Annotated in this window: 53 protein-coding genes, 4 pseudogenes and 1 other annotated feature (1 of these 58 running past the window's edge); of the genes and pseudogenes, 16 read left to right on the top strand and 41 right to left on the bottom strand. The window is 49.7% G+C overall.

Features of this window, described 5'->3' with window-relative positions; translation table 11 throughout:
- The 3 genes and pseudogenes from DWZ16_RS16770 to DWZ16_RS08690 all read right to left on the bottom strand — a co-directional run.
- Window positions 1–285, bottom strand: a pseudogene (locus tag DWZ16_RS16770) (collagen-like protein); the annotation flags it as partial.
- Window positions 286–492: 207 nt separating this feature from the next.
- Window positions 493–1608 (bottom strand): glycosyltransferase family 2 protein, encoded by a 1116-nt coding sequence (locus tag DWZ16_RS08685; protein WP_118522624.1) that lies wholly within the window; start codon window positions 1606–1608, stop codon window positions 493–495.
- Between the two features lie 175 nt (window positions 1609–1783).
- Window positions 1784–2911, bottom strand: coding sequence for a carbohydrate kinase family protein (locus DWZ16_RS08690; RefSeq protein WP_118522625.1), 1128 nt, complete (start codon window positions 2909–2911; stop codon window positions 1784–1786).
- A gap of 354 nt (window positions 2912–3265) precedes the next feature.
- Here DWZ16_RS08690 and DWZ16_RS16775 point away from each other — a divergent pair, with 354 nt between their 5' ends.
- From DWZ16_RS16775 to DWZ16_RS08720, 6 genes and pseudogenes are all read left to right on the top strand, one after another.
- The gene (locus tag DWZ16_RS16775; protein ID WP_118522626.1) at window positions 3266–3853 is read left to right on the top strand and encodes a TraX family protein; all 588 of its coding nucleotides are present in this window, start codon (window positions 3266–3268) and stop codon (window positions 3851–3853) included.
- A 19-nt stretch (window positions 3854–3872) separates the two neighbouring features.
- Window positions 3873–4052 carry a TraX family protein gene (locus DWZ16_RS16780; RefSeq protein WP_118522627.1) on the top strand — a complete coding sequence of 60 codons (180 nt, stop codon included), beginning with the start codon at window positions 3873–3875 and terminating at the stop codon, window positions 4050–4052.
- Between the two features lie 342 nt (window positions 4053–4394).
- Complete coding sequence (locus DWZ16_RS08705) at window positions 4395–4616, top strand: FeoA family protein (RefSeq protein ID WP_022359014.1); 222 nt, start codon at window positions 4395–4397, stop codon at window positions 4614–4616.
- Between the two features lie 94 nt (window positions 4617–4710).
- Complete coding sequence (locus DWZ16_RS08710; RefSeq protein ID WP_022359013.1) at window positions 4711–4935, top strand: FeoA family protein; 225 nt, start codon at window positions 4711–4713, stop codon at window positions 4933–4935.
- Between the two features lie 32 nt (window positions 4936–4967).
- Window positions 4968–7150 (top strand): annotated as a pseudogene (feoB, locus tag DWZ16_RS08715) (ferrous iron transport protein B).
- 353 nt (window positions 7151–7503) lie between these two features.
- Window positions 7504–7923: a heavy-metal-associated domain-containing protein gene (locus tag DWZ16_RS08720; RefSeq protein WP_107000658.1), complete on the top strand. Its 420-nt coding sequence runs from the start codon at window positions 7504–7506 to the stop codon at window positions 7921–7923.
- Between the two features lie 140 nt (window positions 7924–8063).
- On the opposite strand, the gene DWZ16_RS08725 is transcribed toward DWZ16_RS08720, so the two are convergent.
- The 15 genes and pseudogenes from DWZ16_RS08725 to DWZ16_RS08790 all read right to left on the bottom strand — a co-directional run bounded on the left by DWZ16_RS08725 (window position 8064) and on the right by DWZ16_RS08790 (window position 26270).
- Window positions 8064–8384, bottom strand: coding sequence for a rhodanese-like domain-containing protein (locus DWZ16_RS08725; protein ID WP_117796172.1), 321 nt, complete (start codon window positions 8382–8384; stop codon window positions 8064–8066).
- Between the two features lie 226 nt (window positions 8385–8610).
- Complete coding sequence (locus DWZ16_RS08730) at window positions 8611–8811, bottom strand: hypothetical protein (RefSeq protein WP_107000506.1); 201 nt, start codon at window positions 8809–8811, stop codon at window positions 8611–8613.
- Between the two features lie 264 nt (window positions 8812–9075).
- On the bottom strand, window positions 9076–9795 hold the full coding sequence (locus DWZ16_RS08735) for a C40 family peptidase (protein ID WP_022359330.1): 720 nt from the start codon (window positions 9793–9795) through the stop codon (window positions 9076–9078).
- A gap of 384 nt (window positions 9796–10179) precedes the next feature.
- Window positions 10180–10716, bottom strand: coding sequence for a HAMP domain-containing sensor histidine kinase (locus DWZ16_RS16785; RefSeq protein ID WP_412694313.1), 537 nt, complete (start codon window positions 10714–10716; stop codon window positions 10180–10182).
- Window positions 10713–11936 carry a histidine kinase dimerization/phospho-acceptor domain-containing protein gene (locus DWZ16_RS08740; RefSeq protein ID WP_412694314.1) on the bottom strand — a complete coding sequence of 408 codons (1224 nt, stop codon included), beginning with the start codon at window positions 11934–11936 and terminating at the stop codon, window positions 10713–10715. Before DWZ16_RS08740 ends, DWZ16_RS16785 begins: the two co-directional genes overlap by 4 nt.
- Window positions 11933–12609, bottom strand: a pseudogene (locus DWZ16_RS08745) (response regulator transcription factor). Before DWZ16_RS08745 ends, DWZ16_RS08740 begins: the two are co-directional and overlap by 4 nt.
- Window positions 12610–12967: 358 nt before the next feature.
- A complete protein-coding gene (aspS, locus tag DWZ16_RS08750) occupies window positions 12968–14776 on the bottom strand; it encodes an aspartate--tRNA ligase (protein ID WP_022359327.1) in 1809 nt (602 codons plus the stop codon).
- A gap of 53 nt (window positions 14777–14829) precedes the next feature.
- On the bottom strand, window positions 14830–16092 hold the full coding sequence (gene hisS / locus DWZ16_RS08755) for a histidine--tRNA ligase (protein WP_118522628.1): 1263 nt from the start codon (window positions 16090–16092) through the stop codon (window positions 14830–14832).
- A gap of 148 nt (window positions 16093–16240) precedes the next feature.
- The gene (hemZ, locus tag DWZ16_RS08760; RefSeq protein WP_118522629.1) at window positions 16241–17692 is read right to left on the bottom strand and encodes a coproporphyrinogen dehydrogenase HemZ; all 1452 of its coding nucleotides are present in this window, start codon (window positions 17690–17692) and stop codon (window positions 16241–16243) included.
- The gene (locus DWZ16_RS08765) at window positions 17689–18333 is read right to left on the bottom strand and encodes an MBL fold metallo-hydrolase (RefSeq protein WP_022359324.1); all 645 of its coding nucleotides are present in this window, start codon (window positions 18331–18333) and stop codon (window positions 17689–17691) included. The genes hemZ and DWZ16_RS08765 overlap by 4 nt, the downstream gene beginning before the upstream one ends.
- A 68-nt stretch (window positions 18334–18401) precedes the next feature.
- Window positions 18402–20687 carry a RelA/SpoT family protein gene (locus tag DWZ16_RS08770; protein WP_022359323.1) on the bottom strand — a complete coding sequence of 762 codons (2286 nt, stop codon included), beginning with the start codon at window positions 20685–20687 and terminating at the stop codon, window positions 18402–18404.
- Window positions 20688–20964: 277 nt separating this feature from the next.
- Window positions 20965–21489, bottom strand: coding sequence for an adenine phosphoribosyltransferase (locus DWZ16_RS08775; RefSeq protein WP_022359322.1), 525 nt, complete (start codon window positions 21487–21489; stop codon window positions 20965–20967).
- A gap of 32 nt (window positions 21490–21521) precedes the next feature.
- On the bottom strand, window positions 21522–24368 hold the full coding sequence (locus DWZ16_RS08780) for a YfhO family protein (RefSeq protein WP_118522630.1): 2847 nt from the start codon (window positions 24366–24368) through the stop codon (window positions 21522–21524).
- 96 nt (window positions 24369–24464) lie between these two features.
- Window positions 24465–24902 (bottom strand): GtrA family protein, encoded by a 438-nt coding sequence (locus DWZ16_RS08785; RefSeq protein WP_118468332.1) that lies wholly within the window; start codon window positions 24900–24902, stop codon window positions 24465–24467.
- An 81-nt stretch (window positions 24903–24983) separates the two neighbouring features.
- Window positions 24984–26270, bottom strand: a complete 1287-nt coding sequence (locus tag DWZ16_RS08790; protein ID WP_107000512.1) for an aminotransferase class I/II-fold pyridoxal phosphate-dependent enzyme — start codon at window positions 26268–26270, stop codon at window positions 24984–24986.
- A gap of 296 nt (window positions 26271–26566) precedes the next feature.
- Between DWZ16_RS08790 and DWZ16_RS08795 the strand changes: the two genes are divergently transcribed.
- The gene (locus DWZ16_RS08795) at window positions 26567–27457 is read left to right on the top strand and encodes a polysaccharide deacetylase family protein (protein WP_243021976.1); all 891 of its coding nucleotides are present in this window, start codon (window positions 26567–26569) and stop codon (window positions 27455–27457) included.
- A 2-nt stretch (window positions 27458–27459) separates the two neighbouring features.
- Here DWZ16_RS08795 and DWZ16_RS08800 read toward each other — a convergent pair whose 3' ends face one another.
- The 10 genes from DWZ16_RS08800 to DWZ16_RS08845 form a co-directional block, all read right to left on the bottom strand.
- Window positions 27460–28560, bottom strand: coding sequence for a zinc ribbon domain-containing protein (locus DWZ16_RS08800; RefSeq protein WP_107000513.1), 1101 nt, complete (start codon window positions 28558–28560; stop codon window positions 27460–27462).
- Window positions 28561–28667: 107 nt separating this feature from the next.
- Complete coding sequence (locus tag DWZ16_RS08805; RefSeq protein ID WP_118522631.1) at window positions 28668–29501, bottom strand: TrmH family RNA methyltransferase; 834 nt, start codon at window positions 29499–29501, stop codon at window positions 28668–28670.
- 532 nt (window positions 29502–30033) lie between these two features.
- Window positions 30034–30993: a LysR family transcriptional regulator gene (locus tag DWZ16_RS08810; RefSeq protein WP_118522632.1), complete on the bottom strand. Its 960-nt coding sequence runs from the start codon at window positions 30991–30993 to the stop codon at window positions 30034–30036.
- Window positions 30994–31087: 94 nt separating this feature from the next.
- Window positions 31088–31501 (bottom strand): ATP synthase F1 subunit epsilon, encoded by a 414-nt coding sequence (gene atpC / locus DWZ16_RS08815; protein WP_022359057.1) that lies wholly within the window; start codon window positions 31499–31501, stop codon window positions 31088–31090.
- Between the two features lie 6 nt (window positions 31502–31507).
- Window positions 31508–32908: a F0F1 ATP synthase subunit beta gene (gene atpD, locus DWZ16_RS08820; RefSeq protein WP_107000980.1), complete on the bottom strand. Its 1401-nt coding sequence runs from the start codon at window positions 32906–32908 to the stop codon at window positions 31508–31510.
- Between the two features lie 41 nt (window positions 32909–32949).
- Complete coding sequence (gene atpG, locus DWZ16_RS08825) at window positions 32950–33852, bottom strand: ATP synthase F1 subunit gamma (RefSeq protein ID WP_118522633.1); 903 nt, start codon at window positions 33850–33852, stop codon at window positions 32950–32952.
- A gap of 14 nt (window positions 33853–33866) precedes the next feature.
- A complete protein-coding gene (gene atpA, locus DWZ16_RS08830) occupies window positions 33867–35939 on the bottom strand; it encodes a F0F1 ATP synthase subunit alpha (protein ID WP_118522634.1) in 2073 nt (690 codons plus the stop codon).
- Window positions 35926–36414 (bottom strand): ATP synthase F0 subunit B, encoded by a 489-nt coding sequence (locus DWZ16_RS08835; RefSeq protein ID WP_118522635.1) that lies wholly within the window; start codon window positions 36412–36414, stop codon window positions 35926–35928. Before DWZ16_RS08835 ends, atpA begins: the two co-directional genes overlap by 14 nt.
- Window positions 36415–36445: 31 nt before the next feature.
- Window positions 36446–36670: an ATP synthase F0 subunit C gene (gene atpE / locus DWZ16_RS08840; protein WP_022359062.1), complete on the bottom strand. Its 225-nt coding sequence runs from the start codon at window positions 36668–36670 to the stop codon at window positions 36446–36448.
- A gap of 39 nt (window positions 36671–36709) precedes the next feature.
- Entirely contained in the window at window positions 36710–37387 is a 678-nt protein-coding gene (locus tag DWZ16_RS08845) for a F0F1 ATP synthase subunit A (protein WP_118522636.1), read from the bottom strand.
- A gap of 383 nt (window positions 37388–37770) precedes the next feature.
- On the opposite strand from DWZ16_RS08845, the gene DWZ16_RS08850 reads away from it, so the two are divergent.
- Window positions 37771–38715, top strand: coding sequence for a LysR family transcriptional regulator (locus tag DWZ16_RS08850; protein ID WP_118491623.1), 945 nt, complete (start codon window positions 37771–37773; stop codon window positions 38713–38715).
- A gap of 68 nt (window positions 38716–38783) precedes the next feature.
- Here DWZ16_RS08850 and DWZ16_RS08855 read toward each other — a convergent pair whose 3' ends face one another.
- Entirely contained in the window at window positions 38784–39449 is a 666-nt protein-coding gene (locus DWZ16_RS08855; protein ID WP_181357208.1) for a Crp/Fnr family transcriptional regulator, read from the bottom strand.
- A 284-nt stretch (window positions 39450–39733) separates the two neighbouring features.
- Here DWZ16_RS08855 and DWZ16_RS08860 point away from each other — a divergent pair, with 284 nt between their 5' ends.
- A complete protein-coding gene (locus DWZ16_RS08860) occupies window positions 39734–41680 on the top strand; it encodes an SUV3 family DEAD/DEAH box RNA helicase (protein ID WP_118522637.1) in 1947 nt (648 codons plus the stop codon).
- 9 nt (window positions 41681–41689) lie between these two features.
- On the opposite strand, the gene DWZ16_RS08865 is transcribed toward DWZ16_RS08860, so the two are convergent.
- Window positions 41690–42007 carry an EamA family transporter gene (locus tag DWZ16_RS08865; protein WP_182426640.1) on the bottom strand — a complete coding sequence of 106 codons (318 nt, stop codon included), beginning with the start codon at window positions 42005–42007 and terminating at the stop codon, window positions 41690–41692.
- 165 nt (window positions 42008–42172) lie between these two features.
- On the opposite strand from DWZ16_RS08865, the pseudogene DWZ16_RS08870 reads away from it, so the two are divergent.
- A pseudogene (locus DWZ16_RS08870) lies at window positions 42173–43539 on the top strand (NAD(P)/FAD-dependent oxidoreductase).
- A 130-nt stretch (window positions 43540–43669) separates the two neighbouring features.
- On the opposite strand, the gene DWZ16_RS08875 reads toward DWZ16_RS08870, so the two are convergent.
- Window positions 43670–44032 (bottom strand): MGMT family protein, encoded by a 363-nt coding sequence (locus tag DWZ16_RS08875; RefSeq protein WP_022359068.1) that lies wholly within the window; start codon window positions 44030–44032, stop codon window positions 43670–43672.
- A gap of 2 nt (window positions 44033–44034) precedes the next feature.
- Window positions 44035–45792, bottom strand: coding sequence for a SulP family inorganic anion transporter (locus tag DWZ16_RS08880; protein WP_118522638.1), 1758 nt, complete (start codon window positions 45790–45792; stop codon window positions 44035–44037).
- A gap of 313 nt (window positions 45793–46105) precedes the next feature.
- Window positions 46106–46360, top strand: a binding site (T-box leader).
- Window positions 46361–46473: 113 nt separating this feature from the next.
- Between DWZ16_RS08880 and DWZ16_RS08885 the strand changes: the two genes are divergently transcribed.
- Both DWZ16_RS08885 and thrH read left to right on the top strand, forming a co-directional pair.
- Window positions 46474–48210 carry a carbon starvation protein A gene (locus DWZ16_RS08885; RefSeq protein ID WP_117796188.1) on the top strand — a complete coding sequence of 579 codons (1737 nt, stop codon included), beginning with the start codon at window positions 46474–46476 and terminating at the stop codon, window positions 48208–48210.
- Between the two features lie 336 nt (window positions 48211–48546).
- Window positions 48547–49149: a bifunctional phosphoserine phosphatase/homoserine phosphotransferase ThrH gene (thrH, locus tag DWZ16_RS08890; protein WP_118522639.1), complete on the top strand. Its 603-nt coding sequence runs from the start codon at window positions 48547–48549 to the stop codon at window positions 49147–49149.
- A 105-nt stretch (window positions 49150–49254) separates the two neighbouring features.
- On the opposite strand, the gene DWZ16_RS08895 is transcribed toward thrH, so the two are convergent.
- The 6 genes from DWZ16_RS08895 to DWZ16_RS08915 form a co-directional block, all read right to left on the bottom strand.
- On the bottom strand, window positions 49255–50265 hold the full coding sequence (locus DWZ16_RS08895) for an NrtA/SsuA/CpmA family ABC transporter substrate-binding protein (RefSeq protein WP_333493378.1): 1011 nt from the start codon (window positions 50263–50265) through the stop codon (window positions 49255–49257).
- A gap of 13 nt (window positions 50266–50278) precedes the next feature.
- Entirely contained in the window at window positions 50279–50992 is a 714-nt protein-coding gene (locus DWZ16_RS08900) for an ABC transporter ATP-binding protein (RefSeq protein WP_107000528.1), read from the bottom strand.
- On the bottom strand, window positions 50979–51794 hold the full coding sequence (locus DWZ16_RS08905) for an ABC transporter permease (RefSeq protein WP_243021977.1): 816 nt from the start codon (window positions 51792–51794) through the stop codon (window positions 50979–50981). Before DWZ16_RS08905 ends, DWZ16_RS08900 begins: the two co-directional genes overlap by 14 nt.
- A gap of 46 nt (window positions 51795–51840) precedes the next feature.
- Window positions 51841–52125, bottom strand: a complete 285-nt coding sequence (locus DWZ16_RS16165; protein WP_243021978.1) for a hypothetical protein — start codon at window positions 52123–52125, stop codon at window positions 51841–51843.
- 62 nt (window positions 52126–52187) lie between these two features.
- A complete protein-coding gene (locus DWZ16_RS16170; protein WP_243021979.1) occupies window positions 52188–52484 on the bottom strand; it encodes a hypothetical protein in 297 nt (98 codons plus the stop codon).
- A 445-nt stretch (window positions 52485–52929) separates the two neighbouring features.
- Window positions 52930–54327 carry a sodium-dependent transporter gene (locus DWZ16_RS08915; protein ID WP_118293483.1) on the bottom strand — a complete coding sequence of 466 codons (1398 nt, stop codon included), beginning with the start codon at window positions 54325–54327 and terminating at the stop codon, window positions 52930–52932.
- 312 nt (window positions 54328–54639) lie between these two features.
- Here DWZ16_RS08915 and DWZ16_RS08920 point away from each other — a divergent pair, with 312 nt between their 5' ends.
- From DWZ16_RS08920 to DWZ16_RS16800, 4 genes are read left to right on the top strand one after another with little or no spacing between them, the layout of a single operon-like run.
- Entirely contained in the window at window positions 54640–54915 is a 276-nt protein-coding gene (locus DWZ16_RS08920) for a hypothetical protein (RefSeq protein WP_118522640.1), read from the top strand.
- Window positions 54916–54937: 22 nt separating this feature from the next.
- Complete coding sequence (locus DWZ16_RS16790; RefSeq protein WP_347474979.1) at window positions 54938–55249, top strand: hypothetical protein; 312 nt, start codon at window positions 54938–54940, stop codon at window positions 55247–55249.
- Entirely contained in the window at window positions 55246–55434 is a 189-nt protein-coding gene (locus DWZ16_RS16795; RefSeq protein WP_412693791.1) for a hypothetical protein, read from the top strand. Before DWZ16_RS16790 ends, DWZ16_RS16795 begins: the two co-directional genes overlap by 4 nt.
- The gene (locus DWZ16_RS16800; protein ID WP_412694315.1) at window positions 55431–55985 is read left to right on the top strand and encodes a hypothetical protein; all 555 of its coding nucleotides are present in this window, start codon (window positions 55431–55433) and stop codon (window positions 55983–55985) included. The genes DWZ16_RS16795 and DWZ16_RS16800 overlap by 4 nt, the downstream gene beginning before the upstream one ends.
- 234 nt (window positions 55986–56219) lie before the next feature.
- Here DWZ16_RS16800 and yqeB read toward each other — a convergent pair whose 3' ends face one another.
- The 3 genes from yqeB to DWZ16_RS08940 form a co-directional block, all read right to left on the bottom strand.
- Entirely contained in the window at window positions 56220–57035 is an 816-nt protein-coding gene (yqeB, locus tag DWZ16_RS08930; protein WP_118522641.1) for a selenium-dependent molybdenum cofactor biosynthesis protein YqeB, read from the bottom strand.
- Window positions 57036–57149: 114 nt separating this feature from the next.
- The gene (locus DWZ16_RS08935; RefSeq protein ID WP_118522642.1) at window positions 57150–57380 is read right to left on the bottom strand and encodes a DUF3343 domain-containing protein; all 231 of its coding nucleotides are present in this window, start codon (window positions 57378–57380) and stop codon (window positions 57150–57152) included.
- A gap of 16 nt (window positions 57381–57396) precedes the next feature.
- A protein-coding gene (locus DWZ16_RS08940) for an aminotransferase class V-fold PLP-dependent enzyme (protein ID WP_118472185.1) crosses the window boundary here: on the bottom strand, window positions 57397–57671 show its 3' portion. The gene runs 865 nt beyond the window's last position; the window shows 275 of its 1140 coding nt (coding positions 866–1140); its start codon lies beyond the right edge, outside the window — the gene reads right to left on this strand; it ends in the stop codon at window positions 57397–57399.

Raw genomic sequence — 57671 nt, forward strand, 5'->3', positions numbered from 1 at the left:
GCCCAGCTGGACCCGCAGGACCGGTAGCGCCGGTCGCCCGGTCGGACCAGTCGGACCAGCCGGACCCGTAGCGCCGTCCAGTCCATCGAGTCCGGCAGCACCAGTGGGACCGACAGGTCCGATCGGTCCGGGGCAGCCGCGTGGTCCTATGGGACCGGGACGACAGCAGTTGTAGGGTTCAAAAGAACCGGGACAGCCGCGATCGCGTCCATAGCCTCCATAGCCGTTATTTTCATAGTCACTATCATCAAAATAGTAGGGATAATTACATGAATGGCGAAACATAAAAAACTCCTTTCCAGATTTAGGACATCCATCCTGATGTAGTATATGTGTGCGATGAAAGAGATGTGCATTAGTAGAAAAGGGCTGGGAAATGTGGAATATTATAAGTGTGGAAGACGGTAAGAATGAATGTAGGAAGTGTGGATGCCGCTGGATGGAACGACTCCCAGTCCGCCGCTCAGACCACTGCAGAGGTCGGAGAGAATGTCACAAGATAGGTAATCCGTTTGTTTTATGGTTTGAGGATATGGTTTGAAAGTATTCTTCATTTGTCAAAACCGCCGGAGAATCCGGGCGGATTTTTTTTGTTTCCTTATGATAATACAGTGCCTTATCATAGTTTCCCATCCGATCATAGCAGACGCAGAGCTGGATTAAAGGAATGAAATCATAGTAATCAGTTTCGATAAAGGCATTTGGATGATATTCTGGCCGGTCTTTTAGGGCAAGCTGGTACCAGAAAACAGCTTGAGAAATTTCTCCGAGGGAAAGTTTCAACCGTCCAATCTCACAGCAGGTTTTAGCACGTGGGCGGTCGTAGAGGAAACTCTGGAACAGAGAAAGCTGGCTGGCAGCCGTATTTCTGAGCATTTCATGGCAGCGCGCCAGAAGCAGACAGGCATCTATCTTATTTTCATACCATCCGGCCGGTTCGTTCAGGAAATGTTCCAGAACCGGGCGGGCTTTTTCGTATTGTTTGTGGTCGATGAGTTCGCGGGCGTAGTAGTATTGATGGCGCGGATCGAGCAGTTCGCCGTCTGCAAGCATTGTTTCATAGATTTTCAGGTTCCGGTCAGAATGGGTGAAAGCGGAAGCAGGCTTCCGGTGTTCGATCTGAATAGGAGAATAGAGAATTCTGCCGCGTGGCGCGATGGCTTCGTGGACGCGTCCTTTCCAGAGAAAATGCCGGTCCGTTCGCAGAATCCGTTCGCGATCGTAGGTAAATGCAGGTGTGCCGTCCGGCTGGAATCCAGCGATGTATTTCATCATGACAACGTCGGGCTGCGGGGATTTGCTTAAAGTTTCTTTCAACTTTAAAATCGCTGTAATCGATTCTGCGGGAACGACATCGTCGGCGTCGAGCCACATCCAGTATTCGGTTGTGACCTTTTCACAGATGAAATTGCGCGCGGCGGCGAAATCATCGTTCCACGGATAGTGATAAATATGTTTGGTGTATTGCCGGGCGATTTCTACAGTTCGATCGGTGGAACCGGTGTCGGCGACGAGGATTTCATCCGCAAATTGTATGGCAGATGCTAAAACACGCGTCAAAACGGCTTCTTCATTTTTGACGATCATACATAGGCTGAGGCGGATCATGGGATCTCCAAAATCAATATCAAATTGATATTAATATATGAAAGAAGTTTTTTGATGTGTACAGACATTATATATATAATTATATAAGGATAAACAGGAGAAAAGTAACGTACTTTTCTCCTGAAATGATGGCTGCAATTCACGCTGCGCTATTTAACAGCACTTGAAAAAAATATTATAGAGCTTCGAAAAAAGCATCGGTCAATTTCTGTATATTCAGATACGGGTTCTCATAATCAAAACTACGCATCCGTCCCTTGGCAGCCAGAACACCGAGCTGAATCGGCGCAGCGATATCCGAATTGAGCCGATCATCGAGCATACCGCTGATGAAACCGCCGGCAAAGGAATCACCGGCGCCGGTATCGTTGTTTAACTGGTACTGGTAGAGCTTTTTGTGGCGGACTGTGCGGATCTGACATACGCCGTCCTTAAAATGGATCAGCTCATGGCGGTCATCGTGCTTGACAATGAGGGTGCGGGTGGGATCCGGGTTGATCGCAGAAAAATACTCACAGAGGTTCGCGTAGAGCGGACGGGCGCTGCGGGCATTGAAGCCGAGGTTTTTCTTTTCGGATTTATTTAAGAAAACATAATCGGCATATGCGATCAGTGGCTGTAAGCGCTCACGGCGCAGCGATGTATACTCAAAACCAGGATCCATGCTGACTTTCATGGCAGGATTTAAATGTTTTGCCTGGATGACCGATTGCATGATTGCCTCGAATTGGTCGAAATCAGACAGGGATGACAGATGGATCCAGCGGGCCTGCGCGAGGTACTCCGCCAGTGTGGTTCCCGTCCGGGCTTCCTGTTCATGGATGCGGTCTAAGAGCGTGTTGTTGGCACACGGCGCGATCTTGATGCAATTGCGCGTGTGATTATAAAGGCGGACAATCGATTTGGCAATCGCTTTGGAATATGGATCGTCGAAGCGCTCGCGCGTGGTAAACAGCCAGTCACGGTTATCCAGGTGCGCCAGCTCGGCGTCAATGTCATTTGTCTTGCCGAAGCGCAGATCGAATGGACTGGGCGTGCCGCACACGCCGACGTAAGCGACCTGCAGGTTAGGGAGAATATGCTTTGCCACTTTCAGGGTGATGAAAGCAGAACCGCCGATCTGGGTTGTGTATTCCTTGCCTTTTATCGCCAGCTCCTGAATATCGTTTTCCACATCGGAAATCGGGTTGCTTAAGTTCTCGTCGCCTCCACCGGCGGATGTCTCCACCAGATCAAGCCCGGTGCAGTGAAACATATAGTCATAATTGATAGCGCCAATGCAAATAATATCTAAACCTGCCATGAGATTCTACCTCTTTTGTCCGTGTATTTTTTAGTATTTAAAATGAAGAGCGGTGCGGGATTTTTGCTTTTTCAGCAGGATCTCGCACCAGCACCATTTACAGAATATAACACGGTTTTTCGTTTGTCAAATAAAATGTAAAATTAGTGTAAAAAAGACGCGGAAAAGTGCCGAAAAGCCTTTATTTATAAGGAAAAACTACATTTTTTTATTAGAGAAAATAAAGAAAAAAGATGAGGAGAAAGAGTGGAAAATGAGAATGGGAAAATAGGGGAGATGGAGAAAAAGGGAATGGAAAAGTGCGGATGGACAGCGGGTGAAATGTTCAGTATAATTTGATGGAATAGAGATAGAATGGACAGGAAACGAAGGGAGGAGAGTGCGATAAAAGATCGAATCAAGGAAAAGCAGAATGAGAAATCAGAGGGGATGGAAAGAGCGGTTTTAACCCGCCTCCATCTCAGCGCCTCCGCCCTTAAATATATAGCACTCCTGGCGATGACGGCAGACCACATTGCGGTGATCTGCAGACCGGTTCCGGGATTCCGGACATTTGGGGATCTGGCGTTTCCATTGTTCGCCTTTTTATTAGTAGAAGGTTTTTTTCACACGCGGGATCGCAGATGTTATGGACGGAGGCTGCTTTTGGCGGCGGCTGTGTCGGAGATTCCGTATGATCTGGCATTTTCCGGACGGTGGATGGATGCACAGCACCAGAATGTCTGCCTGACCTTTTTTCTGGCGCTGGTTGCGATGGAGCTGTTAGAGCGGTATGGAAACGGTATCTGGGAGAAGCTGGTGCTGACGGCAGTGTTCTGCACGCTGACAGAAGCGGCGGGAGCAGACGGCGGCGCATGGGGGATGGGACTGGTGCTGGCATTTTATTTTTGTGTAATAGGAAATTCAGGCACTAACGTGCCAAGGCACATTTTTTTTTCATGAGAAAACGGCGGGGGTGTTTATGAAGATGATTGCCGCCGTCCTCATCGGCGCGTTCGCGTGGCAGGAACCCCTCTGGGTACTGGCGCTCACGGCTGTTTGCCTCCTGTTATATGACGGTTACAGAGGTCGGAGCAGATTCCGTTCGTTCTTTTACATCTATTATCCGGCGCATCTTCTGGTGCTGTATTTTTTGTCATAGAAAACCTTGTCCTATGACAAAAAAGCTCCGTGGGATGACTTTTAATTATGGGAATTTTTGACAATTTTCGGGCGTAAAACACGCCCTTTTTTTATTTCCAGACCGGGCAAAAAAACTTGACAATAAAGTTAGCATGTGCTAACCTTATGTATGAGTTAGGAATAACTAATGAAAATTAGTCTCATCTAATGAAAATTAGCTATGTCTAATAATTGTTAGCAGAAACTAATGAGAATTAGCGTACGCGAATCAATTAGATTAGTAGCAGATGAAAAGAGCCGTTTCCGCTAAGTGAGACATCATGACGGGCAGAATGCGGAAACACAGAGGAAGGAGAATCGTATGCAGGGAGCAATGCCGATTTCGATGGCAACCGTTGGAACCGCCTATACGATCAAAAAGATCAGCGGAAACACAGAGGTTCGTTCTCATTTAAAATCCATGGGATTTAACGAGGGAACCGAAGTAAAATTGATAACCCAGCTGGACGGAGACGTGATTATTCACGTAAAGGAGTCCAGAGTGGCTATAAATAAGGATCAGGCAAGACACATTCTGGTCTAAGGCAAGGGAATGGGGATATTCCGGAGCAGGTTGTATGGTACAAAAGCAGACGGAATCCCGAGTGAAAAATTGGAATGGTTAGGAGGAACAGAGAATGACGCTTAAAGATGCACAGGTTGGATCTACCGTCAAAGTTGTCAAGATTCATGGCGAAGGCGCATACAAACGCCGCATCATGGATATGGGCATCACGAAGGGAAGCGAGATTTTTATTCGAAAAGTAGCTCCGCTGGGCGATCCGGTAGAGGTTACGATTCGTGGATATGAGCTTTCACTTCGTAAAGCCGATGCTGAGTGCGTAGATGTTCAGACAGTTTAATAAGTTTGATTAAAAAAGCAGGAGGATGAAAAATGGCAATTCATATTGCTTTGGCGGGTAACCCGAACTGCGGTAAAACAACCATGTTTAACGCACTGACGGGTGCAAACCAGTATGTAGGTAACTGGCCGGGTGTTACAGTTGAGAAGAAAACCGGTAAATTAAAAGATGCTTCGGGAGAGAGGTAAATGTAACGGACCTTCCGGGAGTTTATTCCCTTTCTCCGTATACACTGGAGGAAGTTGTAACCCGTGATTTTATCTTAAAAGAGAATCCGGATGTCATCGTAGACTTAGTCGATGCAACCAACATTGAGCGTAACCTGTATCTGACCACACAGCTGATCGAGACAGGTATTCCGGTTGTTATCGCTTTAAATATGTGCGATCTTCTGAAGAAGAACGGCATCAACATTGATGTAAAGGCACTGTCCAAGAAACTTGGCTGCCCGATCATTGAGACTTCCGCGCTGAAGAAAACCGGTCTGAAGGAAGTCATTGCAGAGGCAATCAAAGTTGCAAAGAGCCATGCAGCAGGCACTGTAAGTGCTATTTTCGAGAGCAGCGTAGAGGATAAAGTAAGCGCAATCGAGGCAGAGCTTCCGTCCAGCATTCCGGAAGCAGAGAAGAGATGGTACGCAATTAAAATTCTTGAGAACGACAGCAAGGTTGCAGAGCAGCTTGGTCTTAGTGCAGACAACCGTTTCTCCCGTTACACCAAGGAGCTGGAGAAAGAGTTTGATGATGACGCTGAGTCCGTTATCACTGACCAGAGATATGTATACATTCAGAAGGTTATCGAGGAGACCGTAAAGAAACCGGCTCAGAAAATGAGTCTTTCTGATAAGATCGATAGCATCGTAACCAACCGTTTACTTGGTATTCCGATCTTTGTTCTTGTTATGTGGGCGGTTTACTATGTATCCGTTACTACCGTGGGTACATTCGTAACAGACTGGACCAATGATACATTTGTTGGTGCAATTCAGGGCTGGGCTGGCGATGCGCTGGCAGCAGCAGGCGCTTCCGACCTGATTGTAAGCCTTGTAGTGGATGGTATCATCGGCGGTGTTGGCGCCGTTCTTGGTTTCGTTCCGCAGATGGCTATCCTGTTCCTGTTCCTTTCCATTCTGGAAGATTGTGGCTACATGGTACGTATCGCATTCGTTATGGACCGTGTATTCCGTCACTTCGGACTGTCCGGTAAGAGCTTTATCCCGCTGCTGATTTCTTCTGGCTGCGGCGTTCCTGGTATCATGGCTTCCAAGACCATCGAGCAGGACAACGACAGACGTCTTACCATCATGACGGCAACTTTCGTTCCGTGTGGTGCGAAGCTGCCGGTTATCGCTCTGATGGGCGGTGTTATGGCTGGTTATATGAGCGGCGATATGGATCTGGCTACTATGATGGCTCCGATCATGTACTTTGTAGGTATCGCTGCGGTTCTTGTATCCGCTATCATGTTAAAGAAGACAAAACCGTTCTCCGGCAAACCAGCTCCGTTCGTTATGGAGCTTCCGGCGTACCACATTCCGTCCGCTAAGACCGTTCTCCTTCATGTTTGGGAGCGTCTGAAGGGATTCATCATCAAGGCTGGTACAATCCTGTTCCTGGCTTGCGTTGTTATGTGGTTCCTGTCCTCCTTCGGATTTGTAGACGGTGGATTTGGTCTGGTAGAAGAATCTGCAGATTCTATCCTGGCTATGCTGGGTGGTGCTATCGCAATCCTGTTCCGTCCGCTTGGTTTCGGCGAGTGGCAGCCGGTTGCAGCTTCCATCACTGGTTTCACAGCAAAAGAGGCTATCGTTTCCACCATGGGTGTTCTGGCGAATGTATCCGAGGATCTGTCTGAGGAGACCGATGTCGTAGCAGCAGCTATCCAGACATGGTTCCCGACAACCATCGCAGCCTTTACATTCCTGCTGTTCAACCTGCTTGACTCTCCGTGTCTGGCAGCTATCGCAACGATGGCACAGCAGCTCCAGTCCAGAAAATGGTTCTGGTTCGCTATCCTGTATCAGAATCTCTTCGCTTACGCTGTATCCCTGATTGTATATCAGTTAGGTGGTCTGGTACTTGGCGCAGTTGCATTCAACGTATGGACTATCGTGGCAGCAGTCCTTTTGGTATTCATGCTCTTCATGCTGTTCCGTCCGGATCCATACAAGGATCAGAAGAGCTACACAAGAAGCTCTGTAGAGGCAGCTTCATAAGTTAGTTTCTAAATGAAAAATAAAACAGGTTCTGCCGTCCGGCCGGTGGTTTTGCGTTTCCGCTGACCGGGCATCGGCAGGTGCCTGTAATCATAAGTGATAAAATCAATCCTTTATAAGGCTGCCTCGGATAGCAGAATGAAAGTCTGCTGTTTGGAGGCAGTTTTATTCGATTTCAAAAAAGAAAAGGAGAAAGCATAGATGGGGGATTCATCCGGATCCATGTTTTATGGTGTGATTGGTTTTCTGGTAGTTTATTTTGTAGGATATTTTATCTGTCGTGTGTATGATAAAATAAAAAAGATACTCCGAAGCCATTCATCGAAAAGTCAGAGAAGAGAGGACGATAACGTATGAGACCGATTGATATTGGAATTTTAATTGTAGTAGCGATTTTGCTTTTGCTGGCATTACGTTCGGCGATCCGTCATTACACGGGAAAGGGCGGCGGATGCTGCGGATGCTCCGGTGGAAGCTGCGGTTCCTGCGGCAGCGATGGGAATGCTGGTGCGCGCGGCGAAGATCTTTCCAAGAAAGCGGTTACAGCGGGTACCCCGTCCAAGATCATGCGGATCGAGGGTATGCACTGTGCAAACTGCAAGAAATCCGTTGAAAAAGCCCTGACCGCCCAGAACGGCGTCATCCGTGCAGATGCGGACGTAGACAGAGGCATTGCCCGCGTGTTCTATGAGAATGGCGTGGACGATGCGAAGCTGCAGGAAGCGGTTGAAAAAGAGGGATTTGTGGTTAAGAATATTGAGACGGTTGTTTAAGAGAAAAGTGTGATCCTGTTCTGGTGTTACTGTTCACGCAAACGTGCCCAGTAACGGAATTTGCCGTGGCTTCGCATTTAAATACGGCAAATTCCTGCTGCCACCACGTTTTCTTACGGCACTTTCGGTTCCAAAAGTGCCTACCCGTGTACAATAACACTGCACTGATACTTTCCCTGATAAAAGCGGTAACCGCCGCCCAGATTATAAACCTCATATCCCATCCGGTCATACCAGCCGCACACCAGAAGGCTTTCACTCCCCCGCGCACAGTAAAACAGAAGCGGACGTTCACCTGTAAGTGTCTGCCGGTTATCCTGAAGCCATAAAAATGGAATATTTTCCGCCTCGCAGAGGTGAGACACATTATATTCTTCCGGCGTCCGAAGGTCAATCAGCCGTCCCGTGTACCCTTGCTCCAGCCACGCGTCCAGATACCGCACCGGTATGGTCTGATACATCCGTCATCCCTCCTCATTTTATACAAAAACGGTTTCTGACAGAACCCGATTTCTTTTTTACCTCTATGTAATATTAATATATGCTTTGTCCGGCGGACAGGTGTCAGAGGAGATGCGGCAGCCTCTTCCATTGGCACGAAAGTACAAAAGACGAACAAATGCCGGGAAACGGTGGATATTCCGCATTCCCGGCATTCACTATTTTTTCTCTTATCTGCCTGTCTCATCAGTCACAATCGCTGTAATCATCCTCTGTCTTGTCCTGATACTGGTTTTTAGAGCTATTTCTGGAACGGTTCTGGCTCTGGTTCTGCATGCGGTTCTGGCTCTGGTTGGAACCATAATTAGAGCTGTTCTTGGATGCATTTTTGGTGCTGTTTTTCTCGGCACTGTTATCATAGTTGCTGTAACTGTTTTTGCTTGACATAAGTCATTCCTCCTAAATTCCTGCCCTGTCAGGTTTTCTACGTGTCGGTTCCGGCTTCCTGTGAACAGCCGCTTAACCGTCACTTTCTTGTTACAGGTCTTAGTATGGAATTTTACTGCGAAAGTATGCAGGGTAATTCTTACTTTTTATGCCAGTAATATTTTTTTGTTTCATCGGACGCAATTTCCTATGAAATCAAAAAACATCTGCATCCAACCCTTTTTTCATGAAAAGGTTCAATGCAGATGTTTCGTAAATTCATTCTTAACCCAGCACGTTCACAATCTTAACCGGTGTGCGGTAGTTCCATGGGGAAGTCTTGATGCCGGTCCTTTCAGTTGAAGCATGTACCACTTTGCCGTCGCCGATATACATCGCTACATGGTTGATACCTCTTCCGCTTCCGTAGAAAATCAGGTCACCCGGCTGCATCTGGTCAGCGCTGATTGCTGTACCCTGCTTGGACTGGGAAGTTGAAGAACGGTTCAGGCTCACACCGGCACCGTGCTGCATCACATATTTCGTAAAACCAGAACAGTCAACCCCTGTGTGCGGGTCGCTGCCGCCAAATTTATAACGTCCACCTACAAACTGCAGTGCATAATTGACTAACTGCTCTCTGGTCGAGAGATTGCTCTGCTCTGCGACAAATGCATCTGCGACTGCAGCTGCTTCCTCTGCCTTGCTGAGCATAACGCTACTCTGAACCTTCAAATAGCCTTCCATCTCACCGGCCGCTACCTTGATCCAGCTGTCATCTGCCTTTCCAACTACGTCATAGGACTCGCCCTTTTCAGCCATCGCTACTACTTCTGAGTTTTCATCCTCATCCGCATAGATCGAAAGGTCTGCTGCCACGGTTGCCACCATGTCGCTCTCATAACCTGTAGACGGCCCCGCAAAAGCTGCCTGCGCGCTACCAATGGTCAGCATTGAGCACACGCATACCATACTGAAAAGTTTCTTTGTTCTATTTAAATTCATGCTTCAAAACTCCTTAATTAGATTTCGTGATTCCCGCAGATATTGCTGAAACAAAAGAATCGAGTCCCAATCGCTGTGGTGTTATCTATCGTTCGAAATGTTACATAATTATTAAATCTTGTTACATTGTTATTATATTTTCTTTTCTTTTCGTTGTCAAGGAAATGACGGATCTTTTATATTTATTTAAGATTTTAATTTCGGACAAAAAAACGCAAAAACACAGGGAATTTCAACCATATTGGGACAAAATATTTTTGCCCCAGGCTGCCGAAATTCCCTGTATTTTCAAGTGTTTTTTATATCATCTCATATATAATGCAAATCACGATTCTGAAACATATTTCATAATTCTAAGATTCTGTCTCTGGCAAAATTTTATTTTCATTTTTCACCAGCCGTGTCCAGCGTAAACCAGAACTCCACACCGTTCTCATGGTTCTTCACACCGCACGCCTTATGGTGCATCTCCATGATCGCCTTGACGATCGAAAGCCCGATGCCGCTGCCGCCATATTCCCGCGTTCTCGCTTTATCTACCTTGTAAAACTTCGTCCAAAGGTTCGGAAGCGCTTCGTCCGGGATCGGATTTCCCGTGTTAAATACTTCCACGCAAACCTCTTTTCCATCGCGCCGGTGGTCAATCCGAATCTGAATCTTCTTCTCCCTGCCACCCACATGATGAATCGCGTTCGTCAGGTAATTGGTGATGACTTCCTCTATTTTAAATTCATCGCCCATGACGTAGACTGGTTCCTTCCCGTCAAAATCCACAGTCAGCTCATTCTGCTTAAGCAGCACACCGGAAGAAGAAATCACACTGGCAATCAGCTCCGTCAGGTCAAACCGCTCCACAGACAGCCGTTCTCCCCCAAATTCCAGCGCCGTCAAGGTCAGAAGTTGGCGCACCATCCGATTCATTTTCCAGCCTCGTCCATGATAACGCCGCAGTAATAATCGCGGTTCTCCTTGTCCTCCGCCATGCCCTCGACGAGTCCTTCCGCATAGCCCTGAATCAGCGCGATCGGCGTCTTTAACTCATGCGACACATTCGCAATGAACTCCTTCCGCATCTCATCGATCTGCACTTTCTCGTCAATATCCTTTTTAAGCTGTGCATTCGCCTCTTTCAGTTCCCCGATCGTTGTCTTGAGGCGCTCCGAAAGCACATTCATGCTGTTTCCAAGCGTATCAATTTCCTCCGTCGAGCGGCGGCTTGTCTCATAGCGGGCATCAAAATCCAGGTTCGACATCTTTTCCGACAGCTCCGACAGCCGTTTGATCGGCATTGTAATGTGCCGGGTAATAAAATAAATCAGAATACTTCCCGCCAGAATTACCACGATTCCAACAAACATCAGAAACCGGTTTGAGATAGCCGCACTCTCATGGATGCTCTCCATCGGCATCGTCATGATGAAAATGGTCGCATTATCCGAGAAAAATCCCCAGCTTTCCAGATAAAACGTCTTGCTGAGCGGGTCAAACGTCTTCTGAATCATGTAGTTGTCATATTCCCGCAATACATCCCGCTTCGCCCCCGCATGGCCGACGATATAGCGCCGCACCCGGTCACGCATGACTTCCACATCCCGCGCCGAGGAGACGAGTGTCTGGTCACTCTCGCTGTCATATAAAAGCAGGGAAATATTCGACCGGTCACGCAGCTCGCGGATCACATTTGCCAGCCGGACACCGCCGCTCGAAGCTTCCTCCCCATCCAGTGCATCCGCCGATGCATCCTCCGAATCATCCTCCAGCACCACCGTGTCACCTTCCGCATATTCCCCCAGCGCATCCTGTGTCTCATCGCCAGCCCTATCACCGGTTCCATTTTTACCAGACTGAGCCGAACCGTCATCCGCACTGTACATATCAGAACTTCCATCTTTCGACTTCTGGTACTCTTTCCAGCCCGAATTCAGCTCCGCCTGTGCGTCCTCCAGCGAACTCTCGCCATTCCGGACCTCATCCTGGATAATCGCGTCAATCGCCCGATATCCCTTTTCCAGCGTATGAATCTTATAATTCTGGTAATATCCGGACAGAAACCAGTTATTGATACACCAGATAAGCGCGATTGCAACCGTCATCAACCCGGCAAATATGATTGTAAATTTCCATCGGACCGAACGTTTCATTCGCTTACCTCAAATTTGTAGCCCATGCCCCAGATCGTCTTGATGTACTCGCCTTTCTCGCCCAGCTTACTCCGAAGCTTCTTCACATGCGTATCGATCGTCCGCGCATCGCCGAAATAATCATAATTCCATACATTATTCAGAATTTTTTCTCTCGAAAGCGCAATTCCCTGATTCTCCGCAAAATACGTCATCAGCTCAAATTCCTTGTAGCTTAAATCCACCGGTTTTCCATCCACGCTGACCTGATGTGCCGTCTTATCAATGTGGATGCCGCCCACATCGATCACATCCTGGCTGCCGCCGTTGCTGCGGCGCAGGATCGCCTCCACACGTGCGACCAGGATCTTCGGACTGAACGGTTTGGAAATATACTCATCCACGCCCAGATTAAAGCCCTGCAGCTCGTCGCTCTCCTCGCCTCTCGCCGTCAGCATGATGATCGCACCTGCGAATACTTGCGGATCGTCTTCACAACCTCCCAGCCGTCCATCTTCGGCATCATCACATCCAGAAGAATCAGCGCAATGTCCTTCTGCTGGAAAAACAGATCCACCGCCTCCTCGCCGTCCCCGGCTTCCAGCACCTGATACCCTTTAATCGAAAGGAAGTCCTTCACCAGCTTCCGCATCCTCGCCTCATCGTCCACGACCAGTATTTTAATCTTATCCATAAAATCTTCACCTCATTTATTTTACTCTGCCGTGTATGACAGAACCTTTTTCCACGCTGTCATATCCTGATTACATTCTCAATCTGTCTGTATTTTAGCAGATTCGGGTGGGAGATTCCATAGGTTCACAAAAGATTCATAGTTTCTACCACATATAGAAAAGAGAGTCCTTTTCCATCCTCCTGGGTTCCCCAATGCAAGCAATTTATATATTCAGTTGCCAAGGACAAATGGAACTTTTTCATCTCACACGCAAAACAGGACTGTCCGACAAAATCCAGTATTTCCCTGCATTTCTCATCCAGCCCTGTTTGCTTTCTATTTCACAGTCTTTCCAGGCTGTTCCATATCTTACATTTTATTCTTCGGTTTTCTCCGCCTCTTCGCTCTCAACCACGCCAATCGAAAGATCCTGCAGCTGTTTCGGATCAACCTGAGACGGTGCTTCCATCATCAGGCAGGAAGCATCTTTTACCTTCGGGAATGCGATGACGTCGCGGATGCTGTCTGCACCGACCATCAGCATAACCATACGGTCCATACCGTAAGCCAGACCAGCGTGCGGCGGTACTCCGTATTTAAATGCGTCTAACAGGAAGCCGAACTGCTCCTGTGCTTTCTCCTTCGTGAATCCAAGAACCTCAAACATCTTCTCCTGGATGTCTGCCTGATGGATACGGACAGAACCGCCGCCCATCTCGGTACCGTTCAGGACGATATCGTATGCTTTTGCACGTACCTTGCCCGGATCGGTATCGATCAGCGGAAGATCCTCTTCCATCGGCATGGTAAATGGATGGTGCATAGCTACGTAGCGATCCTCTTCCTCTGAATATTCAAGCAGCGGGAACTCGGTTACCCACAAGAACTTGAAATCATCCTTCTTTAAGAGGTCAAGCTGTCTAGCGATCTCCAGACGTAAGTTTCCAAGTACATCAAATACAACTTTATCCTTGTCAGCTGCGAACAGAAGCAGATCACCCGGCTTACCGCCCATAGCAGCCACCAGTGCATCCAGCTCTTCCGGCTTCATGAACTTGGAGAAGGAGCACTTGTAGGTACCGTCCTCATGGATTGCCAGATATGCAAGACCTTTTGCACCAAAGCCTTTTGCATACTCAACCAGCGCATCGATCTTCTTTCTCGGCATAGCGCCCTGTCCTTCTGCGTTGATACCGCGGACAGAGCCGCCATTTTCCAGTGCGCTCTTAAATACAACAAACTCGCAGTCTTTTACTACATCCGATACGTTTTTCAACTCCATGCCGAAACGCAGATCCGGCTTATCGGAACCGAAACGATCCATTGCCTCGCGCCAGGTCATACGCTGGATCGGAAGCTGCAGATCGTAATTGCAGATCTCCTTGAAGAGCTTCTTTAACAGACGCTCATTGACATCCAGAACGTCCTCAACGTCAACGAAGGAAAGCTCCATATCGATCTGGGTAAACTCAGGCTGACGATCGGCTCTTAAGTCCTCGTCACGATAGCAGCGTGCCAGCTGGAAGTAGCGGTCATATCCAGAACACATCAGAAGCTGTTTTAACAGCTGCGGAGACTGCGGCAGTGCATAGAAGCTGCCCGGATGTACACGGCTCGGTACCAGGTAGTCTCTCGCGCCCTCCGGAGTACTTTTAATCAGAGTCGGAGTCTCAATCTCAAGGAAGCCTTCCTCTGCTAAGAATGCACGGGTCAGGATAGCCACGCGGCTTCTTGTCATCAGGTTTCTCTGGATATCCGGACGTCTCAGATCCAGGTAACGGTATTTCAGGCGAAGATCCTCTTTGGTTTTGGAGTTCTCCTCGATCGGGAACGGCGGTGTCTCAGACTCTGCCAGAATGCGGAGGTAATCCGCGCGGATCTCAATCGCACCTGTCTTTAAGTTTTCATTTACTGCACCGGAACGTGCCTCTACGCGTCCGGTTACAGCGATAACGAACTCGCTTCTCAGCTTTTCTGCCTTTGCAAAGCTCTCAGCGCCGCAGTCAGCTTCCTCGAAGATCAGCTGCAGGATACCAGAACGATCCCGCAGATCCACGAAAATAATGCCGCCTTTATTTCTGCTCTTCTGAACCCAGCCCATAACGGTTACTTTCTCACCGATATTGGCAGTTCCCAGCTCGGTACAGCGATGGGAACGTTTCAGTCCTGCCATAGATTCTGCCATGATAGTATTTCCTCCGTTTATTATAGTTTTATCTGAAAAATTCAAAAACTGAATCACTTCAAACTGTCTTTGTAAAATTCCACGATCTCCTCGTAGCCGTCCTTCGCCAGCTGCTCCTTCTGGAATTTCTTGTTCTTGTTCATCTGTGCGACTGCCACGCGGGTGCCGTTAGCGCGCTCTTCCTGTGCTTTCTTTAAGACGGCACGGAACTGCTCGCCGCTTAAACCTTTCTCATACAGGAATGCTTTCTTGCCGGCTGCCTCCGGTACTTTGAAACCGGAATCCATCAGGATCGTGATGATACGCTCAAAACCGATGGAAAATCCGCACGCCGGTGTATCGACGCCGGTAAATTTGCCGATCAGCTTGTCGTAACGTCCGCCGCCTGCAACGGAGCCGCCGAAGCCTTCCATGGAAACCTCAAAAATCGTTCCGGTATAGTAGCCCATGCCGCGCACCAGCGTCGGGTCAAATTCAAGACCAAACTCAATGTCTGCGACAGCTTTAACTGTCTCCATGATCGCAGCCAGATTCTCTGCCTTTGCCGGATCCATCACGCCAGAAAGCTTCTCACCCAGCGCGCGGACGCCTGCCGCATCGTTCTGAATCTCTGCCAGAAGTCCGGTGTATTTCTCAACCGCCTCTGGCGCATAACCTTCTGCAAGCAGCTCTTCGCGGACACCGTCCAGACCGATCTTATCCATCTTATCGAGAATGATAAATACCTTATCGGTCTCATTTTCCGGAAATCCGCTGTAATCTGCCATACCCTTTAAAATCGCACGGTCGTTCACGCGGACGGTGTATGCCTTGTCCGGGCAGATGCGCTTCAGCGCCTTGGTAAGCGCCAGAATCTCCTCGATCTCAGCCAGGTTTGTCGCATCACCTAAAATATCGATATCACACTGTACAAACTGACGGAAACGCCCCTTCTGCGGACGATCGGCACGCCATACGCTTCCGACCTGCAGCGCCTTGAACGGCGCTGATAAATTAGCAGAATTGTTTGCATAATAACGGCTGAGCGGCAGAGTTAAGTCATAGCGGAGACCACCGTCTACGACATCTGCCTCTGTCTGTGCTGCCTCGACGTTCAGCTTCTCGCCTCTCTTTAAAATCTTGAAGATCAGCTTCTCATTGTCGCCGCCCTGCTTGCTGGTCAGGTTCTCAATGTGCTCCACGCACGGAGTCTCGATCGCTGAGAAGCCGTATCCGCGGTAGGTATCTTTGATGATATTCAGCACATAATCCCGGATCTCCATCTCGCCCGGAAGAATGTCCTTCATGCCTGTAACTGGTTTTTTCTTTAAAGCCATGTGTCAAACTCCTTCTATGTCTTTCTGCGACCATATTTCCCGCGCAAAGAAAACTTCACTTTTCCATGCTGGAAACTGGATTTTTATGTTTCTCTGTTACAAAGTGTTTTTCTGCATCTGACACCCTGTATCTGTGAATTTTTCGTTTTTACTCTCTTCGTCCAAGCAGCTTCTCTTTCCGCCCGATCATCTCATCGATCCGGTCGATATACTGCTCAACTTCCTTGACGTTCTCCGCCCTCTCAATCCGGTTTTCTGCCGGGAAATAAACCTTGGTAGTCGTTCCCGCACCGCAGGCGGCGATCGTCTGTTTTTCTTCCATAATCAATATATTATAGAGACATTCCTTGCCCGGAACCGCATAACCGACATTTTCAAAATTGCCCGCCATATTTTTCTGGCGGTAGAGATAGTACGGTTTCAGTCCCATCTCCTCGGCATACTGCGCGGTCAGGTCAATCATCTCCTGTGTATTGACAATCTTCAGATTTCCGTAGCGCTCCTTATAGATATTCAGGCGCGCCGCGCGCTTGATCGCCAGCGAATGCACCGTCACGCTGTCCGGTCTGAGTGCCTTGATCTCCTCCATTGTCTGGCGGACATCGTCGATCGTCTCCTCCGGCAGACCCACGATCAGATCCATATTGATATTGTCAAACCCCAACTCCCGCGCCAGCAGGAATTTTTCCTTCACATCCTCCACCGTATGACGGCGTCCGATGAGGTCAAGCGTCGCCTGCTTCATCGTCTGCGGATTGATGGAAATACGGGAAATGCCGTGATTCCGGAGCACCTGCAGCTTTTCGCGCGTGATGCTGTCCGGACGTCCCGACTCAACGGTAAATTCAACTGCCTGTTCCACCGGGAATAATTCTTCCACCTTTGTCAGGATCTCATCCAGATCCTGCGGATTTAACGAGGTCGGTGTGCCGCCTCCAAAATAGATGGTCGAAAGCGGGCGATCCTTCATCTGCTCCGCCACATATTCCATTTCCTTAAAAAGCGCCTCTTTGTAGAGGTCCATCCGTTTTTCCCATTTCACAATCGGAAACGACGTAAACGAACAGTACAGGCAGGTTGTCGGACAGAACGGGATTCCCACATACAGGCTGTACCCATTCTCATAATCGATCGTGGACAGCAGGCGTCTCTCGCGCTCCGCCACGTCGATGCTCAGATCGATCTTTTCCTTGCTGGTGAAATACGTCTCGCGCATATAGGTCTCGATCTGCTCGTCCGTCCAGCCATCATACAGCTTCGTGAGCGCAATCTTCGTCGGACGGATGCCGGTAAGCGTCCCCCACGGAAGCTCTCTGCCGGTCTGGGCACTCAAAAGACGGTATAACGTCTGTTTGATCTCATTTTTCGTCTCAAAACGGTTGGAAAAATCCGGATAAATCAAAGCAAAGTGAACAGCTTCTTTCTTCACCGGCGTCACATCCAGTGAAAACGAGTTTCCGTCCCGGACTCCCCGTACAATCAGCTCCACCTCCCCGGCTTCCTCTTCCTTGTGCGTAAATGTCTCGCCCGGATAAAATGCCATCAGGAGCTCACGGATATCCTGTTCAAAGGACGCGTCATTTAACAAAATCGCTATCATGCTTCGCGCCCCCTGTATCCCGCCAGCGGATTGTACTGTTTTTCGTCGGCGATCGTCGTATATCCCATGTGTCCCGGATATACATTCGTATCATCCGGCAGGTTCAGAAGGATATCTGCCACCGAATGAATCATCTGACGTCCGCTTCCAGTCGGGAAATCGATGCGTCCGTAAGAACCTTCAAATAAGGTATCTCCCGAAAACAGCACCTTCTCTGATTTTACATAATAACAACAGGAACCTTCTGTATGTCCCGGTGTATGAAGCATCTGGAACGTGTAGCCCGCTGCCTCGAACGTCTCTCCATCCTTCAAAAGCATATCCGCTTTCAGATGCAGACCGCCGCCCTGAAACTGGACGGACAGGTTCTTATCCGGATCCGCCAAGACCGCCTGCTCCTGCTCACAGGCATAGACCGGCACGCCCAGATCCCGTCTCAGCTCTTCCATCGCCGTCACATGGTCAAAATGTCCATGAGTCAGCAGAATCGCCTTTGCCTTCGCTCCGGTCTGCGCCAGTGCATCCTCGATCCGCGCCGCCTCATCGCCCGGATCGACAATCACAGCTTCTTTCGTCTCCGGATGCACCGCAATATAACAGTTCGTCTGGACCATTCCCACGATCAGCCGTTTTATCTCCATCTTTTCCTCCTAATAATATGTGAAACTTTCACAGGGTGTAAGTACCTGTGAAATATAGAGAGAACCGCTTATCCGGCAGTTCTCTCTATATCTAATACTCCTTCAATCTGTCTGAGTTTATCAGATAATTTATTTAATTCCTCAATTCCGTGGATATCGAACGTCATGACGATCGTCGCCTTGCCCTGCTTGCTTGTCCGCACATTCATCGAGGTAATGTCGATCTGGCGCTCGGTAAATACCTTGGAAATATCCACAAACATGCCGATGCGGTTGTTCGCATAGATCTTGATTTCGGTGGAGTATTTTTCCGTGCCCGTCTGTGCTTCCGGCTGCTGCCACTCGGCTTCAATCAAGCGCTCACGCTCTTCCTGCGGCAGATTCATCACATTGATGCAGTCCGTCCGGTGGATCGAGATACCGCGTCCCCTTGTGACAAATCCGACGATCTCATCGCCCGGAACCGGGCTGCAGCACTTCGAAAAACGAACCGCCAGATCGTGGATTCCCTTGACAACGATACCGCTCTTCGACTTCCCGGCTGCGATCACCGGAACCTTGTTTCCATCCGACGCCATGTTATCGAGGATCGTCGTATCGGTTACTTCCTTCTTTAACTTCTTGTTGCGCTCATCCAGCATCTTGTTGATGACCTGTCCCTCTTTGAGGGCGCCATGTCCGATCGATGCCAGAACGGAATCCCAGTCACGGTACGCATAGCGCTTCATGACCTTTTCCATATATTCCGGTTTATTTAACTCTGAATAATTGATGTCCTTCGCCTTACAATATTTATCCAGAAGCGCACGGCCGCGCAGAATATTGTCCTCTTTCAGCTCGCTCTTGAACCACTGGTTGATCTTATTCTTCGCCTGTGTGCTCTTAACCAGTTTCAGCCAGTCGCGGCTCGGTCCCTTGGAATTCTGGGAGGTAATAATCTCGACACGGTCACCATTTTTAATGACATAATCGATGTTGACCAGTTTTCCGTTGACACGGGCACCAACCATCTTGTTGCCGACCGCACTGTGGATCGAATACGCAAAATCGATCGGGGTGGAACCGCTCGGCAGGTTCTTGACATCGCCCGTCGGGGTAAAGCAGTATACATCATCCGTAAAGAGATCCAGATCACTCTTTAAGAGACTTAAGAACTCTTTATTATCGGACATATCCCGCTGCCATTCCAGGATCTCACGCAGCCAGGAAAGCTTTGCCTCGGCGCTGTCAATCGCCGCCTTGCTGCTGCCGCTCTCCTTATATTTCCAGTGTGCCGCGATACCATACTCAGCGGTACGGTGCATCTCATAGGTGCGGATCTGAATCTCAAACGGCTGTCCGCTGCTGCCAATCAGAGTCGTATGCAGCGACTGGTACATATTCGGTTTCGGCATGGCAATATAATCTTTAAAACGTCCCGGAATCGGTTTGTACATCTCATGGATGACACCGAGCGCCGCATAACAGTCTTTCACGCTCTCCACGATAATCCGGACCGCAAAAATATCATAGATCTGATCCAGCGTCTTGTCCTGGTTTACCATCTTTTTATAGATGCTGAAGAAATGTTTCACACGGCCGTCTACCTTGGCTTCGATGCCCGCATCGTCCATATGTTTCTTGACTTCATCCATAATCTTATGGATAAACGCCTCCCTGGTGTCCTTACGAAGCGCCAGTTTTTCGGACAATTCTTTGTAAACCTCCGGCTGGAGATATTTGAGAGACAAATCATCCAGCTCGGTCTTGATCTTGGAAATACCGAGACGATCAGCAATAGGCGCGTAGATATCCATCGTTTCACGCGCCTTTTCTTTCTGTTTTTCCGGCTTCATATATTGAAGCGTCCGCATATTGTGCAGACGGTCTGCCAGCTTAATCAGGATAACCCGGATGTCCTTCGCCATCGCTAAGAACATCTTACGCAGGTTTTCCGCCTGAATCTCTACTTTATCGATCGTCCACGAGATCTGGGTCAGCTTGGTAACACCGTCTACTAAAAGTGCTACCTCCTCGCCAAAGATCGCCGTGATCTCCTCCTCTGTCATGACCGTATCTTCCACGACATCGTGCAGGATACCTGCCACCAGAGTCTCTTTATCCAGCTCCAGATCCGCCAGAATGATCGCCACACAGAGCGGATGGATGATATACGGTTCACCTGATTTACGCCTCTGGTCCTTGTGTGCGTCATACGCGATCTGGTACGCTTTCTCAATCATGCTGATGTCATCCGACGGATGGTACTTGCGAATGGCGGCAATCAACTCATTATACAGTACCTCCGGACTCGTAAAATCCGCCGGCGCTTCAATTTCCTGATCCAGCTTTTTTATTTTATCCAAATTTCCCATATATGCCTCCTGACCCTTCCGTAGATAACTGAAACGCCTGCCGTTCGGAATCCGGAAAGCGGTTCACGCAAATGAAATAAAATATTATATAGAATACCCCTATTATACGAATATTTGACAAAAAATGCAACGGCAAACTATTTTGTTACTGTTCACGCAAACGTGCCCAGTAACGGAATTTGCCGTGGCTTCGCATTTCAATACGGCAAATTCCTGCTGTCACCACATTTTCTTACGGCACTTTCGGTTCCAAAAGTGCCTACCCGTGAACCGTTATCTATTTCCCCTCATAGGTAATTAGGGCATCCACCGCATATCCGTTCAGTTTTTCGCGTCCCTTTAAGCCTGCCAGCTCCATCACGCAGCAGATTTTTACAACCTCGCCGCCCATCTTCTCGATGAGCTTGACAATCGCCTCGGTCGTTCCGCCGGTTGCGATCAGGTCGTCAACGATAACTACCTTCTGTCCCGGTTTAATGGCATCCTCATGCATCTCCAGAACCGCGCTGCCATACTCCAGATCGTAGCTTACAGATACCGTCTTGCACGGCAGTTTGCCTTTCTTGCGGATTGGCACGAATCCCTTGTGCATCGCATATGCAACCGGCACGCCAAAAATAAACCCGCGGGACTCCGGACCAACCACGATATCATAATCCACACCCTCTAAGGATTTCTGGATTCCGTCGATCGCAAGCTGCAGTCCGTCTGCATCCTGTAAAATCGTAGTAATATCGCGGAAAATGATACCCGGCTCCGGGAAGTCCGGAATGCTTCTTACATATTCTTCCAGCTTTTTCATGATTTTAACCTCTTTTCTATAAATTTTGTATCTCAATTTCTCAGTTTTAAATCGCCATCCGGCTCTTTTTCCACCGTTCTTCTCATTTTTGCAGAAGTTTTCCCCTGCTTCTTCTTCCTTATATACATAGAAGCCACAATCACCGCCAGCACAAACAGCGCACCTCCGCTGATCAGCAGTCCCTCATGCAGTCCCTGCGGATAATACCTGAGTTCCACCGTATGGGTTCCCGCCGTCAGTTCCACGCCGGTAAATGCCTTCCAGACCGGACGCGTGATAGCTTCTTTTCCATCCACCGTGACCGTCCAGCCCTCGTCATACGGGATCGTGAGGAACAGCGTTCCGCCCTCGCCCGCGTCGATCGTGCCCTTCATCGCCTCCTCGCCCAATGTTTCCAGTTCAAATGGATGCTGGTTGAGGCGCTCATAGAGCGCACGCAGCCCGGCTTCGTCAAAGCGGTACGCGCTCGCGTCCATGCTTCCGGCACTGTCATTGCTCTCCAGCAGAATCAATGTGCCTGCCTTCACATATCCAGTTTCCACCAGATACCCGCGTTTCAACGTATCAATGCTGCGGCTCTCCCCGCCGACATCCAGCTTAACCGAATCAATCTGACGGTTTGCGACACTTATATAATACTCCCCATCCTCCGGTGCTGTAAAGGAAAAACGATTCCCCTGCTCCTCCCCGTCCGTGAAAATCAGGCACTCCGGCACGCCCAGCACATCCGATAAATCGTTCTGGACATCCGCCGGCGAAGAAAGATCGCGCTTCCAGCCCGTTTCCACTATGTCCGGCAGGATAAAGCCGAGCGGCAGCGTCCACGGATTCTCATAGAGGTACGTGTCACCTGAAAATGCATAGAGCGACAGGCGCGGATTGTCCTGCTTACCCTCATAGAGTGCATATTTGATTGAAAATAACGAATCCACCAGCGGCGTACTTCCCACGATGCTGTATGCGTTCGTCGAACCTTCGCAGCCCATCTGTTTGAAGAAATCCGTCACCCCGGCATTTGCCACCGATGAAAACAGTGATACGGATGGAAAATGCATCCACGCGCCATCATTTTTCGTGCGTGCATTCGTTTTATCAATCCGGTAAAATTCCGTCTTTTTGAGCGGCTCTGTCACCGCTGCAACATCCTGATTGTCTGCCACATAATCAGTCCGGCTCGTCGTCGGAATGCTCGTTGCCGCCATATTGGCAAGCGCCTCCACACTTACCAGCGCCATCGCCAGAAGCGCCGCCGTGAACGCGAAATGTTCTTTATTTTGATAGAAATAAAAGACGCCCAGATACAACAGCAGAAGCACCACTGCCACATACCAGACAACTGGCTCAAACGCATCGTCCGTCACCAGCTTTTCTGCCAGAATCACGTAGCCAATCGCGGCGGATGTCACCCCGGCAAACTGCCGTTTGGATATTTCATCCAGATATAGATACGCCCGGAAACACATCGTCAGCACCAGCGCGATATAGATAAACGACTGGCGGCACGGCAGGCTGTTCGGGTAATGGAAGCCATGCCAGATAAAATTCAGCACGTTGAACGAAAAGCTGGCATAGAAAAAGAGCAGCAGCACACCGTACACAACCTTTTCCCGGATCGCAATCCGGCGGTTCAGAAAATACAACCCCATGAAAATGTAGACTGCCACGCCGCAGTAGAGGTTCGGCCAATGGTCGAGTCCCGTCTCCACCTGTACATTTCCGATGTGCCGCGCGATCATGTCAAAGATCGGGAAGTAGATTTCCAGTGTGGTCGGAAAATTAAAATCGCCAGACGCCGTACTCTGCAGCGCCGCAATCTCCGGAAGAAGCACCGCAGCCGCCAGCGCACCCGCCAGAAGCGAATACACACCAAACAGGAAAAAGCTGTGCAGACAATCTTTCCATCCCGGCCGTTTCTCCAGAAACAGGAGCGCCACATAGTAAATCACCATGAAGAGACATATCATAATTGATATATAGTAGTTGGACAGGATTGAAAGTCCCAGCATCAGGCAGTAAAAAAGCCCTTTTTTTTCGCGCACCAGCCGCTCCAGGCCGTGCAGGATCAGCGGCAGCAGCACGATGCAGTCCAGCCACATGATATTCCAGCTATACGCCGCCATATAGCCGGACAGTGCATAGAATACGCCGAAATAGCACGCTCCAAACTTCTGTGAACCCGTGTGCTTTTTCAGGTACCACGCCATCGAAAGACCCGCCAGACCGCTCTTGAACACGATCATGTAGGTCATAAATTCGATAATCAGGGACGACGGGCATAACAGCAGCAGCCAGTTGAACGGGCTCGCCAGATAGTACGCATAGAGCGCGGCAAAGTTTACGCCCATGCCGACATCCCAGCTGTAAAGCAGGCTCTCGCCACTTAAAAGCTTATGCCGGAATTCCGAGAAAAACGGCGCATACTGGTGGTACATATCCGTCCGCAGGAAGCTTTCCTGCCCAAAGGGGAAAATACCGCGGTATGCAAAAATCAGGATCAAAATCACTACCGGCAGGAAAAATGCCGCCAGGAGATCATCCGACGGACGGAAAACCGCAGCCAGGCGGCCCATTCCGCGGGGTGATTTCTCTGATTCATCCCACTCATCTAATTCTTCCTGCTCCCAGTCATCGTCATTCAACTCATTAACGACATCTGCTCTGGACTCTGAAAGTTTAGATTTTCTGGCATCTTCTTCCTGTCTCCAGGCCGGCATTCGTTCAGCGTGTCTCATATCTGTACAGGCGGTCTCCGAATCCACGTCCGCACCTTCCCGCTCGTTCTCATACTCCTCTATTTTCCCCGTTGTTTCCGCTCCCGTAAGCTCCCTGAGTGCTTCTTCCAGTTTACTGGAACTTTCGTCTCGTTCTCTTTGCTCCATCTTCCCTCCATCCAGAATCCTGTTCAGGCGGCGTTTTCTCTACTCTTTCCGGTCTGTCTTCAGCATCCATTTCCGCTGTCATTTCCCCACACAGCCCTATTTCGAGGATTCTTTCTTTTTGAAAATAAATAATTTACTGCAAATATAATTCAACACCAGCGAGATCGCTGATACCACAATCTTACAGATCATATCCTGTTTGATTCCCATGCCGTCTACCATCACGATCATCGCCACATACGTGAACACCGATGTGAGAATACGGCAGGAGAAAAACGAAGCCATTTCCTTAAGAAGATATACAGGGTGGAAATTGTAGCTTCGGAATACCCAGATCTTGTTTGTCACATATGCAAACAGGATCGCCGCCGCCTGACAGCAGATCGTCGCCATACGGTAGTTCATGCCGTTGTGGCGGAAAACCGCATAGGAAATCCAGTCCACCAGCGTCGTCAGAACGCCGAATATCAGATACGATATCGTCTCCCTGTTTACAAACTTTCCCCAGATCAGGGATAACTTTTCCTTTATCATCACTTTTTCTCCGAAAAAAGAATTGTATGGGCAGCGGTCCTTCGACATACCCATACAATTCCTGTACTTCTTGGTTTAATATTACATTTCCTCTAACAGCTTGTTGACACTGACCAGCTTGACGCAGAGTGCAAACAGCTCGGTTGCAGTGATCAGATCCTGCAGCGGCGGATAAGATGGAGCAATACGGATGTTGCGATCCTCCGGATCCTTGCCATATGGATAAGTTGCACCGGCTCCGGTCATGACAACGCCTGCTTTCTTGCACTTCGCAACGATCTCCTTCGCACAGCCGTTCAGTGAATCAAAGGAAATGAAGTAGCCGCCGTGCGGTTTTGTCCAGGTACCGATCTCCAGTCCGCCCAGCTCGCGGTCGAGAATGTTCTCAACTGCCTCGAATTTCGGGCGCAGGATGTTGGCATGCTTTCTCATGTGCTCTACCATGCCGTGGATATCCTTGAAGAAACGCACGTGGCGGAGCTGATTCACTTTATCATGACCGATAGTCTGAATCTTTAACTGTTTCTTGATATCATCCAGGTTATTGTGGGAGGTTGCGATTGCCGCAATGCCGGAACCCGGGAACGTAATCTTGGAGGTTGAAGAGAATTTGTAAACCATATCCGGGTTGCCGGCTTTCTTACATTCTGCCAGAATCTCCAGCACATGATCCTGCTCATCATCGTATAAATGGTGGATGCCATAAGCATTGTCCCAGTAAATACGGAAATCCGGAGCAGCCGGATGCATGCGTGCCAGACGGCGTACCGTCTGATCGGAGTAGGAATTGCCGGTCGGGTTAGAGTACTTCGGAACGCACCAGATTCCCTTTACGGTCGGGTCGGTTGTCACATACTGCTCTACCAGATCCATATCCGGACCATCTGCGGTCATCGGAATGTTGATCATCTCGATGCCAAAATATTCAGTAATGGAGAAATGTCTGTCATATCCCGGTACCGGACACAGGAATTTAACCTTGTCAAGCTTGCACCACGGGGTATTTCCCATAACGCCATGAGTCACAGAACGGGAGATGGTGTCGTACATTACGTTCAGGCTGGAGTTTCCATAGATAATGATATTGTCAGCCGGAACCTCGATCATATCCGCTAACAGCTCCTTCGCCTCGCTGATACCGTCCAGACCGCCGTAATTGCGGCAGTCTGTCCCATCTTCGCAGGTCAGATCACTGTCGCTGCTCAGTACGTCCATCATTCCCATCGATAAATCAAGCTGCTCTGCACTTGGCTTACCGCGTGACATATCCAGCGTCAGATTCTTGCCCTGAAACTCCCGGTACTGATCGCTCAGATCACGCTTAAGTTCCAGAAGTTCTTCTTTCGTCATCTCGCTATAAGGCTTCATCCTTCAACATCCTCCTTGTTTCTCTTATTTATTTCATCATAATTTCATGGTCTGCTTTTCATCCAGCTCCCCTTGTTCAAGGGTTCGGAGCATCTCATCTAAGCATCGTTATAATAATAACATAGGTACAAAGGGCATGACAAGCATTAATTTGTTATGTCAGCACATAAAATTTGTTATATGGTACCGCTTGGTTTTTCCGATTCGGTGCATTTCACGGACAGCAAATTATAATAAAAACATGATGTTCCCCCTTCTTTCATATATTTATGAAAATATATCTTTCAGGTCACATCATGTTCATTCATTTTCCCATGCATTTTGTTCCATCACGTTTCCGGCACATCATTTCCCCGCTGCTGGTTCCCGCCCTGTTTGCCATCGCTTTCTTCGCCGGGCAGACTGCCGCACATTTCCTGCGCCGTCCATCCGGGCACACGGTTTCAGCGCCTGTTATCGCCTGTGGCTCGCTCCCGCCTGCCTTTGATTCCGGTTCGATTCCGTCGCAGGATGGAAACTGGGGACTTGGATTTCCCAGTCCAGGGCAGACACCGGTCGGCAATGCCTCCGCCGACACTTTAAAAAATTTTGATGCTTTCTATGTAGGCGATACCTCCAAGCCCGTCATCTATCTGACCTTCGACGCTGGATATGAAAACGGCTGCACACCTGCCATTCTGGAAGCACTGAAAAAACACCATGTCCCGGCAACCTTTTTCGTCGTCGGCAACTATCTCGAAACCAGTCCTGAACTGGTAAAACAGATGATCGCAGAGGGTCACACCGTCGCCAACCACACGTATCACCATCCCGATATGTCCCGCATTTCCGACAAAGCAGCATTTGAAAAGGAGCTGACTGCCCTGGAAACACTCTACCAGTCCGTCACCGGGCAGACAATGAAAAAATATTACCGTCCGCCGCAGGGCAAATACAGTGAATCGAACCTGCAGATGGCAAAGGAGCTCGGCTACAAGACCTTTTTCTGGAGTCTCGCCTATGTGGACTGGATGCAGGATCAGCAGCCATCCAAAGAAGAAGCATTTTCCAAGCTTCTGACGCGCATCCACCCCGGCGCGATCGTCCTTCTGCACAGCACTTCGCAGACCAACGCTCAGATTCTCGATGAACTTCTGGCAAAATGGGAGGAAATGGGGTATCAGTTCGGGCGATTAGATGAATTATAAAATTATACCAGCAGCATTTTCCGGATAAACGAAAGGATCGCGCCTCCGATGCTGCAGAACAGCAGAAATCCGTGGTTCGCATTGATCGCCTCCAGTGCCGCATAGCCGCCGTCTACAATCGGCTGTAAGCTGCCCGCATTCTTCGGCATCAGGTACGCTGCCGGACCGGCTACTAATACCAGAACAAGGATGATTATAAACGGGATAAATCCGCGCCCCGTATCGTATTTTTGCAGCCGTACTTTACCACCCGCGTGCTTGCCTGACAGAATCCACAGGCACCAGATCGCGCCCATCAATACCAGAAATACGCCAATCCCTACATACAGCCCCAGACCATAATTTTCCTCGGTAATCATAGTTCCGATATAGCCCAGATCGTCGCCGCCATACCGAAATGCCTTCGCATTCGCCCAGGTGATTCCCGCCATCAGAAGAAAACTGGCTGCCTGCATCACGCGCGCCATCAGCACAACCACGCCGGTTACTCCGGCTGCCGTCACATCCAGCACGGACGGACCGTCATTTGAGTCACTCTGCGTATGCGCCTCACTGCGCTCCGCCGCCCGTCTGGTGCGCTCTGCCTCCCGGGACTGGCGTTCCAGTTCCCGCTGGTGGCTGCGCTCCATCCGATTTTTCTGACGCTCTGAGCGCTCCCGCTCCGACTCCAGAGCATGAAGGCGTTTTTCCATCTGCTTCTGCTGTTTTGCATCCCGCTTATCCTCTTTCGCGCTGGAAGAAGAACGTCTCGCGTCCTGTCGTCTGCGCGATGCCGCTTCACGGTCGCGGCGGGCATCCTCCTGTGCCTGGGATTGGCAGCGTTCATTGTCGCGGCGCTCTTCCTCACGCTTCTGTGCGTCCTGACTCTGGCTGCTCCGCTTTTCCTGACTGTTTCGTTTCGATCCAGAGCCGGATTCCGCCTTTTTCTCATCCGATTCCATCCGAGCTGGATTCCGCTGTTCTGAATCACCGTCGTCATAGCTATTTTCCGGCTTTCTTCCCACCGTTTCCTGTTCTCGGCGTACTGTATCATTTACAAGCGGAGTTCCGCAGTTACTGCAAAAATTTCCAACTGCTTCCTGTCCGCATTTTGGACACTTCATTCTATTTTCTCCTTCCTCCAAACGATTCTTTCCATCCATTTCCGCACTCATTTCTGGCATTTGAAACGCATTTAACCAATGTACATTTTTTTTACACAGCCAGAACTTTATTTCCTATTTCCCATGCCCAGCTGCCAGAACGCCACTGCACTCGCTGCTGCCACGTTGAGCGAATCCACGCCGTGTGACATCGGGATTTTCACGGTGTAATCGCACGCCGCGATCGTCGATGCCGCCAACCCGTCACCCTCGGTTCCGAGAATGATTGCTAATTTTTCTTCCTGCGAAAGCGCCGGATCCGCGATACTCACGGAACGGTCACTGAGCGCCATCGCCGCCGTGAGAAATCCCAGCTTCTTAAGCGTTTCCATACTGTTCTCCGCCCAGTCGCCCTTCGGAATGTACGTCCACGGCACCTGAAACACTGTTCCCATACTGACACGGCTTGCGCGGCGGTACAGCGGGTCACTGCATCCCGGTGTCAGAAGCACCGCATCCATAAAGAGCGCCGCCGCTGACCGGAAAATCGCCCCCACATTCGTAGGATTTTCTACATTCTCAAGAATCGCGATCCGTCTGGCACCTGCACAGATTTCCTCGATCCCCGGCATTTTCTTCCGTTTCACCGCACACAGCATCCCGCGCGTCAGTTTAAAGCCGGTCAGGCGCGTCAGCACATCAAATGGTGCCGTAAACACAGGCACTCCCGCACACACCGGGCGTTCCAGAATCTCCCGCCCTTCTGTCTCGATATGGCATTCTTCCATCAGAAAAGAAACCGGCTCATATCCCGCGTCGAGCGCCCGCCCGATGACCTTAGGGCTTTCCGCAATGAAAAGACCTTCCTTTGGTTCATTATAATGAAATAACTGCCCCTCGCTCAGCCGGGCGTAGATATCCAGCTCCGGCGCTTCCAGGGTTGTAATTGAAATATGATTCATTCTGCTTTTCACCTTTTTTAATATGGTTTTCATGTTCTATCGAGTATACCACATTTCTTACAAAAAGGAAGTGCTGATTATGGACGCTGACATGAAATCATTTCTCTATTCTGCCGCATTCTATCATCCTCTTTCCGATTCCGTTCCTATTTCCATACAAATCTATCTTCGGCAAAAGATTTCGATTTGTCACGTTAAAAATGGCAGCAAATAAAACGGTTTCAACAATAAATTTTCCTCTTTCCCCACATCTTTCTGTGACAGCAAATATAGGTTATGCACATTCCTTGAATATTTTCTGTAAACTCTCAGATTGACTCATGTTTTCCCGTTCCGGAAGACTTTATTTCAAAAGCATTTATTTTGCAACACACTTTTTAATGGCATTTTTATGAAATTTCATAAAAAATGCACCTTGGCACATTCTTTATGAAATAATAAAAAAAGAGCAGCAAAAGCTGGATTTACACTCGTTTGCTACTCGTTTCGGTATTATTATATTTCCTGTTTTAAAAAAAGTCAAACCAAAAAATCACCTGTCGGAAACAGGAATTCTGGTTATTGGTTCACGGGTAGACACTTTGGGAACCGGCACTCCCACTCTCCGCTTCAACGCCTCAATATACAGTCCCGCAAACCGTCCCGGTGTCACGCGATTGTGGGTAATGTAACCGATCTCCATATAATCGTCCACATCAAGTGGAATCGCTACAATATTCGGTCCGTTCAGTTCCTCATTGATGACACCGCTGCAGATCGTATACCCATTCAGCCCAATCAGAAGATTAAACAGGGTCGCGCGGTCGGACACCAGGATGTCCTTGCGGCTGTCCAGCGTGCTGAGGATCTCCTCGGAGAAATAAAAGGAATTGTGCTCGCCCTGCTCATAGGACAGACGCGGATAAGGTTCCAAATCCGACAGGGTGATAGAACTGCGGCTTGCAAGCGGATTGGCCGCACCGATAAATACATACGGTTTTGCCATAAAAAGCCGCGTAAATTTGAGGTCGTGTTCCCGCAGCGTCTTGCGGATCACCGTCTCGTTAAAACGGTTCAGATACAGCACGCCAACCTCGCTCCTAAGCTTCGCCACATCCTCAATCAGCTCATACGTCTGCGTCTCGCGGATACGGAAATCGTACTCTTCTCCGCCGTACTCGCGGATCAGATCGACAAACGCCTCAACGGAAAAGGAATAGTGCTGGGTGGAAACACAGAACTGGCGTTTCTGCGGCACAGCGCCAAAATAGCGCTCCTCGATCAGGTTTGCCTGCTCGATCACCTGTCTCGCATACCCCAGAAATTCTTCCCCGTCCGGGGAAATCACCACGCCCTTGTTCGTGCGGGTAAACAGGGAAAATCCAATCTCATGCTCCAGTTCCTTGATCGCCGCCGTGAGGCTCGGCTGTGCAATATAAAGTTTTTTTGCCGCCCCGCTGATGGTTCCGGCTGCCGCCACCTCCACCACGTATTTTAACTGAAGTAATGTCATGCCCTGTTCTCCATTCTTACTGATTTTCTGTCATTTCTTTCTGAACCGCATCTGCCACAGAATTACATCAGACTCAAATCCGCCTCTAACGCACCTAGTCCACAAATTTTTCCGTCTCTTTCAGACGAACCAGCGCTCTCGCCATCGCCGCGCGGGTGCTGTAATACTCGGAAATACTCTGTTTCTGGCGCAGCCGCTCTTTCGCACGCTCTAATGCCTCCTGCGCCCGGATCCGGTCGATCTCCTCCGGTTTCTCGATCGTATCTGCCAGCAACATAACACGGTTGTTGGCGATCTCACAGAAGCCCTGCCCGACGACTGCCGCCTCCCACGGACCGTCCTCTGTCGCCTGGAAACGCATTTCTCCCGCTTTGACTGCCACGATCTCGCTCTCATGGTGCGCCATGACAGCCATCTCACCGTCCACCGCCGGAAGGATCAGACAGTGGCAGACTCCCTCATAGAATGTCCGGTTGCTGGATATGATTTTTACATGAAAATCTGCCATCCGTTCCTACGCCTCCTGTTTCTCTAAAGCCTTCGCCTTTGCCACTACATCCTCGATCGTTCCGACATTGAAGAATGCTGCCTCCGGGTACGCATCCATCTCACCATCCAGAATTGCCTTAAAGCCCTTGACGGTATCCTTTAATGGCACATACTTGCCCGGTACACCGGTAAAGTTCTCCGCCACATGGAACGGCTGGGATAAGAAACGCTGTATCTTTCTTGCGCGGCCGACGGTCAGCTTATCTTCCTCAGACAACTCGTCCATACCCAGAATTGCAATGATATCCTGCAATTCCTTGTATTTCTGCAAAATCTCCTGCACCCGTCTGGCCGTCTCATAGTGTTCTTCTCCGACCACATCCGGTTCCAGAATACGGGACGAGGATTCCAGCGGATCGACCGCCGGGTAGATACCCTGTTCTACGATCTTTCTGGAAAGAACCGTAGTCGCATCCAGATGGGTAAAGGTAGTCGCCGGTGCCGGATCGGTTAAATCATCCGCCGGTACATAGACTGCCTGGATTGAAGTGACCGAACCATCTTTCGTCGAGGCAATCCGCTCCTGCAGCTCGCCCATCTCATTCGCTAACGTTGGCTGATAACCAACCGCCGACGGCATACGCCCAAGCAGCGCTGAAACCTCCGAACCTGCCTGTACATAACGGAAAATATTATCGATAAATAGTAACACATTCCGGTGCATTTTGTCACGGAAATATTCTGCCATCGTAAGCCCGGTCTCTGCAACTCTCATACGAGCTCCCGGCGGCTCGTTCATCTGTCCAAACACGAGCGCTGTCTTTTCCAGAACACCGGATGCCTTCATCTCACTCCAGAGGTCATTGCCCTCACGGGAACGCTCACCGACACCCGTAAAGATAGAATAACCGCCCTGCTCCATCGCAATATTCCGGATCAGCTCCTGAATCAGGACTGTTTTTCCGACGCCCGCGCCGCCAAACAGACCGACTTTTCCGCCCTTGGAATACGGCGCCAGAAGATCAATAACCTTGATGCCCGTCTCCAGAATCTCCGCGACTGGGCTCTGATCCTCAAATGGCGGCGGATCCCGGTGAATACACCAGTGCTCCTCACCATCCAGCTTTTCTCCTCCATCTACCGTCTCACCTAAAACATTAAACAAACGTCCAAGCGTCTTTTCGCCAACCGGAACGGAAATGCCTTCTCCCGTCGGTGTTACCTTCATGTCACGGCTCAAGCCCTCGCTTGCCGACAGCATGATGCAGCGGACGATATTATTTCCCATGTGCTTGGCAGCTTCCATCACACACGTCTTTCCCTGATTTTCTACTGTGAGCGCGTCCCGGATCTCCGGAAGGGGACCGCTCTCAAATTTCACATCGACAACCGGACCGGAAACCTGGACAATCTTGCCTTCCGGCAGGCTGGTTTCAGTCTTTTTTGTCTCTGCCGCCTGTTCTCCCATCACACTCTCATCTCCTCTTCTCGTTCTCGTCTCTGTGCAGCCGCGCCGCCGCATACTTCGGTGATCTCCTGTGTGATCGCCGCCTGCCGCGCCCGGTTGTACATCGTATTCAAATCTTTTAAAAGTGCATCCGCATTATCCGTCGCCGCATCCATCGCCATCATACGGGCATTCTGCTCGCTGCAGAACGACTCAACCAGCGCGCCGTAGATAAATCCGGCTACATAGTTCGGAACGATCGCATTCATCGCTTCCTCCGGCGTTGGCCGGAGGGAAAACTCCTCCAGCCGCACATCGACCGGAATCGCCATTCCGTGCATATCCGGCTTGGTAATCGGAAGCACCCTTTTATCCTTCGCCACACTCTGCATCACATTTTCCATTCTTGTATACAGGACATGGATCTCATCCAAATCACCCGACAAATATCGTTCCAGAAGTATTCCAGCAATCCACCTTGCCCGGTTAAACGTCGGATCCTGCGCCGTATACTGGAAATTTTCTTCAATCGGGATGTGCTGGGAGGCAAAAAACTGCCGCCCCGTCTCACCGATGACAAACAGATGTACCTCGCGGGAAGGATCCTTTAAAAATGTATCCGCCATCTTCATGATGTTATGGTTATAAGCACCCGCCAGCCCTTTATCGCCGGAAATAACCAGCAGCCCCGTTTTCTTCGACTGGTGCCCTTCTTTTTCAAAATAGGGACTTTCCATGTTCGGCAGATGCCTCTGGATACGCCGGATGACATTTTGCAATGCATAGAAATACGGCTCCGTCTCTGCCAGTTCTTTTCTGGCTTTCTTTAATTTCGTCGAAGATATCAGGTACATCGCGTTCGTGATCTTGCGCGTATCCTGAATACTCCGGATCCGGTTCTGGATCTCTCTGAGTCCTGCCATCTTCCATCACCGCCTTACTGCTTATCCAGTTTTGCATCCGCTGTGGCTGCCTCCAGCGCATTTCCCTGTGCTTTCAGGAATTTTGCCTTGTACTCGCCCACCGCCTTCGCAATCTCGCGCTGGATATCCTCGCTGAGTGTCTTCGTCGTGCGGAGTGCATCGCCCACCTGCGGGTAGGAGCTTCTCATATATTCGTAAAGACCGCCCTGGAATGTCTTCAGCTTTTCTTTCGGAATATCTACCAGCAGATGGCTCGTCGCCGCATACAGAATCACAACCTGTTCTTCCATCGAGAGCGGATGCTCAAGCGGCTGTTTTAACAGCTCCATCAGACCGCTGCCGTAGGCAAGCTGTGCCTTAGTTGCCGGATCCAGATCGGAACTGAACTGTGTAAATACTTCCATCTCGCGGTACTGTGCCAGGTCGATACGTACGCTTCCGGCTGCCTTCTTCATCGCCTTGGTCTGCGCTGCGCCGCCGACACGCGATACCGAAAGCCCTACATTGACCGCCGGGCGCATGCCCTCGAAGAACAGCGAACTTTCCAGGAAAATCTGTCCATCTGTGATGGAAATAACGTTGGTCGGGATATACGCCGACACATCGCCCGCCTGTGTCTCGACAATCGGCAGCGCTGTGATTGAACCACCGCCCAGCTCATCCGAAAGCCGCGCCGAGCGCTCCAGCAGACGGGAATGCAGATAGAATACATCGCCCGGATATGCCTCGCGTCCCGGAGAACGTTCCATCAGAAGAGACAGTGCACGGTACGCAACCGCGTGTTTCGATAAATCGTCATAGACAATCAGGACATCTTTTCCCTGATGCATGAAATATTCTGCCAGCGCCGTTCCTGCATACGGCGCGATATACTGTAAGGACGCCGGATCACTCGCCGTCGCTGCCAGCACGATGCTGTACTCCATCGCCCCGTGTTTTTCCAGTGTATGAACCAGTCTCGATACCGTTGAAGCCTTCTGACCGATCGCCACATAGATGCAGATCACGTCTTTTCCCTTTTGGTTCAGCATCGTATCCACCGCGATCGAGGTCTTACCGGTCTGACGGTCGCCAATGATCAGCTCACGCTGTCCGCGTCCGATCGGGAACATCGAATCGATCGAGAGGATACCTGTCTCCATCGGGGTATCAACTGACTGACGCTCGATAATACCCGGCGCCGGTGACTCCACCGGACGGTATCCGGCTGCCTCAATCTCCCCTTTATTGTCGATCGGATTGCCCAGCGCATCTACAACACGCCCTAAGAATCCCTCGCCAACCGGGATACCTGCCATCTTGCCGGTCCGCATCGCGCGGCTTCCTTCTCCGATGGTGTTCGCATGTCCAAAGAGGATGCAGCCGATCTCCTTCGACCGGATATCCTGTACCATGCCTCTCACATCGCCGTCAAACGCCACAATCTCACCGTACATCGCATGGTCGATTCCATCCACATAGGCGATGCCGTCGCCCACCCGGCTGACCGTACCGATCTCACGGACCGAAATGTCGATTCCATCCAGATTTCCTTTCAGAATCCCGATGATTCCCTTCTGTGTAAGGAAATCACCCGAATCCGGCTCTTTTGCCAGATTCTTTAATTTATCTGCCAGCGCCCGTTTTCTTCCCTCCGTGCTCCAGTCATATTCCTCACTTCCGACCCGGAGGATAAAACCACTTCCAAGCTCCGGCTTTTCTTCCTTCACAATCCGGAGTTCCCGTCCCGGATATTTCTCCGAGAGAAATTTCCGGATTCCGGCTGCCTGTTTTTCATCCGGCTCTTTGACATATTCCAGCACACAGCGCAGATATTTATCCGGCTTTTCAAACGCCTCCGCTTCCTTAATCAGATCCGGCATCATTTTCATTGTCTGATCCTGTGCCAGCACCTCGATGATTCCCCGGACTGCCAGCGGAAACAGGCTACGAACCAGATCTTCCCGCTTCTCACGGGTCAAATCCGGATTTTCAAGCTCTGCCGGAAGCTGCGGTGTCGCAGCCAGTATCTCAGCCGCATGCTGCAGATCATCGACAGAAATCTTCTGCCTCTTTATTTCTTGTAAATAGACATCAAGTTTCTTCATTCTCCGTCGTACCCGCTTTCTTCAAAAACTCATCATAAAGAGCGCTGTCATCCGACTTCTTGTTCATCGAACCAGCCGCCGCGTCCAGAACCAGCGACAAAATTTCATGCTTCGCCTGTTCGAGCATCTTATCCTTCTCCCGGCGTGCATCCTCGCCCGCCTTACGGATGACCTTATCTGCCTCTTTCTGGGCGTTTTCAATCAGCTGACGTCCTTCTTCACGTGCACTCGCACGCGCCGCATCCAGCACCTTGTTTTTCTCTACTTCTATCTCATCCTGGCAGGCTGCGTATTTCTCTTTCTCCGCCTGCGCTTCTTCCTGCATTTTTTTTGCCTCATCATACTTTTCCTGAATGGCTTCATTCCGTTTATCGATCACTTTGTTGATCGGCTTAAAGAGGAAAATGCGGATAATCGCATACCAGATTAAAAGGTTGATGATCGTAAAAACCAGGTTGATGTCCAACCGTAACATAGCCTTGCCCCACCTTTCGTTTTCTATCGTATCAGCTTAAAAGAATAATAATCAAAAGGGCAATAACGAAACCATAAATAGCAGTTGCCTCGGCAAGTGCCGCACCTAACAATAGAATCTTTGTGATTTTTCCCTCTGCCTCCGGCTGTCTTGCGACTGCCTCAGTCGCCTTAGATGTGGCGATTCCGATACCAATTCCGGCTCCTGCGCCTGCAAGAACTGCCAGACCTGCTCCGATTGCAATGATTGTACCCATAATAAAGTCTCCTTTTTGTAATTTTCTATTTCTCTTCTATTACTCGATTGATTCCTTGATAAAAAGCCCTGTCAGAAAGACAAATACATACGCCTGAATCAGACCGTCAAAGATATCAAAGTAAGCGCTGAACAATACCGGAAGCCCTACCGGAAGGATGTATTCAATCAATTTCATGATGACGAACGCGCCCAGCACGTTTCCGAACAGTCGCATACACAGCGACAACGGTTTGATAAATACCTCCATGATATTGATCGGTGTCACGATGGCGATCGGCTCTGTAAAGCTCTTTAACCATCCTTTTAAACCTTTGACCCGAATCCCTGCTGTCTCAATCAGCACAATACTCATCAGCGCCAGTGCTGCCGTGACGTTCAAATCCTTGGTTGGCGGCTTGAATCCCAGTATACCAAGCAGGTTCGCCACGCCCAGATACATCAGCACGGATGTCAGATACGGCGCATAGCCTTTTCCTTCCTCTCCGAGGATTCCCTCGCCGATGCCCTGCAGCCACGTAACAGCGTTCTCCAGAAGGAGCTGTCCGCGTCCGGGATGTTCAACTTTCAGACCGTGCGTCACAATCAGTGAAACCACGAGCACCACTGCCATCATGATCCATGTAACCACAACGGATTCTGATATGCCGATCCCGCCAATTGCAAAGGCTGTCTCACAGTTCAATTCCTTGATCAGGGTCGCACCCAGATCTCCCATACTGTCACTTCCTCTCTCCGGGTTGTTCTCCCGCGGCTGCCCCGGTTATTTTTCTTTCATTTCCCGATGCCGCCACGTGTTCTAGTTACTGTTCACGCATACGTGCCCAGTAACGTTTTCGCCTGTGTCTCCACATTCTTCCCGTCTGTTCCCGATCTTACTCCCGGAAATACAAATGGTAAAATTATATTTTTTTCCTATATCCATAGATAAAATGAATGGTGATAATTATTGGTAATCGTTATTGTGGCTGGACATTTCTGGAAAAATACGATAAAGTGTGACTATATTTGGTAAATACACGTACAGATATAAAATCAGATAAACACTGTTTCAATCAGGCAGAAACAGTCCGACATACAGAAAGGATTTCAACTACATACATGGACATCAGTTTCGACTACTACAAGGTTTTCTATGAGGTGGCTCGATGCCAGAATATTACCCAGGCGGCTTTGAATCTCTGCCTCACGCAGCCAACCGTAACAAAATACATTCATAATTTAGAAGATATGCTTCAGTGCAAACTTTTCAACCGCTCCCAAAAAGGCGTGACCCTGACCGATGAAGGGCGGATCCTGTTCCGCCAGATCAACCGTCCCTGCCAGCAGATGGGACGAGCGGAAGAGCTTTTAAAAGAATACACGAACAGTCAGAGCGGCAAGGTTTCGATCGGTGCGAGCGAGCTGACAATGCGCTTCTTTCTGCTTCCTTATATTGAACAATTCCAGCAGCGTTTTCCGAATGTGACCGTGCAGATTCATTCCAACTCTGCGCCGATCACCGCTTCTTCCTTAAAGGCCGGGGAAAATGACTTTGCCGTCATCATTTCTCCGATCCACGAGATCATGAAGGATCTGGATCTGGTTCACGTGATGCCGGTTGCCGAGTTCCAGGACATCGTCATTGCCGGAAACCGTTTTTCCGAGCTGCAGAACCGCACACTCTCCCTTGAAGAGCTCTGTATGCACCCACTTGTCAGCATGGAGTCCGGCACAACGACGCGGCTTTTTTGGGACAATCTCTTTGAGGAACAGGGGCTGGATCTGCGCCCGAGCATCGAAGTTTCTTCCAACGACCTGATCGCCCCGACCGTCTCCCACAATCTGGGAATCGGCTTTGTTCCCTCGGAATTTGCCCGGAACTACCTGCTCAACTACCGCGTGTTCCAGCTTCACCTAAATATCCCTATCCCGAAGCGCCAGATCCTCGTCCTGCAAAACCCGATGCGCCCGCTGACGCCGGCGGCACAGGCATTTCTGGATATGCTGAAACAGCCGGTGCAGGAAAGTATAGGGAATGGACAGCCGGTCTTGTTACACCCATAGGAATTTTCACTAAAAATACCCTGTCGGTCGGATTTTAATGCTCCTGACAGGGTATTTTTGTTTGTAATCTACAAGCTTCTAACCTCTTCATATAAATGAAAGTGATTTTTTCTAAATTCCAGAAGCCCTTCCCGCTGCATTTTCCCCAGCTCTGCCGACAGCGCCGACCGGTCCACGCCCAGATAGTCGGCGAGCTGCTGGCGGTTGAATGGGATATCAAATCTCTCGCTCTCATTTTTTACCGCCTGATCGGAGAGGTACGACAGAAGCCGTCCCCGGATGGATTTCGACGATGTATTGAAGATCCGGCGGGACAGCTGCAAGTTTTTCTGCGCCGAGATTGCAAGCAGGTTGCGGATAAGCTGCGTGTGATGTCCGCAAGAATTGGGACACTGCGACAGCATTTTTCCAACATTTAAAAACAGCACTTCCGTCACCTCCGCTGCAAACACATCGACCAGCAGCTTTTCCCCCGGCACGCACGCATATGTCTCCGCAAAAATCTGTCCCGGTTCTACCCGGTCTAGAATGCTGCGGTTGCCCCACAGATCATCGTTGACAATCATCACACTTCCGTGCATCACCACACCCAGAGATGTGACCGTATTCCCCGCGCGATAAATCATTTCTTCTTTTTCATAACTGCGTTCCTCCGCCCCCAGACAGGACAGCATCTCCCCGATTCCGGATTCGCCCGCGCCTCGAAACAGGGGGCTGCGGCTTAGAAGCTGCATTTCGAAAGGAGTTAAATTCAGGCTGGCGCCCGTTTTATAGTTTGATGCCATATAGATGTTGACCTTTCTGTTTTAACTAAGTGTTCTTATTATATCAAATATTTTTATATTTTTCTGCAATCTGATTTCCCGTTCTTGCACATCCATGCAACTTCTGCGATAATAGAAACGCCGCAGGCAATTTTTAATGGATTTTTGCGCGTGACTGTGAAGGTACTGAACAGCTACGTTTTAAATTAGAATTTGTATCGGACAAGATATTTACATAAAGAGGAGACGTTCAAATGCTCGAGCCAAATCAGCTTCTTCAGACATATATCCGCCAGTATCAGGCGGCAAGCAAGAAAAAAAGAAAGACCAGTTCCCGCCCCCGCGATCTGAGCGAGCGGACCAACCGGCTGTTTAAAACACTGAAACGCACCAAACCGACACAGGTCACCAGCCTCTCGCTGGAGGAATGGCACCGCCAGATCAAAAATCTGGCTTATTTTGCGTACCGTTCGCACAACGATGCTGTCACAAAGCTCATTGAAACCAGCCTGCTGCCACAGCTCATCCGCCTGGATGAGGCAATGTTTCTGCCCGCCCAGCGCGATGATATTTCCGTGGATTTTCTGAATTATCTGGAAACAGAATTGGATGGTCAGCTCTGCACGCAGACACTTCTGGAGCTTTACCAGATCTATAAGCGCTACGTCATCCAGTATAAAATCATGGATCTCGTCCCATCCCGTCCAGAGCTGGAATTTCCGGAGACTATGGCAATGAACCGCCGTTTCATTCTCCACATCGGCCCGACCAACAGCGGCAAAACATTTCACGCGCTGGAACGCTTAAAAACAGCGAAAAAGGGCACTTACCTCGGTCCGCTGCGCCTTCTGGCGCTTGAGGTATATGAAAAAATGCACGACTGCGGCGTTCCCAGCACCATGCTGACCGGTCAGGAGTGTATCGCCGACGATGACAGCCGGATCACAGCTTCGACGATCGAGATGGCAGATTTCTCGGAGGAATACGATATTGCCGTGATTGATGAGGCACAGCTGACCGCCGATCCAGACCGCGGGCATTGCTGGACAAAGGCGATTCTGGGACTGAAAGCTCACGAAATCCATGTCTGCATGAGTCCCGCCGCTGAATCTGCTGTCACACACCTGATCCATCTGTGCGGCGACAGCCTTGCCATCTGCCGGTATCAGCGCAAAACTGCGCTCATCTGTGAGGACACGCCATTTTCCTTCCCGGAAAGTGTTCTTCCCGGCGATGCACTCGTCGTATTTTCCAAAAAATCCGTGCTGGATGTGGCGGGACGTCTGGAAGAAGAAGGTATCAAGGCAAGTGTTATATACGGAAGCCTGCCGCCGGAGATCCGCCGCCGCCAGATGCAGCTTTTTACCAGCGGCAAAACCAAGGTGGTCGTCGCCACCGACGCGATCGGCATGGGACTCAACCTGCCTGTCCGGCGTATCGTATTTGTCCAGACCCAGAAATTTGACGGTACCACCCGGCGCGGTCTGTCCGTACCGGAGATCAAGCAGATCGCCGGACGCGCCGGACGCTTCGGACTCTTTGACACCGGCTACGTCAATGCGATGGGGCAGGAATCCCTCGATTATATCCGGGAACAGCTTACTCAGGAGGAGGAACCGATCGAAAAAGTCAGCCTCGGTTTCCCGCAGATTCTCCTCGATCTGGACGAGCCGCTGGACGTTATCATCAAAGTCTGGAAATCCGTTGAGCCGACGCCTCCGTTTGAAAAGGTCAGCGTCGATGAGATTTTAAGCCTTTATGCGCAGGCAGAACGCCACAGAGACGATATCTACGGATTCGATGACAAACGGATTCTCTACCGCATGATCAGCTGTCCCATCGATATCAAGGATCATCAGGTTGTCCTGCAATGGCTGCGCTACTGCAAGGATTACCCGGCGGACAAACGCCTGAAACACCCGGACAAAGGCGCCGGTTCCAAGCTGGGACTGCAGAAATACGAAACGTATTACCGCAAGCTCGACCTCTACTACCAGTTCTCCCACCGTTTTGACAAGATCATCGACGAGGACTGGCTCGAACAGGAACGCAGCCGCACTGAGGGTACGATCATGCGGTATTTGTCCAAGGGCAAAAAAAGCTACATCGCCCGCTGCCAGCGCTGCAGACGGATACTGCCGGTTGGATATCCGTTTAAGATTTGTGAGCCGTGTTTTCATCACAGTTCCATTATCGCTTAGCCCCTGATTTTACCGTTTTACGTTCCGGCTGTTCAACACCACCAATGCCGTAAAAATCAAAAGAATGCCCAGCACATTTTCAACCCGCAGCATTTCTCCAAATACCACAATCCCAGCCACAGCTGCCACCATCGGCTCAGAGAACGCCAGAACCGAGGCTTTTCCTGCCTCCATCTGGCGGAGTCCCAGTGTGTAGCTTACAAACGGAAAAAAGGTAGATACAAGTCCCAGCGCCAGCCCTTTGCCAAGAAGCGCCGGAGAGGTCATCAAGCTCGAAAACACCTCCGGTAATTTTACAAAGGGAATCAGGCTGATGGTTACAGCCATAAAAAAAGCTTTATTCTGAGGTGATGATATGATAACGGAAGATGCCATGACGACATGGGGGATACTGTTTCGGGGCAGCGCATGACGTGCTGCCTCTTTTTTCGAATTTATGCTATAATACAGAAAGAGGGAATCAAATTTTAGGAAAACAAGGAGAATTTCAATATGTATGATGTGTTAATTATCGGCGCCGGTCCCGGCGGTATCTTTTCTGCCTATGAGCTGATGGAACGTAAACCAGATTTAAAGATCGCTGTTTTTGAGGTAGGACATCCGCTGGAGCACCGTAAATGTCCCATTGATGGTGATAAAATCAAGTCCTGTATTCACTGCAAATGCTGTTCCATCATGAGCGGATTCGGCGGCGCCGGTGCATTTTCTGATGGAAAATACAACATTACCAATGATTTCGGCGGTACTCTCTATGAGTATATCGGAAAGAAGACGGCCATTGAATTGATGAAATACGTAGATGGAATCAACCTCCGCTTTGGCGGGGAGGGAACGAAGCTGTATTCCACTGCAGGAACAAAGTTCAAGAAAACCTGCATGCAGCATGGTCTGCATCTTCTGGATGCTTCGGTCCGCCATCTGGGTACAGATATTAATTATATTGTTCTGGAGCACCTCTATGATCATCTGAAGAATAAGGTAGATTTCTATTTTGACTGTGCCATCGAAACCGTGGAGAAGACCGAGAAGGGTTACAAGGTTTACAGCGATGATACACCTTTGAGGGTACGAAATGCATCATTTCCGCCGGACGAAGCGGCAGTAAGTGGATGCAGAAGGTATGCAGGGATCTGGATATCCATACGAATTCCAACCGCGTGGATCTGGGGGTCCGGGTTGAGCTGCCGGCTGAGATCTTTTCGGATCTTACGGATGAACTCTATGAGAGCAAGATCGTGTATCGCACGGAAAAATACGAAGATTACGTGCGCACCTTCTGTATGAATCCCAAGGGAGCTGTGGTAAATGAGAATACCAACGGCATCGTAACGGTAAATGGTCACAGCTACGAGGATCCTGCAAAGCAGACCCATAACACGAACTTTGCCCTTCTGGTAGCGAAACATTTTTCAGAGCCCTTCAAGAATTCCAATGAATATGGAGAGAGTATTGCAAAACTCAGCAACATGCTGGGCGGTGGCGTAATTGTGCAGCGTTTTGGAGACCTGATCCGCGGAAAAAGAAGCACGCAGCAGCGAATCAATGAATCTTTTACGGTTCCAACCCTCAATGCGGCTGCCGGTGATCTGAGCCTGGTTCTCCCAAAACGGATTCTGGACGGTATTATCGAGATGATTTATGCCCTGGATAAGGTGGCACCGGGTACGGCGAATGATGACACGCTTCTCTATGGAGTGGAGGTAAAATTCTACAACATGGAGGTGGAAGTGGATCACAACCTGATGACCTGTCATGATGGACTCTACGTCATCGGTGACGGCAGCGGTATTACCCATTCCCTTTCCCATGCATCTGCCAGCGGTGTCTATGTGGCACGGCAAATCGCGGAGGCAATTTAATAATAAACGGTCAGAAATGTCTATTAAAAATGGATAAGATGCAGCCCCTATCGTCTGCCATCTTATCCATCTCATTTCACTTCTTTCGCTTACCAACATCTCATTCAGATGCATTTTCCTTGATTCCCACTCAGATCCCCAACTTCCGAAACAACGCATACAATTCTTCTGCCTCGTCCATCGAAGGTTTCCATCCATATTGTTTCAAATCGACGCGGTCGCCGTCCTCGGTGGAGTCCACCCGTATTCCATCCTGTTCCAGCAGTTTTTTCTGCTGTCCCGGATAGTCGAATGCCGCCGCGCCGCTTAGAAAGCCCTTGGAATTAATCACCCTGAATGCCGGGACATCGCCCAGGCGGTTGGTGCGGAGTGCATATCCCACCTGGCGGGAATGGCGCGGCGCACCGCACAGGAGCGCGACCTGACCGTAAGTCGTCACGCAGCCGTCCGGAATGCGCCTAAATACTTCTTCCATTCTCCGATAGATATCCATAATTATTTCCCCAGCACCTCGTCCGCATGATCAAGTGCTGCCTCGATATTCGGGCAGAAATGATCGAGTCCGATCATATCCACAAATCCTGCCTTCTCCATCACGTGCATCGGCTGCTCGTTGACATGGGACAAAATCAATGTAACGCCGTTCTTCTGGCAGCGCTCATAGAGGGCAACCATCGAATTCATCGCTGTACTGTCAACCGCCGGAACGGCACGCATACGAAGAACCAGGCATTTCGTCTCCTCGCGGGTTTCAATCTGGTTGATGCGGTCTGCTGCACCGAAGAACAGCGGTCCCGTAATCTCATAAACAGCCAGTTCTCTCGGAATCTCCCGCAAACGTGCCTGTTCTTTCATGGCTGCTTCTTCATCTTCTGCAGCTGCCGCTAAGAGCTGTGCCTCTTCCACTGAAAGCTCTTTTCCGGCTTTTTTCGCTTTTCTTACTTCCTGCTCTTTGCGCTTCTGCTCCTCTACTTCTTCGACATAGAGCCAGCTTCTGACGCCCGTCTCATCGCTCATCCGCTTCATAAACAGCAGGCAGGATAACAGCATACCGATCTCGATCGCTACAACCAGATCGAAGATAACGGTTAAGAAGAAGGTCATCACCAGAACCGCAATATCACTCTTCGGAGCCGTCTTGGTCAGACGGACGAAGGTTCTCCACTGACACATATTGTAGGCAACCATAAACAAGATTGCCGCGATGGTCGGCATCGGGATCCAGCTTGCACACGGCATCAGAACTACCAGAATCAGAAGCAGGACAACCGCATGAACCATGCCTGCAACCGGGGTACGGCCGCCATTTTTGACATTGGCTGCGGTACGCGCGATCGCGCCCGTCGCCGGAATACCGCCAAACAGGGCGGAAATAATATTCCCCGCGCCCTGTGCCACCAGCTCCGTGTTGGAACGGTGTTTTCCGCCGATCATGCCGTCCGCTACCACGCAGGAAAGCAGAGACTCAATCGCCGCCAGAACTGCAATCGTAAACGCATCCGACAGGGAACCCTGAATCACATCGTAGCTAAACACCGGCAGACGGAACGCCGGAAGCTTGTTGCTGACCGTGTAAAGGTCGCCGATCGTATTCACATGCAGCGGCAGGAATTTTACCATTAAAATACCTGCAATAACCGCTACCAGCGATCCCGGAATTTTTTCCGTGATCATCGGCATCACGATCAGAATCGCCAGACACACCACGCCGACGATGATCGCGTGCAGGTTGACACTTCCGAATCCAGCCGCGAACGCTTTCAGCTTCTGCATCGTCTCGATCGTCTCCATGCCTGCCGGATAGGTTACGCCAAAGAAATCCTTCAACTGACCGATGACGATCGTCACCGCGATACCGGAGGTAAAGCCGGTCGTGATTGTAAACGGAATAAACTTAATCAGTGAACCAAAATGGCAGAATCCCATGATAACTAGGATGATACCTGCCATGATCGTCGCAACTGCCAGTCCTTCCACGCCGCTCTTCGCCACGATACCTGCCACGATCGTTGCAAATGCCGCCGTTGGACCTGCAATCTGTACCTGGCTGCCCCCTAAAAATGAAATCACAAATCCGGCTGCAATCGCCGTGTAGATACCCTGTTCCGGACCTACCCCCGAAGCCAGCGCCAGCGCGATCGAAAGCGGCAGCGCGATGATCGCCACGATGATACCCGCTACCACATCTGACATCAGCTGTGCGCCGGAATACTTCTTCAATGTTGTAAACAACATTGGACGTATTTTTTCCATACCCAAAACTCTCCCTTTTTCTTCCCAATTTAAATAAAAAGTAATTGCCAGCCCTAAAAAGAACCGACAATTACCTATTATACAGCAAAATAAGGGTGTGTCCAGTTCTTTCGAAGTTTTAACACAGGAATGTTTCCGACTTGTTACTGGGCACGTATGCGTAAACAGTAACTCAGACTTCTAGATAAGCAGTTGTTAAATTTCTTAGTTGTGATTTTTTTGTCAAAATGACGGATTTGTAAAATTTCTGTCACAAACTTCCGGCTATTTTTTCGATTGACTTTCCTTTAAAAAAGTCTATAATTCGTACTTGTAAAAAGCATTGAGCAGGACACGATTTCCAATTCTCCACGTTTTCAGAGAGCTGCCGGGCGATGAAAGACAGTAACGCCGATGGAAATTATCCCCTGTGAGCTGATCGGACAAACGCATGCAGGATACCAGTAGTCCGGTCCGGATTCCTACCGTTAAAGAGGAACATATTCAGAATGATGGATATGGCTGAGAGATCGGCTTTACAGCCGGTAAAAGAAGTGGTACCGCGGATGCTTATGCCTCCGTCTTCTTGAACTTTTAAAAGTTTCAGGAGGACGGAGGCTTTTTTGTTTCCCCGCTCCCGAAACTCCGGCAAACTGCCGGGACACTAAAAACCATTTGACCTATGGGAATGGAGGTATCTTTATGAACACATTAGTTATCGTAGTTATCGCAGCCTGTTGTCTGGCGGCTGGTTATCTGCTCTACGGCAGATGGCTCGCCCATAAATGGGGCATTGATCCAAACGCCAAAACACCGGCCGTCACAAAAGAAGATGGTCAGGACTATGTTCCGACCGATGGCTGGGTTGTATTTGCCCACCAGTTTTCATCCATCGCCGGTGCCGGTCCTGTCACCGGTGCTATTCAGGCGGCTGTCTTTGGATGGGTTCCGGTCTTTCTCTGGATCATCCTCGGCGGCATCTTTTTCGGCGCTGTTACCGATTTTGGTGCCCTGTACGCCAGCGTTAAAAATGAAGGCAAATCGATGGGACTTCTGATTGAACAGTACATTGGCAAAACCGGTAAAAAGCTGTTTCTTCTGTTCTGCTGGCTCTTTACTTTAATTGTAACCGCCGCTTTTGCCGACATGGTTGCTGGTACATTCAATGCATATGAGACGGTAGACGGCGTGACCAGCTTATCCGCTGCCGCAACTGTCAACGGCGCAGCCGGAAGCATTTCCCTTCTGTTCATTGCCTTTGCCGTTGTATTTGGACTGATTCAGAAAAAGGCTCAGTTCCATGGCTGGAAACAGACCTTGCTCGGACTTGTCTGCACGGTAGCTGCTTTCGTCATCGGCATGAACTGCCCGCTCATTACCACCAAGGCGAACTGGTCCTACATGGTATTCGCTTACATTTTCCTCGCAGCCGTTCTTCCGATGTGGCTTTTGATGGAACCGCGTGACCTGATGACAACCTTTATGTTTGCCGGTATGATTATCGGTGCCGTCGTTGGACTGCTTGTCGCACATCCGGCAATGAACCTGGCGCCTTACACTGGTTTCCACAATGAGAAATCCGGTGACCTGTTCCCGATTTTGTTTGTAACCGTTGCCTGCGGCGCCGTATCCGGTTTCCACAGCCTGGTTTCCTCGGGTACTTCCTCCAAGGCAATCACCAATGAAAAGGATATGCCGAAAGTTGGCTTCGGCGCTATGCTTCTGGAAAGTTTACTGGCTGTCCTGGCTCTGTGCGTTGCCGGTGCTGCCGCTTCCGCTGATGGCACGCCTGCAACCGGTACTCCGTTTGCTATCTTCTCCTCCGGTGTTGCCGGATTCCTGGAGATGTTCGGAATCCCAGTTTACGCTGCCCAGTGCTTTATGACGATGTGCGTCTCCGCACTTGCCCTGACAAGCCTGGATTCCGTTGCACGTATCGGACGTATGTCCTTCCAGGAGCTGTTCAGTGTCGATGACATGGAACACGCCGAAGGATGGAGAAAACTTCTCTGCAACAAATATTTTGCAACTGTTATCACCTTGGTATGCGGCTATATTTTAACCCAGATTGGCTACTCCAACATCTGGCCGCTGTTTGGCAGCGCCAACCAGCTGTTAAGCGCTCTGGTTCTCATCACCCTGTGCGTCTTCTTACGCGTCACCGGCCGCGAAAACCGCACGCTGCTGGTTCCGCTGGTTGTTATGCTGTGCGTTACCTTCACCGCACTCGTTGAGCGCTGCATCGCACTGGTAAAGGCTTACAATGCCGGAACCGCTGTCTTTATGGTAGAAGGACTGCAGCTTATCATCGCGGTTCTGCTGATGGTTCTGGGTGTCATTATTGTGGTTCATTCCGGTAAAGTACTGTTTTCGAAATCGACTGCTTCGAAGACAGAAAACGATAAAAGATCTGAAATGAATAAACCGGCGCATTGCTAATGATTTCATCAAAATCAAATTATAACCCGACTATAGGTGCCAAAAAGGGAGTCTCTCGCTCACGAAAAGAGACTCCCTTTTTTGGTATTTTTTAATTCTATTGATAACCACTCTGCTGCTATATGATGCCAACTCTTCACTTCTGAATCTTTCTCACCGCGAATAATTGGCACTTTTGTTACTGTTCACGCATACGTGCCCAGTAACGCACTTTTTTCTATTCTTTCATCTTTTCTCAAATTTCTCTGGTATTTCCCCTGCATTTCGTCTATAATAGGAAGCAAATTTTTCAACCGAGCACAGCGCTGACAGGCGTTGTATCAGACAGGAGGAAACATGGATATTGTATGTTTAGATCTAGAAGGTGTATTAGTACCGGAAATCTGGATCGCATTTGCTGAAGAAACCGGAATCCCGGAGTTAAAACGCACCACCCGCGATGAGCCGGATTATAACAAACTGATGAATTACCGTTTAAACATCCTGCGCGAGCACGGACTGGGACTCAAGGAAATTCAGGAAACGATCTCTAAAATTGATCCGCTTCCGGGCGCAAGGGAGTTTTTAGACAAATTAAAAGAAATCACTCAGGTAATCATCATCAGCGATACCTTCTCCCAGTTTGCCGGACCTCTGATGAAGAAACTTGGCTATCCGACCATCTTCTGCAACTCTCTGGTTGTCAGCGAAAATGGTGAGATTACCGATTTTAAGATGCGCTGTGAGAAATCCAAATATACAACCGTCAAAGCACTCCAGTCCTGCGGCTTCGAGACGATCGCCAGCGGCGACAGCCACAACGACCTCACCATGATTGAGGCAAGCAAGGCGGGCTTCCTCTTCCGCACGACGGAGGAGATCAAGGCAGAATATCCGCAGATTCCGGCTTATGAGACGTATGATGAGCTGTTAGAAGCGATTAAAAAGGTATTAGCGTAAACATTCCGTATTTTCATAATTGCATATGCAATCGTAAAAGCAGCCCCCGGAATCCACACTCCGGGAGCTGCTTTTCAATCGTTTATCCTCTCAAATGTTCACTGATTATTTTTCAATAAATAACTGTTTTACATCAAATGCCTCGTCGATCATGCCGGATTCATACATGAAATCAGCGGTCTTCTGGAAGCCTTCTTTGTCATCATCTGTGATCTCGGTAGAGAAATCATAGAGATCGTACATGCTTCTGACTGCATCGGTGTCCAGATCCAGCTCATCGGCTACGATCTGCATCGTCTCATCCGATTTTTCTTCCATGAAATCAGCAATCTCGGTCTGTGCTTCTTCCAGCTTCTCGATGATCTCCGGGTGCTCGTCATAGAATTTCTGTGTCACTGCCACTGCAATGATCGCCTTAATCAGGCCTTCGCCGTCGGCTACCAGGTGGTAACCCTGCTGCCCTGCATTGTAAGCAGTTGCGCCAGCAACCAGAGCCACGTCTACACTGCCGCCGTCCAGACCTGCTTTTGCATCCGGGATCGACATATTGACATAGTTAACGTCGTCGATCGTCATGCCAGCCGTTGCCAGATAGGAAACGAGAAGCTCATGCAGGTTGGTTCCGGTCGGTCCTGCGATTGTCTTTCCTCTCAGACTTTCCGGCGTCGTCAGGGACTCATCCTTAGAATACATACAGAATGCCTTCGGAGAACGGCTGTACATATTTAATACCTTGATATCCGCTCCATTTGCTGCAGACAGAATCACCGAAGTACCGCCAACCGCATACAAAACCTGCACATCGCCGGAAGCCAGCGCCTGTGTCTGATCTGCCCCGGAGGTCAGCTCCGCATAATCAACCTCAATCCCCATATCGCCAAATGTTTTTTCAAAAATACCCTGATTTTTCTCGATGATCGTCGGCACATTGAGCGGAGAAGTTACATACGTAAAGGTCAGCTTATCCAGATCAGATTCTTTCGCTGTCTCCTCCTCTGCGCTGGTTTCTGCCTCTGCCTGCGTGCTCTCAGCCGCATCTTTTGTACCGGAGCAGCCTGCCAGGGAAGCTGCGGTAAGGCAGAGTGCCATTCCCATTGCCATCCATCGTTTCATCATAATCGTTCCTCCTCTAAATAAAATGTAAATTATTTATAATATCCCTTTTCAGGGTTATCATCTCATCCTCCAAAAGATTCCTCTCTTCCTGCGGCGCCTTGACCTCATAGAGCGCCTTGACCATGCCCTTTTCAATGACCGCAATCTGGCTTCCCAGAATCAGTGCCTCATCGATGCTGTGCGTCACAAACAGAATGCTTGCACTGCGCTCCTGCTGGACGCGCAGAAGCTCTTTCTGCATCTGTTCCCTTGTAAAATAGTCAAGTGCGGCAAACGGCTCATCCATCATGATAAAGGTCGGCTCATACGCCAGCGCCCGCGCGATCGCCGCCCGCTGCTGCATTCCGCCGGAGAGCTGTGCCGGATATGCTTTTTCAAATCCAGATAATCCGACCGTGCGGATAACCGCCTCTATTTTCCCCGGATCTGTCTCCTTTTTTGAAAGCCCGAACACCACATTTTCCCAGACGGTCAACCACGGCATGAGGCGCGGTTCCTGAAAGACAAATGCCGTCTTGTGGGCGCTCTCCCAGCGGATCTCTCCGCTGTCCGCCGTCTCCAGTCCTCCGGTCAGCCGCAGAAGCGTCGTTTTCCCGCATCCGCTCTGCCCCAAAATCACAGTGATTCTCCCCGCCGGAAGCGACAGGTTGATCCCGTTTAAAACGGGAATCTCCCGGTTATCCACCAGGTATGTTTTATGAATATCAATCAGTTCAATTCCAGCCATTTTCCCCGGATCCTTTCAGCACAAATCCTATCATCCATCCAAACAGGCGGTCCGTCACATATCCGACTGCCCCGATCGCCAGAATCCCCACGATCACCTTGTCGGTCCGCGACATCTGCTGCGCAAATAAAATCATATGTCCAAGCCCGGTGGACGCCGCCACCATCTCCGCACCGATAATGGCGCGCCAGCTATAGCCAAGCCCGATCCGCATTCCGACCAGAATATCTGCCATCGCATAGGGCAGAATGATGCGGAAAAATTTGCGGCGCTTCGAGTAGCCAAACATATCGCCCACTTCCAGAAGTTTCGAATCGCACCCGGTAAATCCCTTCACGATATTTAAGTACATCGGGAAAAAGGACGCCAGCACAATAATCACCGTCTTCGTCGTCTCTCCGATTCCGCACCAGAGAATCAGCAGCGGAATCATGCTGAGCGGCGGGACATTGCGGAAAAACTGCACAATATACTCATAGTAAACGCTGCTGCCCGGAAACAGCGCCCTGAACATTCCCAGCACAAAGGCACACAGGAACGCAATCGCAAATCCCTTCATGACACGCAGGAAACTGATTGAAATATCCCCCCACAGTTCCCCGATTTTCACCATTTTTAAAAAGCTCGTCCACACCCGCGCCGGGGACGGCAGCACATACGCACTGACCATCTCCATGCGGCAGACCAAACACCAGATCAGAAATACCGCTCCGATTCCCAGCGCCGGACCGAAGTATTTCTGCCAATTATCCTTGAATTTCTTCGTTTCTTTCATTCTTCCCATTCTTTTGCCGCAATTCATGCATTTTCCGCTTCCTCAAGCGTTTTCCATGAACCGCAGATTTCTCTCACTCTGTCTGCACGCCATCCCCGTGATGGCATCCATCCTTACAATACAAAAGTTCCAGCAGATCCGCCTGCTTCCAGCTTCCGCTCTCCACATATGCCCGGATTTTCTCCGGACTGCTGACACTCTCTACCTTCGCCGCCTGTCCATCTTTCCGGCAGATTCCCGCAAAATACCCCGGCGGAATCGGGCTGTCTTCGATCGCCCGGACGCGCACCTCACCGCCTGCCAGACGATTCCATGCGATAAACCGCGTATTCTCAAGTCCCAGCGAATTTCCAAGCACCGCAAGACTCTGGCATGGCGTCGTGATGATCTTCTCCCCATCCGCCAGATCCGGACGCGTGCTTAATTCCCGCGCACAGTGAAGTAAAATCGGCTCGATCGGGCAACTTTCAGGTTTTCAATTCCAGATTCGTTTTCCGACTCCTTCTGTATCTCTTCAAGCAGCCGAACCGCCTCCGGACAGCGCGCATCCGCAAGCGTCACGCCCGCCCGCAGACTAGCTTCATATCTTTCCCGGACGATCCGTCCCCAATCGCCCCGGCACTCGACCCGCGTCAGACCATGCCGTTCTAAAAAACGCTTCAGCGAATCTTCCTCACACATCCCGGCAGAAACCGGATTTATCCACAAATACTGCATTGTTTCTCCACTCTATCCAATCAGGCTGCCTAGCTTTCACACCTATGCACCTAATTTACTGCGTTTTCACGTTCCCTGCAAGTTAGTTTTTTCTAACTAGCTTATCATAGCAAAAAATCGATATATTGTCCAGTTTTGATTGTAAACTTTTACATTTTTATAAGTTGACACTAGCCGGTAAAAATGATAAAATCGGTTTTAATAGTTCCTATTTTCCTACATCTTTAATAGGTTTTATTCCGAACAGATTCCTGTTTTTATTGAATCCTATAAAAAAAGCAGGCGGACAGGGCATCAAGGATACAATTCAGGCGATCGAAAATGCCGGATATACCTATGAGATCGAGTCGGATGACCGTGAAGAATAATGGGACGCATTTTTCTATAAAAAAGGTTTTAACCAATTCTCGCACTTTCCGTGAAAATCGGCTAAAACCATTTTTCATTACAGCATATTAATAAACCCCGTCGATACCAGGAAAAGAACCAGCATGACAGCCGGCACAATATACCGGATTAAGAAGCTGTACATACCTGCTCTTGAAAAATGTTCCCCATTTTTCTCGACTTCTTCCACGATCCACTTCGGTCCGACCACCCATCCGATCAGGATGCTGGTTAAGAAGGAAATGATCGGCATAAGGAAGCTGTTGCTGATATAATCCATCACATCAAGCAGCTGTCCGGTGGAACCGTTCGGCAGCTTCAACTCAAAATACAGAACATTGTAGCCCAGACAAATGAGAACTGCCGTGATCAGGGAATAGATTCCGACCATCACACACATCTGTTTTCTCGTCTTTCCAAACACTTCCATGCAGTTGGCAACCAGCGTTTCCATGACAGAAACGCAGGATGTCAGCGCCGCAAAGCCAAGCATCAGGAAAAATGCAAGTCCCACGATATGACCGGCGCCGCCCATCGCCTGAAATACCTTTGGAAGCGAAATAAAGGTCAGACTCGGACCGGACGCCATGCCATCGCGTCCTAAAAATACAAAGACCGCCGGAATAATCATCATACCGGACAGAAGCGCCACACCTGTATCAAAAAATTCAATCTGATTGGTCGCCTTGTTCAAATCGATCTCATCTTTGACATAAGAACCATATGTTACCATAATTCCCATCGACACACTCAGTGAGAAAAAGAGCTGGCTCATCGCATCCAGCAGTACTTCCAGAAATCCTCTTACCGTCAGTCCCGTAAAATCCGGGCGCACGTAGACGAGGAATCCCTGTATTCCCGTCCGGACCGTCCCATCCGCGTCCGTGTAGGAAAGCGTCAATGAAAAAATCGCGATTCCGATGACTAACAGGATCAGTCCCGGCATGATAAAACAGGAAAATTTCTCAATTCCCTTCTCTACACCTCTGTATACAACCCAGATTGTGAGCGCCAGAAAGATTCCCGTGAAAATCAGCGGCGCATTCTTTTCCGTGATAAACGATGTAAAATATCCGTCCTCCGCCACATCCCTTCCGGATGTCGTCAAATACTCAAAGAAATATTTCGTGATCCATCCGCCGATGACCGAATAATACGTCATAATTAACATCGGAACCAGAAACGTCAGGTATCCGACAAACTTCCACTTCGGATGCAGCGTTCCAAACGCCTGCAGCGCATTCTCCTTCGTTCTTCTGCCGATCGCCACATCCGTCGTCAGAAGTACAAATCCAAATGTCGCCACCAGCACCAGATACACCAGCAGGAACAGTCCGCCTCCGTCTTTCGCACATAAATACGGAAAACGCCAGATATTTCCTACACCGACGGCACTTCCGGCTGCTGCCAGCACAAACCCCAGCGAACCGCTGAAGCTGTTTTTCTTTTTTGCCATTTACTTATAACCCCCGTGATTGTAACTTTTATGTCCGTCTCCCGAGGACATAGACAGCTTCTATTCTACCTGTTTTTATTAGAATTACAAGTATCTGCCGGCAATTTTCTCCTCAAATTTCTCCCCCTCCCGCTTTTCTTCCCAGCCGCCCCATCGTTACTGTTCACGCATCATGCCCAGTAACGGAATTTGCCGTGGCTTCGCATTTAATTTATTTTCCCCCCTTCATCTCTACTTGCCTGCCTTATCATCTTCTGCTAAAATTAAAAAGACAAAAACAGGAATTTTCCCATGGAATGAGGCATATACACAATGAACAGCAATCAAACATTCCCGCGTCTTTGCCGGGTTTTAGAAATATACGAAGCCGATTTTGGCTGTGAAGAACGCCCGGACGGACAAGAAACGATGGTCTGTGTCCGTCTGCTGGACACAACTGAAAATGCAAACCTCTCAGAGCATCCAGAATACACGATACGCACCGCGGATCAGGCACTCTATGATGCCGGAATCAATGAGGGCGATCGCGTCTGGTTTGACCCGGAATCCGGCAGATTGAGAAAGCGGCTGAATCACACTAAAATATAAAGAGTTACAAAGGAATATCAAAATGGAACCATTTTACTATAATCACATGAACAAGAACCAGCAAGCCGCCTACCGCGCCATGCAGCAGGGACTTACCAATCTCTCCGACGAATTTCAGATTCCGCGCCTGGAGGGAAAGGATTTAAGCAATGTATTTTTTGAACTGCGGCTCGATCACCCGGAGATTTTCTGGGCTTCCGGCTTTAAATATAAGTATTACCCAGATTCCCCGAACCTGATCCTGATACCGGAATACCTCTTTGACAAGGGCAAGATCCGCGAACATCAGAAAGCGATGGCGCCCGCGTCGAAAAACTTGCCCGCCCGGCAATGAAGCTGACTGAACTGGAAAAAGAACGCTATATCCACGATTTTATCTGCGAACACGTTCACTATGACAAATTAAAAAAGCCCTACTCCCATGAGATCATCGGACCTCTGGGACAGGGCGTCGGCGTCTGCGAGGCATCGCCAAATCGGTCAAAATTCTTTGTGATACGCTCGGCATCTGGTGCATGATCGCGCTCTGCGGCAATAACCCTGAAAAGGGCATCAAATACCGCCATACCTGGAACATCGTCAAGATCGGGAAAACGTACTACCATCTGGACGCTACCTTCGACAACAGTCTCGGCAAATGTCTCCAGACCGGCGAGGAAATCCGCTACGATTACTTCAATCTCGACGACAAGGCGATCTTCCGCGACCACGAACCGCTCATCGCCCCGGCGCCTGCCTGCACGGACAGCGATCATTTCTACTACAAAGAAAAGAAGCTTTCCTTTACCAAACAGGAGGACGTTTACAAGCGCTCCTTACAGGCGGCCAAAAAAGGAAAAACACTGACGTTTCACTGGCGCGGCGGCTATCTGACAAAGGAAGTTCTGCGTGAACTGCTCGACCTAATCGAAAAAGCCGGAAAAGAACGGCAGAAAACAGCTCTCATTAAGCTTAACTGGCCGCAGGCAGTTCTGCGCGTCCGCTACACCGATGAGGCCATCCAGCCGATTGTCACCATGGAGGAAGCAAATGAAGGGGAAGAAACCCCGGAAGGCACAGCGTCTTTATAGTTCGCTGTGCTTTTCCGCGGAGCATTTTTGTGTCATAGGACGAAGTTTCCTATGACATGAAGATTCTAACAATCATAGAGATCATCTTCCAAAACCAGATCCTGATGTTTATCAAAGCTGCCTGCCAAAGGAGCTTATCCAGAAAATTTTACGCTGTTTTTTTGCTATACGTCAATGATTAGGATGAAATTTCTTAGAATTTTTCTCAAAGGAACTATTGCTATAGTCTCTCTTTTACTTCCATAACTGGGCACACACCAACTCCAGTACACTTCCCGCGATACATCTCGCCTTGTCCGAGATCAGAAAACAGTTGGAAAGTTCCTCTTTTCTCGGATCGACATCTGCTACCTTGAAATGTTCCGTCACCCGATAACCATCCCGCAAAAGACCTCGCAGAATGCCTGTGATCTGTGTCTGAACCAGAAGTTTCGTTCCGTCCTCCTGCCAAATCTCCGCGATCGTGTCCCCGGCTTCGACGATATCACCGATCACACGCATATTTTTGAAAATACCCGCTGCCTGCGCGTGAATCACCCGCTCTGCACCGTATCCAGCGATCACGCCCGGAATCCCTGTATTCGGGATCGCCGCACCCTCGCGGATAATTCGCCCCAGCCGGTGACCGCGCTTTGTCTCCACCACAACATCCACATCCTCACCTGCCGTAAAGCCCGGACCAAGTGCAATCGTGAGCGGTGCCATATCCCGACGGGTTCCAAGATTTCGCTTTGCCAGAATCGCATCGATCACAACAGCCGGTTTCAGCGCTCCAATCGACACGCCTTTCGGATCAATCAAAATCGGCACGCTATTTTCCTGCCAGACCGCTTCTGCCTCCTCATATCGTTCAATCCGGACAGCACGAAGCCCCTCAACCTCCGTTGTTTTCGTATAAACCGCCTCGCACAACGCCACCTGCCGCCGGATCGCCGCCGGATTTTCAATCTCCAGCACCAGCACCCGAAGCCCTGCCGCCCAGAGTCGATGAATCGTCCCAGTTGCCAGGTCACCGCCGCCGCGCACAATAATTAAATCATCTCGTTTCATGAGGATGCCTTCTCCTATCTCACTTTTGTTACTATTATTTCCATTACCTGTTTATGCAGCTTCTTCTTCAAATAATTCCTTTGATTGTGTTTTCTGCTTTTAGAGTAATTCTTTTTACTGCCACACACACGACACCTTATCATAAACAGAAGTGTCTACCCGTCCGCTCCACTGCTCCCACTCTTCCGGACGCATCCGCCACGCAAGACCACAGCCGGCAGAAATCTCCCTCGGAAGTGGAATTAAACGTCCCGGAATGCCCGTTTCCATACATCGTTTTTCCCATTCCATCGCCGCCACAGTTGTCTGAAAGGACAGTACGATAAATGGATGTTTTTCTCTCATACTACCAATTTCTCCCCTACGCTTCCTCTGCCAGTGCCCGAACTGCTTCTGCTGCCCTCTCAATCTCCTCTTCCGTATTAAAATGCGAAAAACTGAACCGCACCACTCCCTGACCGACCGTTCCAAGCGCCCGGTGCATGAGCGGCGCACAGTGTGCCCCCGCGCGGACGCAGATGCCGTATTCCTCCCAGAGTGCATCCGCCACACGTGCCGAATCTTCCCCGGCAAGGTTGAGAGAAACGATCGGCGCATGACATTTTGCCGCCGGATCTCCATACACAATGATGCCCG

Source organism: Clostridium sp. AF29-8BH, from assembly GCF_003478145.1.
Lineage (GTDB): Bacteria > Bacillota > Clostridia > Lachnospirales > Lachnospiraceae > Otoolea > Otoolea fessa.

Coding starts and splice junctions, on each gene's coding strand:
- DWZ16_RS08900 (WP_107000528.1), bottom strand. CDS start 50,992: ATGGCTGGAATTGAACTGATTGATATTCATAAAACATACCTGGTGGAT.
- DWZ16_RS16795 (WP_412693791.1), top strand. CDS start 55,246: ATGAAGCTGACTGAACTGGAAAAAGAACGCTATATCCACGATTTTATC.
- DWZ16_RS08905 (WP_243021977.1), bottom strand. CDS start 51,794: ATGAATTGCGGCAAAAGAATGGGAAGAATGAAAGAAACGAAGAAATTC.
- DWZ16_RS08915 (WP_118293483.1), bottom strand. CDS start 54,327: ATGGCAAAAAAGAAAAACAGCTTCAGCGGTTCGCTGGGGTTTGTGCTG.
- DWZ16_RS08805 (WP_118522631.1), bottom strand. CDS start 29,501: ATGAATCATATTTCAATTACAACCCTGGAAGCGCCGGAGCTGGATATC.
- DWZ16_RS08860 (WP_118522637.1), top strand. CDS start 39,734: ATGCTCGAGCCAAATCAGCTTCTTCAGACATATATCCGCCAGTATCAG.
- DWZ16_RS08865 (WP_182426640.1), bottom strand. CDS start 42,007: ATGGCTGTAACCATCAGCCTGATTCCCTTTGTAAAATTACCGGAGGTG.
- DWZ16_RS08720 (WP_107000658.1), top strand. CDS start 7,504: ATGAGACCGATTGATATTGGAATTTTAATTGTAGTAGCGATTTTGCTT.
- DWZ16_RS16790 (WP_347474979.1), top strand. CDS start 54,938: ATGGAACCATTTTACTATAATCACATGAACAAGAACCAGCAAGCCGCC.
- DWZ16_RS08895 (WP_333493378.1), bottom strand. CDS start 50,265: ATGATGAAACGATGGATGGCAATGGGAATGGCACTCTGCCTTACCGCA.
- DWZ16_RS16780 (WP_118522627.1), top strand. CDS start 3,873: ATGAAGATGATTGCCGCCGTCCTCATCGGCGCGTTCGCGTGGCAGGAA.
- DWZ16_RS08735 (WP_022359330.1), bottom strand. CDS start 9,795: ATGAATTTAAATAGAACAAAGAAACTTTTCAGTATGGTATGCGTGTGC.
- atpE (WP_022359062.1), bottom strand. CDS start 36,670: ATGGGTACAATCATTGCAATCGGAGCAGGTCTGGCAGTTCTTGCAGGC.
- DWZ16_RS08835 (WP_118522635.1), bottom strand. CDS start 36,414: ATGTTACGGTTGGACATCAACCTGGTTTTTACGATCATCAACCTTTTA.
- hisS (WP_118522628.1), bottom strand. CDS start 16,092: ATGGCTTTAAAGAAAAAACCAGTTACAGGCATGAAGGACATTCTTCCG.
- DWZ16_RS16800 (WP_412694315.1), top strand. CDS start 55,431: ATGATCGCGCTCTGCGGCAATAACCCTGAAAAGGGCATCAAATACCGC.
- DWZ16_RS08785 (WP_118468332.1), bottom strand. CDS start 24,902: ATGATAAAGGAAAAGTTATCCCTGATCTGGGGAAAGTTTGTAAACAGG.
- DWZ16_RS08875 (WP_022359068.1), bottom strand. CDS start 44,032: ATGGATATCTATCGGAGAATGGAAGAAGTATTTAGGCGCATTCCGGAC.
- DWZ16_RS16785 (WP_412694313.1), bottom strand. CDS start 10,716: ATGAATCGGATGGTGCGCCAACTTCTGACCTTGACGGCGCTGGAATTT.
- DWZ16_RS08770 (WP_022359323.1), bottom strand. CDS start 20,687: ATGGGAAATTTGGATAAAATAAAAAAGCTGGATCAGGAAATTGAAGCG.
- DWZ16_RS08705 (WP_022359014.1), top strand. CDS start 4,395: ATGCAGGGAGCAATGCCGATTTCGATGGCAACCGTTGGAACCGCCTAT.
- DWZ16_RS08775 (WP_022359322.1), bottom strand. CDS start 21,489: ATGAAAAAGCTGGAAGAATATGTAAGAAGCATTCCGGACTTCCCGGAG.
- DWZ16_RS08780 (WP_118522630.1), bottom strand. CDS start 24,368: ATGGAGCAAAGAGAACGAGACGAAAGTTCCAGTAAACTGGAAGAAGCA.
- DWZ16_RS08845 (WP_118522636.1), bottom strand. CDS start 37,387: ATGGGAGATCTGGGTGCGACCCTGATCAAGGAATTGAACTGTGAGACA.
- hemZ (WP_118522629.1), bottom strand. CDS start 17,692: ATGATAGCGATTTTGTTAAATGACGCGTCCTTTGAACAGGATATCCGT.
- DWZ16_RS08885 (WP_117796188.1), top strand. CDS start 46,474: ATGAACACATTAGTTATCGTAGTTATCGCAGCCTGTTGTCTGGCGGCT.
- DWZ16_RS08765 (WP_022359324.1), bottom strand. CDS start 18,333: ATGGAGATAAAACGGCTGATCGTGGGAATGGTCCAGACGAACTGTTAT.
- DWZ16_RS08740 (WP_412694314.1), bottom strand. CDS start 11,936: ATGAAACGTTCGGTCCGATGGAAATTTACAATCATATTTGCCGGGTTG.
- DWZ16_RS08810 (WP_118522632.1), bottom strand. CDS start 30,993: ATGACATTACTTCAGTTAAAATACGTGGTGGAGGTGGCGGCAGCCGGA.
- DWZ16_RS08850 (WP_118491623.1), top strand. CDS start 37,771: ATGGACATCAGTTTCGACTACTACAAGGTTTTCTATGAGGTGGCTCGA.
- DWZ16_RS08795 (WP_243021976.1), top strand. CDS start 26,567: ATGTTCATTCATTTTCCCATGCATTTTGTTCCATCACGTTTCCGGCAC.
- DWZ16_RS16775 (WP_118522626.1), top strand. CDS start 3,266: ATGGACAGGAAACGAAGGGAGGAGAGTGCGATAAAAGATCGAATCAAG.
- DWZ16_RS16170 (WP_243021979.1), bottom strand. CDS start 52,484: ATGCAGTATTTGTGGATAAATCCGGTTTCTGCCGGGATGTGTGAGGAA.
- atpG (WP_118522633.1), bottom strand. CDS start 33,852: ATGGCAGGACTCAGAGAGATCCAGAACCGGATCCGGAGTATTCAGGAT.
- yqeB (WP_118522641.1), bottom strand. CDS start 57,035: ATGAAACGAGATGATTTAATTATTGTGCGCGGCGGCGGTGACCTGGCA.
- atpA (WP_118522634.1), bottom strand. CDS start 35,939: ATGAAGAAACTTGATGTCTATTTACAAGAAATAAAGAGGCAGAAGATT.
- DWZ16_RS08920 (WP_118522640.1), top strand. CDS start 54,640: ATGAACAGCAATCAAACATTCCCGCGTCTTTGCCGGGTTTTAGAAATA.
- thrH (WP_118522639.1), top strand. CDS start 48,547: ATGGATATTGTATGTTTAGATCTAGAAGGTGTATTAGTACCGGAAATC.
- DWZ16_RS08730 (WP_107000506.1), bottom strand. CDS start 8,811: ATGTCAAGCAAAAACAGTTACAGCAACTATGATAACAGTGCCGAGAAA.
- DWZ16_RS08710 (WP_022359013.1), top strand. CDS start 4,711: ATGACGCTTAAAGATGCACAGGTTGGATCTACCGTCAAAGTTGTCAAG.
- DWZ16_RS08800 (WP_107000513.1), bottom strand. CDS start 28,560: ATGAAGTGTCCAAAATGCGGACAGGAAGCAGTTGGAAATTTTTGCAGT.
- DWZ16_RS08725 (WP_117796172.1), bottom strand. CDS start 8,384: ATGTATCAGACCATACCGGTGCGGTATCTGGACGCGTGGCTGGAGCAA.
- DWZ16_RS08880 (WP_118522638.1), bottom strand. CDS start 45,792: ATGGAAAAAATACGTCCAATGTTGTTTACAACATTGAAGAAGTATTCC.
- DWZ16_RS08685 (WP_118522624.1), bottom strand. CDS start 1,608: ATGATCCGCCTCAGCCTATGTATGATCGTCAAAAATGAAGAAGCCGTT.
- atpC (WP_022359057.1), bottom strand. CDS start 31,501: ATGGCAGATTTTCATGTAAAAATCATATCCAGCAACCGGACATTCTAT.
- DWZ16_RS08690 (WP_118522625.1), bottom strand. CDS start 2,911: ATGGCAGGTTTAGATATTATTTGCATTGGCGCTATCAATTATGACTAT.
- DWZ16_RS08935 (WP_118522642.1), bottom strand. CDS start 57,380: ATGAGAGAAAAACATCCATTTATCGTACTGTCCTTTCAGACAACTGTG.
- aspS (WP_022359327.1), bottom strand. CDS start 14,776: ATGGCAGAATCTATGGCAGGACTGAAACGTTCCCATCGCTGTACCGAG.
- DWZ16_RS08855 (WP_181357208.1), bottom strand. CDS start 39,449: ATGCAGCTTCTAAGCCGCAGCCCCCTGTTTCGAGGCGCGGGCGAATCC.
- DWZ16_RS08790 (WP_107000512.1), bottom strand. CDS start 26,270: ATGAAGCCTTATAGCGAGATGACGAAAGAAGAACTTCTGGAACTTAAG.